Origin of the sequence: Streptomyces sp. NPDC056224, from assembly GCF_042267665.1 — a bacterium.
Taxonomy (GTDB): Bacteria; Actinomycetota; Actinomycetes; order Streptomycetales; family Streptomycetaceae; genus Streptomyces.
In genome coordinates this window covers 1-57,355 of the sequence record NZ_JBHJTK010000038.1, presented here as the reverse complement: position 1 = coordinate 57,355, position 57,355 = coordinate 1, and the positions used below count along the sequence as shown (strand labels likewise).

51 protein-coding genes and 1 pseudogene (1 of these 52 cut by a window edge) are annotated in these 57,355 nt (G+C 71.3%); 34 read left to right on the top strand and 18 right to left on the bottom strand.

The genetic code is table 11. From position 1 onward, the window contains the following. Both ACFCZ1_RS30595 and ACFCZ1_RS30590 read left to right on the top strand, forming a co-directional pair. Positions 1-188, top strand: partial view of a demethylmenaquinone methyltransferase gene (locus ACFCZ1_RS30595; protein ID WP_376681509.1) — the 3' end only. 505 nt of this gene lie to the left of the window's left edge; the window shows 188 of its 693 coding nt (coding positions 506-693); its start codon lies beyond the left edge, outside the window; the stop codon is at positions 186-188. Between the two features lie 3 nt (positions 189-191). Next, a complete protein-coding gene (locus ACFCZ1_RS30590) occupies positions 192-1,103 on the top strand; it encodes a glutaminase (protein ID WP_376681508.1) in 912 nt (303 codons plus the stop codon). A 502-nt stretch (positions 1,104-1,605) separates the two neighbouring features. On the opposite strand, the gene ACFCZ1_RS30585 is transcribed toward ACFCZ1_RS30590, so the two are convergent. Then, a complete protein-coding gene (locus tag ACFCZ1_RS30585; protein ID WP_376681507.1) occupies positions 1,606-2,136 on the bottom strand; it encodes a GNAT family N-acetyltransferase in 531 nt (176 codons plus the stop codon). Between the two features lie 105 nt (positions 2,137-2,241). Here ACFCZ1_RS30585 and ACFCZ1_RS30580 point away from each other — a divergent pair, with 105 nt between their 5' ends. Next, positions 2,242-3,525, top strand: coding sequence for a geranylgeranyl reductase family protein (locus ACFCZ1_RS30580; protein ID WP_376681506.1), 1,284 nt, complete (start codon positions 2,242-2,244; stop codon positions 3,523-3,525). Positions 3,526-3,531: 6 nt separating this feature from the next. On the opposite strand, the gene ACFCZ1_RS30575 is transcribed toward ACFCZ1_RS30580, so the two are convergent. Together ACFCZ1_RS30575 and ACFCZ1_RS30570 are read right to left on the bottom strand one after the other, a co-directional pair. After that, positions 3,532-3,822 (bottom strand): hypothetical protein, encoded by a 291-nt coding sequence (locus ACFCZ1_RS30575; RefSeq protein ID WP_376681505.1) that lies wholly within the window; start codon positions 3,820-3,822, stop codon positions 3,532-3,534. A 790-nt stretch (positions 3,823-4,612) separates the two neighbouring features. After that, positions 4,613-5,458, bottom strand: a complete 846-nt coding sequence (locus tag ACFCZ1_RS30570) for a C40 family peptidase (RefSeq protein WP_376681504.1) — start codon at positions 5,456-5,458, stop codon at positions 4,613-4,615. 779 nt (positions 5,459-6,237) lie between these two features. Here ACFCZ1_RS30570 and ACFCZ1_RS30565 point away from each other — a divergent pair. Genes ACFCZ1_RS30565 through nuoN form a run of 14 tightly spaced genes read left to right on the top strand, consistent with a single transcriptional unit; the run spans position 6,238 to position 22,150 of the window. Beyond that, positions 6,238-6,597, top strand: a complete 360-nt coding sequence (locus ACFCZ1_RS30565) for an NADH-quinone oxidoreductase subunit A (protein ID WP_008738438.1) — start codon at positions 6,238-6,240, stop codon at positions 6,595-6,597. Between the two features lie 15 nt (positions 6,598-6,612). Beyond that, complete coding sequence (locus ACFCZ1_RS30560) at positions 6,613-7,167, top strand: NADH-quinone oxidoreductase subunit B family protein (protein ID WP_030010012.1); 555 nt, start codon at positions 6,613-6,615, stop codon at positions 7,165-7,167. Continuing rightward, positions 7,164-7,901: an NADH-quinone oxidoreductase subunit C gene (locus tag ACFCZ1_RS30555; protein ID WP_376681503.1), complete on the top strand. Its 738-nt coding sequence runs from the start codon at positions 7,164-7,166 to the stop codon at positions 7,899-7,901. Before ACFCZ1_RS30560 ends, ACFCZ1_RS30555 begins: the two co-directional genes overlap by 4 nt. After that, complete coding sequence (locus tag ACFCZ1_RS30550; protein ID WP_376681502.1) at positions 7,901-9,241, top strand: NADH-quinone oxidoreductase subunit D; 1,341 nt, start codon at positions 7,901-7,903, stop codon at positions 9,239-9,241. The genes ACFCZ1_RS30555 and ACFCZ1_RS30550 overlap by 1 nt, the downstream gene beginning before the upstream one ends. Continuing rightward, complete coding sequence (gene nuoE / locus ACFCZ1_RS30545) at positions 9,238-9,987, top strand: NADH-quinone oxidoreductase subunit NuoE (protein WP_376681501.1); 750 nt, start codon at positions 9,238-9,240, stop codon at positions 9,985-9,987. Before ACFCZ1_RS30550 ends, nuoE begins: the two co-directional genes overlap by 4 nt. Continuing rightward, positions 9,987-11,363, top strand: coding sequence for an NADH-quinone oxidoreductase subunit NuoF (gene nuoF / locus ACFCZ1_RS30540; RefSeq protein WP_376681500.1), 1,377 nt, complete (start codon positions 9,987-9,989; stop codon positions 11,361-11,363). Before nuoE ends, nuoF begins: the two co-directional genes overlap by 1 nt. Next, positions 11,360-13,873, top strand: a complete 2,514-nt coding sequence (locus ACFCZ1_RS30535) for an NADH-quinone oxidoreductase subunit G (protein WP_376681499.1) — start codon at positions 11,360-11,362, stop codon at positions 13,871-13,873. The genes nuoF and ACFCZ1_RS30535 overlap by 4 nt, the downstream gene beginning before the upstream one ends. Next, entirely contained in the window at positions 13,870-15,243 is a 1,374-nt protein-coding gene (nuoH, locus tag ACFCZ1_RS30530) for an NADH-quinone oxidoreductase subunit NuoH (protein ID WP_376681498.1), read from the top strand. Before ACFCZ1_RS30535 ends, nuoH begins: the two co-directional genes overlap by 4 nt. A gap of 3 nt (positions 15,244-15,246) precedes the next feature. Beyond that, positions 15,247-15,849: an NADH-quinone oxidoreductase subunit NuoI gene (gene nuoI, locus ACFCZ1_RS30525; RefSeq protein WP_376681497.1), complete on the top strand. Its 603-nt coding sequence runs from the start codon at positions 15,247-15,249 to the stop codon at positions 15,847-15,849. Then, positions 15,846-16,655: an NADH-quinone oxidoreductase subunit J gene (locus ACFCZ1_RS30520; protein ID WP_376681496.1), complete on the top strand. Its 810-nt coding sequence runs from the start codon at positions 15,846-15,848 to the stop codon at positions 16,653-16,655. Before nuoI ends, ACFCZ1_RS30520 begins: the two co-directional genes overlap by 4 nt. Next, on the top strand, positions 16,652-16,951 hold the full coding sequence (gene nuoK, locus ACFCZ1_RS30515; protein ID WP_327415750.1) for an NADH-quinone oxidoreductase subunit NuoK: 300 nt from the start codon (positions 16,652-16,654) through the stop codon (positions 16,949-16,951). The genes ACFCZ1_RS30520 and nuoK (ACFCZ1_RS30515) overlap by 4 nt, the downstream gene beginning before the upstream one ends. A 12-nt stretch (positions 16,952-16,963) precedes the next feature. After that, positions 16,964-18,904 carry an NADH-quinone oxidoreductase subunit L gene (nuoL, locus tag ACFCZ1_RS30510; RefSeq protein WP_376681495.1) on the top strand — a complete coding sequence of 647 codons (1,941 nt, stop codon included), beginning with the start codon at positions 16,964-16,966 and terminating at the stop codon, positions 18,902-18,904. A gap of 1 nt (position 18,905) precedes the next feature. Continuing rightward, the gene (locus ACFCZ1_RS30505) at positions 18,906-20,498 is read left to right on the top strand and encodes an NADH-quinone oxidoreductase subunit M (RefSeq protein WP_376681494.1); all 1,593 of its coding nucleotides are present in this window, start codon (positions 18,906-18,908) and stop codon (positions 20,496-20,498) included. Continuing rightward, positions 20,495-22,150 (top strand): NADH-quinone oxidoreductase subunit NuoN, encoded by a 1,656-nt coding sequence (gene nuoN, locus ACFCZ1_RS30500; RefSeq protein WP_376681493.1) that lies wholly within the window; start codon positions 20,495-20,497, stop codon positions 22,148-22,150. The genes ACFCZ1_RS30505 and nuoN overlap by 4 nt, the downstream gene beginning before the upstream one ends. A 79-nt stretch (positions 22,151-22,229) precedes the next feature. Here the strand turns inward: nuoN and ACFCZ1_RS30495 are convergent, their stop codons facing one another. The 3 genes from ACFCZ1_RS30495 to fahA form a co-directional block, all read right to left on the bottom strand. Further along, positions 22,230-22,835 (bottom strand): hypothetical protein, encoded by a 606-nt coding sequence (locus ACFCZ1_RS30495; RefSeq protein ID WP_376681492.1) that lies wholly within the window; start codon positions 22,833-22,835, stop codon positions 22,230-22,232. Between the two features lie 84 nt (positions 22,836-22,919). Further along, positions 22,920-23,483 (bottom strand): hypothetical protein, encoded by a 564-nt coding sequence (locus tag ACFCZ1_RS30490; RefSeq protein WP_376681491.1) that lies wholly within the window; start codon positions 23,481-23,483, stop codon positions 22,920-22,922. A gap of 277 nt (positions 23,484-23,760) precedes the next feature. Beyond that, complete coding sequence (gene fahA / locus ACFCZ1_RS30485; protein ID WP_376681490.1) at positions 23,761-24,984, bottom strand: fumarylacetoacetase; 1,224 nt, start codon at positions 24,982-24,984, stop codon at positions 23,761-23,763. A gap of 364 nt (positions 24,985-25,348) precedes the next feature. Here fahA and ACFCZ1_RS30480 point away from each other — a divergent pair, with 364 nt between their 5' ends. Then, the gene (locus ACFCZ1_RS30480) at positions 25,349-26,155 is read left to right on the top strand and encodes a Cof-type HAD-IIB family hydrolase (protein ID WP_376681489.1); all 807 of its coding nucleotides are present in this window, start codon (positions 25,349-25,351) and stop codon (positions 26,153-26,155) included. A gap of 7 nt (positions 26,156-26,162) precedes the next feature. Here ACFCZ1_RS30480 and ACFCZ1_RS30475 read toward each other — a convergent pair whose 3' ends face one another. Together ACFCZ1_RS30475 and ACFCZ1_RS30470 are read right to left on the bottom strand one after the other, a co-directional pair. Next, positions 26,163-28,166, bottom strand: coding sequence for a CocE/NonD family hydrolase (locus tag ACFCZ1_RS30475; RefSeq protein WP_376681488.1), 2,004 nt, complete (start codon positions 28,164-28,166; stop codon positions 26,163-26,165). A 186-nt stretch (positions 28,167-28,352) separates the two neighbouring features. Further along, positions 28,353-28,695: pseudogene (locus ACFCZ1_RS30470) on the bottom strand (hypothetical protein); the annotation flags it as partial. 183 nt (positions 28,696-28,878) lie between these two features. On the opposite strand from ACFCZ1_RS30470, the gene ACFCZ1_RS30465 reads away from it, so the two are divergent. The 4 genes from ACFCZ1_RS30465 to ACFCZ1_RS30450 all read left to right on the top strand — a co-directional run bounded on the left by ACFCZ1_RS30465 (position 28,879) and on the right by ACFCZ1_RS30450 (position 32,170). After that, positions 28,879-29,889, top strand: a complete 1,011-nt coding sequence (locus ACFCZ1_RS30465; protein ID WP_376681487.1) for a polyprenyl synthetase family protein — start codon at positions 28,879-28,881, stop codon at positions 29,887-29,889. A gap of 305 nt (positions 29,890-30,194) precedes the next feature. Beyond that, positions 30,195-31,415, top strand: a complete 1,221-nt coding sequence (locus ACFCZ1_RS30460; RefSeq protein ID WP_376681486.1) for an outer membrane lipoprotein carrier protein LolA — start codon at positions 30,195-30,197, stop codon at positions 31,413-31,415. A 150-nt stretch (positions 31,416-31,565) separates the two neighbouring features. Then, a complete protein-coding gene (locus ACFCZ1_RS30455; protein ID WP_376681485.1) occupies positions 31,566-31,769 on the top strand; it encodes a plasmid partition protein ParG in 204 nt (67 codons plus the stop codon). After that, positions 31,766-32,170: a hypothetical protein gene (locus tag ACFCZ1_RS30450; RefSeq protein ID WP_376681484.1), complete on the top strand. Its 405-nt coding sequence runs from the start codon at positions 31,766-31,768 to the stop codon at positions 32,168-32,170. Before ACFCZ1_RS30455 ends, ACFCZ1_RS30450 begins: the two co-directional genes overlap by 4 nt. On the opposite strand, the gene ACFCZ1_RS30445 is transcribed toward ACFCZ1_RS30450, so the two are convergent. The 8 genes from ACFCZ1_RS30445 to ACFCZ1_RS30410 form a co-directional block, all read right to left on the bottom strand. Next, positions 32,160-33,479, bottom strand: coding sequence for a M28 family metallopeptidase (locus tag ACFCZ1_RS30445; protein ID WP_376681483.1), 1,320 nt, complete (start codon positions 33,477-33,479; stop codon positions 32,160-32,162). The genes ACFCZ1_RS30450 and ACFCZ1_RS30445 overlap by 11 nt on opposite strands. 213 nt (positions 33,480-33,692) lie before the next feature. After that, a complete protein-coding gene (gene rarD, locus ACFCZ1_RS30440) occupies positions 33,693-34,637 on the bottom strand; it encodes an EamA family transporter RarD (protein WP_376681482.1) in 945 nt (314 codons plus the stop codon). A gap of 113 nt (positions 34,638-34,750) precedes the next feature. Continuing rightward, positions 34,751-35,605: an SDR family oxidoreductase gene (locus tag ACFCZ1_RS30435; RefSeq protein ID WP_376681481.1), complete on the bottom strand. Its 855-nt coding sequence runs from the start codon at positions 35,603-35,605 to the stop codon at positions 34,751-34,753. A gap of 185 nt (positions 35,606-35,790) precedes the next feature. After that, the gene (locus tag ACFCZ1_RS30430; RefSeq protein ID WP_376681480.1) at positions 35,791-36,858 is read right to left on the bottom strand and encodes a 2-oxoacid:ferredoxin oxidoreductase subunit beta; all 1,068 of its coding nucleotides are present in this window, start codon (positions 36,856-36,858) and stop codon (positions 35,791-35,793) included. Continuing rightward, positions 36,851-38,794, bottom strand: coding sequence for a 2-oxoacid:acceptor oxidoreductase subunit alpha (locus tag ACFCZ1_RS30425; RefSeq protein ID WP_376681479.1), 1,944 nt, complete (start codon positions 38,792-38,794; stop codon positions 36,851-36,853). The genes ACFCZ1_RS30430 and ACFCZ1_RS30425 overlap by 8 nt, the downstream gene beginning before the upstream one ends. Before the next feature lie 144 nt (positions 38,795-38,938). After that, entirely contained in the window at positions 38,939-39,598 is a 660-nt protein-coding gene (locus ACFCZ1_RS30420; protein ID WP_356812075.1) for a response regulator transcription factor, read from the bottom strand. Positions 39,599-39,897: 299 nt separating this feature from the next. Further along, positions 39,898-41,226 (bottom strand): sensor histidine kinase, encoded by a 1,329-nt coding sequence (locus ACFCZ1_RS30415; RefSeq protein ID WP_376681478.1) that lies wholly within the window; start codon positions 41,224-41,226, stop codon positions 39,898-39,900. 216 nt (positions 41,227-41,442) lie between these two features. Continuing rightward, complete coding sequence (locus ACFCZ1_RS30410) at positions 41,443-42,612, bottom strand: sensor histidine kinase (protein ID WP_376681477.1); 1,170 nt, start codon at positions 42,610-42,612, stop codon at positions 41,443-41,445. A gap of 147 nt (positions 42,613-42,759) precedes the next feature. Between ACFCZ1_RS30410 and ACFCZ1_RS30405 the strand changes: the two genes are divergently transcribed. From ACFCZ1_RS30405 to ACFCZ1_RS30350, 12 genes are all read left to right on the top strand, one after another. Continuing rightward, positions 42,760-43,167 (top strand): NADH-quinone oxidoreductase subunit A, encoded by a 408-nt coding sequence (locus tag ACFCZ1_RS30405; protein WP_376681476.1) that lies wholly within the window; start codon positions 42,760-42,762, stop codon positions 43,165-43,167. Beyond that, a complete protein-coding gene (locus tag ACFCZ1_RS30400) occupies positions 43,158-43,736 on the top strand; it encodes an NADH-quinone oxidoreductase subunit B (RefSeq protein ID WP_376681475.1) in 579 nt (192 codons plus the stop codon). Before ACFCZ1_RS30405 ends, ACFCZ1_RS30400 begins: the two co-directional genes overlap by 10 nt. Beyond that, complete coding sequence (locus tag ACFCZ1_RS30395) at positions 43,733-44,950, top strand: NADH-quinone oxidoreductase subunit C (protein WP_376681474.1); 1,218 nt, start codon at positions 43,733-43,735, stop codon at positions 44,948-44,950. The genes ACFCZ1_RS30400 and ACFCZ1_RS30395 overlap by 4 nt, the downstream gene beginning before the upstream one ends. Then, positions 44,947-45,915, top strand: a complete 969-nt coding sequence (locus ACFCZ1_RS30390) for an NADH-quinone oxidoreductase subunit H (protein ID WP_376681473.1) — start codon at positions 44,947-44,949, stop codon at positions 45,913-45,915. Before ACFCZ1_RS30395 ends, ACFCZ1_RS30390 begins: the two co-directional genes overlap by 4 nt. Next, positions 45,912-46,547, top strand: a complete 636-nt coding sequence (locus tag ACFCZ1_RS30385) for a NuoI/complex I 23 kDa subunit family protein (RefSeq protein ID WP_376681519.1) — start codon at positions 45,912-45,914, stop codon at positions 46,545-46,547. The genes ACFCZ1_RS30390 and ACFCZ1_RS30385 overlap by 4 nt, the downstream gene beginning before the upstream one ends. Beyond that, a complete protein-coding gene (locus tag ACFCZ1_RS30380) occupies positions 46,544-47,149 on the top strand; it encodes an NADH-quinone oxidoreductase subunit J (protein WP_376681472.1) in 606 nt (201 codons plus the stop codon). The genes ACFCZ1_RS30385 and ACFCZ1_RS30380 overlap by 4 nt, the downstream gene beginning before the upstream one ends. Continuing rightward, entirely contained in the window at positions 47,149-47,496 is a 348-nt protein-coding gene (nuoK, locus tag ACFCZ1_RS30375) for an NADH-quinone oxidoreductase subunit NuoK (protein WP_030298116.1), read from the top strand. The genes ACFCZ1_RS30380 and nuoK (ACFCZ1_RS30375) overlap by 1 nt, the downstream gene beginning before the upstream one ends. Further along, positions 47,493-49,493, top strand: a complete 2,001-nt coding sequence (locus ACFCZ1_RS30370) for an NADH-quinone oxidoreductase subunit L (protein WP_376681471.1) — start codon at positions 47,493-47,495, stop codon at positions 49,491-49,493. The genes nuoK (ACFCZ1_RS30375) and ACFCZ1_RS30370 overlap by 4 nt, the downstream gene beginning before the upstream one ends. Before the next feature lie 38 nt (positions 49,494-49,531). Further along, entirely contained in the window at positions 49,532-51,085 is a 1,554-nt protein-coding gene (locus ACFCZ1_RS30365; RefSeq protein ID WP_376681518.1) for a NuoM family protein, read from the top strand. Then, a complete protein-coding gene (locus ACFCZ1_RS30360) occupies positions 51,082-52,608 on the top strand; it encodes an NADH-quinone oxidoreductase subunit N (protein WP_376681470.1) in 1,527 nt (508 codons plus the stop codon). Before ACFCZ1_RS30365 ends, ACFCZ1_RS30360 begins: the two co-directional genes overlap by 4 nt. A 171-nt stretch (positions 52,609-52,779) precedes the next feature. Then, positions 52,780-53,643, top strand: coding sequence for a zinc metalloprotease HtpX (htpX, locus tag ACFCZ1_RS30355; protein ID WP_376681469.1), 864 nt, complete (start codon positions 52,780-52,782; stop codon positions 53,641-53,643). After that, complete coding sequence (locus ACFCZ1_RS30350) at positions 53,640-54,032, top strand: YccF domain-containing protein (RefSeq protein ID WP_376681468.1); 393 nt, start codon at positions 53,640-53,642, stop codon at positions 54,030-54,032. The genes htpX and ACFCZ1_RS30350 overlap by 4 nt, the downstream gene beginning before the upstream one ends. Positions 54,033-54,406: 374 nt before the next feature. Here the strand turns inward: ACFCZ1_RS30350 and ACFCZ1_RS30345 are convergent, their stop codons facing one another. After that, positions 54,407-55,642, bottom strand: a complete 1,236-nt coding sequence (locus tag ACFCZ1_RS30345) for an APC family permease (RefSeq protein ID WP_376681467.1) — start codon at positions 55,640-55,642, stop codon at positions 54,407-54,409. A gap of 19 nt (positions 55,643-55,661) precedes the next feature. Continuing rightward, positions 55,662-57,089, bottom strand: a complete 1,428-nt coding sequence (locus ACFCZ1_RS30340) for a SulP family inorganic anion transporter (RefSeq protein WP_376681466.1) — start codon at positions 57,087-57,089, stop codon at positions 55,662-55,664. Between the last annotated feature and the right edge of the window lie 266 nt (positions 57,090-57,355).

The following is a 57,355-nucleotide window of genomic DNA, read 5'->3' as shown; positions in this document are numbered from 1 at the left end:
CCCTGCCGCCGGTCGCCCGCGCGGTCTCGTCCAACCCCGACGCGTACGTGTACCTCGCCGAGTCCATCCGCGAGTGGCCCGACCAGCCCGCGCTGGCGGGGCTGCTGCAGAAGGCCGGCTGGTCCAAGGTGGCCTGGCGCAACCTCAGCGGCGGCATCGTGGCGCTGCACCGGGGCACCAAGGCCTGACCGGTGGACTACCAGAGGCTGCTGGAGCAGATCGCGGCCGACGTCGCCCCGCTGGTGGGCGGCGGCACCCCCGCCGAGTACATCCCGGCGCTCGCGTCCGTGGACCCCGGGCAGTTCGGGATGGCTGTCGCCGACCTCGACGGCAAGGTCTTCGGTGTGGGGGACTGGCAGGTCCCCTTCTCCGTCCAGTCCATCACCAAGGTCTTCGCGCTCGCCCTGGCGCTGGCCGAGGGCGGCGACGCGCTGTGGGAGCGGGTCGGGCGGGAGCCCTCCGGGAACCCGTTCAACTCGCTCGTGCAGCTGGAGTACGAGAACGGCATCCCGCGCAATCCGTTCATCAACGCCGGGGCGCTGGTGGTCACGGACCGGCTCCAGACCCTGACGGGTGACGCGAGCAGTGAACTGCTCGGCTTCCTGCGGGCGGAGAGCGGAAATCCGGACATCGGCTTCGACGCGGAGGTCGCGGCCTCCGAGCAGGAGCACGGCGACCGCAACGCGGCCGTCGCCCACTTCATGGCCTCGTACGGGAACATCGACAACCCGGTGCCGGCGCTGCTGGACCACTACTTCTGGCAGTGTTCGATCGAGATGAGCTGCGCGGACCTCGCCCGTGCCGGGCGCTTCCTGGCGCGGCACGGGCTGCGTGCGGACGGGTCGCGGCTGCTGACGCGCAGTGAGGCGAAGCAGATCAACGCGGTGATGCTGACCTGCGGGACGTACGACGCGGCGGGTGAGTTCGCGTACCGGGTGGGCCTGCCGGGCAAGAGCGGCGTGGGCGGGGGCATCGTGGCGGTCGTGCCGGGCCAGTGCGTGCTGGCCGTCTGGAGCCCGGGCCTGGACCCCCACGGCAACTCGGTGGCGGGCGTGGCGGCCCTGGACCGCTTCACGACCCTGACGGGCCTGTCGGTGTTCTAGGCCCTGTCGGCCGCGCGCCCTGCCGGGGCCCGGCGGGGTCGGGGTCGGCTGCCGGTCCTTTGCGGGGCCCGGCTCCGCTGCCGGTCCTTGGAGGGGGCTTGGCGGGGCCTGGCTCCGCTGCCGGTCCTTTTGCGGCCCGGCCCGGCTGCCGGTCCTTTGCGCGGCCCGGCCCGGCTGCCGGTCCTTTGCGGGCCCGGCTCCGCTGCCGGTCCTTGGAGGGGGCTTGGCGGGGCCTGGCTCCGCTGCCGGTCCTTTTGCGGCCCGGCCCCGGCCGACCCCCGGCCCCGGCCGGGCCTCGGGCCCGTGTCCGGCAACAGGTCCGGACCGGCTTTCCCGGCCGGGCGGACTTTCCCGGCCGGGTCGGCTGCCGCGCGCCGTCCGCGCTCCGCCGCACGTTCGGGTCCTGCCCGGCCGCGCACGGCCCCGTCGGCGATCGAGGCGCGTTCCCGGGCGGAGCCGGTTCCGGGGCGGGGCGTGGGAGGGGCCCCGCGCGGCGGGAGGGTCAGCCGCCCTGGAGGGAGAGTTCGTAGCGGCGGCCGTAGCGGGTGCCGCTCGGGAGGAGGAAGCGTTCCGCCAGGGTCATGCCCAGCCGCTCGGCCACGGCTATCGAGCGGACGTTGTCGTCGTTGATCATGGCCACGACGTGCGGGAGACCGGCCTCCCGGACCCGTTCCAGCGTGGCGAGCGCGGCGGCGTACGCGTAGCCCCGCCCCCAGTACCGGCGGCCCAGCCGCCAGCCGATCTCGATCTCACCGACCGGCCCCCACGCCTTCTCCTCGGGCCACGGCTGCGCGCCGGTGAAACCGATCACCGCGCCCTCCTCGTCCAACAGGGTCCACAGGCAGTAGCCGAGGCGTGCGTCGTGCATGCGCTGGCGCGCGGTGAACTCCTCGTACAGCGACAGCTCGGCGGGCCCGCCGAGGAACTCCATGACCTCGGGGTCGTCGAAGACGCGGTGCCAGGCGCGCGCGTCCTCGTCGGTGGGCACGCGGAGCTGTACGGCGGGGAGCGGCCGGGTCGGCGAGGTGGTCATCGGAGGCAGCCCTTCGGTTCGCGATCTCTCTCGCTGCATAGACTGCACATGTCCGGTGCCGTTGGGCACCCTTTATCGAGTATCGAGCCTTCGGGAGACCCCGCAGTGACCGAGCCCCTCTCCGAACACTCCGCGGACGTGATCGTCGTCGGGGCCGGGCCCGCCGGCTCGACCACCGCCTACTACCTCGCCAAGGCCGGACTGGACGTCCTGCTGCTGGAGAAGACGGCTTTCCCGCGCGAGAAGGTGTGCGGCGACGGACTGACCCCGCGTGCCACCAAGCAGCTGGTGGCGATGGGCATCGACATCTCCGAAGAGGCCGGCTGGCTGCGCAACAAGGGCCTGCGCATCATCGGCGGCGGACAGCGGCTCCAGCTGGACTGGCCGGAACTCGCCTCCTTCCCGGACTACGGACTCGTCCGCAAGCGCGACGACTTCGACGAGACCCTGGCCCGCCAGGCGCAGAAGGCCGGTGCCCGGCTGTACGAGCGCTGCAACGTCGGCGAGCCGGTCCGCGACCCGCGCACCGGGCACATCACCGGCGTACAGGCGAAGCTGGGCGAGGAGAAGACGCCCGTCACCTTCCGCGCCCCGCTGGTCGTCGCCGCCGACGGCAACTCCTCCCGGCTGTCCCTCGCCATGGGCCTGCACCGGCGCGAGGACCGCCCGATGGGCGTCGCCGTCCGTACGTACTTCACCTCGCCCCGGCACGACGACGACTACCTGGAGTCCTGGCTGGAGCTGTGGGACCGGCGCGGTGCGCAGGACCGGCTGCTGCCCGGCTACGGCTGGATCTTCGGCATGGGCGACGGCACGTCCAACGTCGGCCTCGGCATCCTCAACTCCTCCTCCGCCTTCAAGGAGCTGGACTGGCGCGAGGTCCTCAAGGCCTGGTGCGCGTCCATGCCGGAGGACTGGGGCTACACCCCCGAGAACATGACGCAGCCGATCCGCGGCGCGGCCCTGCCGATGGCCTTCAACCGGCAGCCGCACTACACCAAGGGCCTGCTGCTGGTCGGTGACGCGGGCGGCCTCGTCAACCCGTTCAACGGCGAGGGCATCGCCTACGCCATGGAGTCCGGCAAGATCGCGGCCGACGTCATCGTGCAGGCCCACGCCCGGGCCACCCCGGCCCAGCGCGAACTGGCGCTGCACAACTACCCGAAGGTGCTCAAGGAGACCTACGGCGGTTACTACACGCTGGGCCGCGCCTTCGTGAAGCTGATCGGCAACCCGAAGGTCATGAAGGTCGCCGCGCAGCGCGGCCTGACCCACCCGGTGCTGATGAGGTTCACGCTGAAGATGCTGGCCAACCTGACCGACCCGACGGGCGGCGACGCGATGGACCGCATCATCAACGGCCTCTCGAAGGTCGCTCCGAAGGCCTGACCGGGGCTACTCGGCAGAACGGGCGGGCCGGGCGGGGGGTTCCCCGCTGCGGCCCGCTTCCGCGTCCGCGCCGCCGTGCACGGTACGCACGCACTTGGCCAGCAGTACCAGACCGCACAGCAGCAGCGCCCCCGAGGCGCTCCAGCCGAGCCCCAGGGTGAGGGCGCTGCCCGGCTTCTGCCAGGGGCGGGCGGTGGTCAGCAGCCAGCCGCCGACGCCGAGGAGGCCGAGCCCGAGCGCGGCCGGGCCGGCGGTCGGGTCACCGGCGCCGCGGTACTCGTACGGCTTCAGGTCCACAGGACCACCACCTCCAGGTCGAGCGGTCGGAACGCGCCACCGCCGGCTTCATCTTCGCAGGGCTTCGGCCGGTTCGGCACGGGCCGCCCGTCTGGCGGGACAGAGGCCGGCCGGCGGTCCCGCGAGCAGCCCGGCGAGCGGGGCCGCGGAGACCCCGGCGGGGTGGAGCACCGGGTTCCTCTCGCGGACGACGGAGGCGGCGACCACGGTGAGTTCGGCCGGTAGGCGCCGGCCGGGCCGCCGAGCATGCCCAAAGCAGCCGACTCCGTGGTGGATTGTGCCGATACGTACCGGTCCCGTGTGCCGCGTGCGCGGCGCGGCCCGGCTCGCCGGCGCGCTCCGGCACGGCGACGAGGGCGCGGTTCGCGCTCCCGGCCGCGCCGATCACCGGGCAGCTCCCGGCGAACGCGGGCAGGGCCCGCTCAGGACGCCCCACCGGCCGTGCTCCCGTTCGGCTGCTCCGGTGCCGGTGCCGGTGCCGGTGCCGACGAGCCGCAGCTGCGCGGCAGCGCGTCTGTCGGCGTGCACGGCGAACAGGGGTGCGCTCAGGGCGGGAAGGCGCCGACGGGCGCGGGCGGAAGCTCTGCGCCCCGCCCGGGGACGGCGTCGACCTGCCCTTCGCGTTCGGGCTGGACCCGGGGGAGCGGTGCGCCCCGCTGAGCGCTCGACGCACGCTCCGGACCGGCGGCGAGCCCCGCCCGGGGAACGCCGAAGGGCCGGTACTCCACCCCCGAGCGGGGGAGTACCGGCGCTTCGTACATTTTGGACGGTTCAGCCCGGAGAGCTCAACTCAGAGGACGCGGACGGCGCCCGTCGGCTTGTCGTAGCTCAGGGAGCGCTCGACGATGCCGGTGCTGGGGTTCTGCGCGCCGACGAACTTGCCGCCGCCGACGTAGATGGCGACGTGGTACGCGCTGCCCTTGGAGCCCCAGTACAGGATGTCGCCCGGCTGCAGGGCGCTCAGGGAGACCGAGGTGCCGGCGGAGGACTGCGCCTGGGACATGCGCGGCAGGGAGATGCCGGCCTGACGGTAGGCGGCCTGGACGAGGCCCGAGCAGTCGAACGAGGACGGACCGGTGCCGCCCATGACGTACGCCTTGCCGACCTGCGCGCGGGCGAAGTTCACGATGGCGGCGGCGGAGCCGGTCGCCGGGGCGGCCACGGAGGCGCCGGAGCCGTCGCTGGAGGTCGCGCCGGAGGAGGACTTGGTGGACAGCGTGGTCCGGGCGGCGGCGCGGGTCGCGCGCTCGGCCTCGGCCTTGCGGGCCGCCTCCTCCTGGGCCTTCTTCTCGTCGTCGGCCTTCTGCTGGGCGTCTTCCTTGGCCTTCTTCGCCTCGGCGGCGGCGCCGGTGCGGGCGCTCTCCTCCTGGGCGGTCAGTTCGCCCTCGACGGCGGCGGCGCGGGTGTTCTCGGCGGCCGTGGTGACGGCGGAGGAGACCTCGGCGGCAAGGTCCAGGTTGAGGACCGGCATTTCGAGCGTCGTCTCGGCCACGGGCTCGGCGGACGGGGACGCGCTCGCGGTGCCGGCCATGGCCAGGGTGCTGAGTACGCCACCGGCAACTCCGGCGCGGACCGCGAGCTTCGAGGCGCTGCGACGGGGCTTCCGGTGGCTGGGTATGTGAGCGGTGTGGGACATGAGAACAACCGCTATCAGGGCGCCCGGGTTCCCTTCAAGAAACGTGGGCTGCGCCACAGTTGCCCGCGAAAGGCGCTAACCGGGCGCGTCGCGCTCCTTATTGACGCCGTAACGGGCTAAACGGACATGCCTTCACAAGGCTGTGATCATGGGTTATCCGCAATAAGTCCGATTGATCCTCGGCCTACCATCTCGCCGTACAGATGGCCAAGCCCCGTTTCGGAAGCGTCAATTCAGAGTGGCGCAGGTCACAGGAGCGTCACGTTGTGCGGACGCTGTGGCCCGTCCGTGATCTCGCCGTGAACTCCCCGGCCGATTCGTGAACGGATGCACGCGGCCGACGGCGCCCCGGGACCCGCTTCTGCCCCGCGTCCACCTCCGTACACGCGGGCTCCCCCGACCGGGCGACACCGATCCCGATATCACTCCAGTGCCGTGGTTTCCAATTTGCCTGCAGTGACCACCATTTGATAATGCGCGACCCCTCCTACCTGCGGTGACGGGGTCGAATGTCACCTTTGGTAATCATGTGGATGCTTCGCGTATGAAGATCACGGCTCATCGGACTTCATGATCGTTCGCCTGGTGGTGGAGATCACAAACTCGTTGTTGTAACCCGTGTCGCAGATCACAGAGGAGCAGGCATAAGATGCGCACCAGTCCGGCTTGTGAACTGCCTCACATGCAAGCGCTCGATCAAAAGCGTGATCTTCGCGAGGCGGGGCGCGGCGCCGGTGCAGCGGTCCAACGGTCAAGGACGACTGGAAGGAGCGAGGAGCGTGAATGCGTACGCGCCCATCCTCGTGCTCGGCGCCCTCGGCGCAGGGTTTGCGATCTTCTCCGTGGTCATGGCCACGCTGATCGGCCCAAAACGGTACAACCGGGCAAAGCTTGAGGCATACGAGTGCGGCATCGAGCCGACTCCGGTGCCGGCCGGCGGCGGTCGCTTCCCCATCAAGTACTACCTGACGGCGATGCTCTTCATCGTCTTCGACATCGAGGTTGTCTTCCTCTACCCCTGGGCCGTCACCTTCGACTCCCTGGGGATCTTCGGGCTCGTCGAGATGCTGCTCTTCGTGCTCACCGTCTTCGTCGCCTACGCCTACGTGTGGCGCCGCGGCGGCCTGGAATGGGACTGAGGGGCTGAATTTTCCATGGGACTGGAAGAGAAGCTGCCGAGCGGCTTCCTGCTGACCACCGTCGAACAGGCCGCGGGCTGGGTGCGCAAGTCATCCGTCTTCCCCGCGACCTTCGGCCTGGCGTGCTGTGCCATCGAGATGATGACCACCGGAGCGGGCCGGTACGACCTGGCCCGCTTCGGCATGGAGGTCTTCCGCGGCTCGCCGCGCCAGGCCGATCTGATGATCGTGGCGGGCCGGGTCAGCCAGAAGATGGCGCCGGTGCTGCGGCAGGTGTACGACCAGATGCCCGCTCCCAAATGGGTCATCTCCATGGGGGTTTGTGCATCTTCAGGCGGAATGTTCAATAACTACGCGATCGTCCAGGGCGTCGACCACATCGTCCCCGTGGACATCTACCTGCCCGGCTGCCCGCCGCGCCCCGAGATGCTGATGGACGCGATCCTCAAGCTCCACCAGAAGATCCAGGGCTCCAAGCTCGGCGTGAACCGGGAAGAGGCGGCCCGCGAGGCGGAGGAGGCGGCCCTCAAGGCCCTCCCCATCATCGAGATGAAGGGGCTGCTCCGGTGAGCGAGACCCAAGAGCCGGCGAACGGCACCAACGGGGCCAACGGCAACGGCCTCCCCGCCCCGCGCGCGAGCGGCCCCGAGGTCATCGGCGTCCGCAAGGGCATGTTCGGGGCCGCGGAAGGCGGCGACACCAGCGGCTACGGCGGCCTGATCCGCACCGTGGCCCTGCCCGGCGCGACCAGCCGCCCGTACGGGTCCTACTTCGACGAGGTGGCCGACGAACTCGAAGGCGCCCTGGAGGAGCAGGACCTGGTCCCCGAGAACGCCATCGAGAAGACGGTGGTCGACCGGGGCGAGCTCACCTTCCACATCGCCCGCGAGCACCTCGTCCGGGTCGCGGGCATCCTGCGCGACGATCCCGCCCTGCGCTTCGAGCTCTGCACCGGCGTCTCGGGCGTGCACTTCCCGGGGGACAAGGGCCGCGAGCTGCACGCCGTCTACCACCTGCGCTCGCTCACCCACGGCCGCGTCCTGCGCCTGGAGGTGTCCGTACCGGACAGCGACCCGCACGTCCCCTCGCTCGTCCCGGTCTACCCGACCAACGACTGGCACGAGCGCGAGACGTACGACTTCTTCGGCCTGATCTTCGACGGGCACCCGGCCCTCACCCGGATCATGATGCCGGACGACTGGCAGGGCTTCCCGCAGCGCAAGGACTACCCGCTCGGCGGCATCGCCGTCGAGTACAAGGGCGCCCAGATCCCGGCTCCCGACCAGCGGAGGTCGTACAGCTGATGTCCCCCACCTCGAACCACGCAGAGAGCCACGCCTCCTCCCGCGAGACGACCGAGGGCACCGTCTACACCGTCACCGGCGGCGACTGGGACGAGGTCGTCCAGTCCGCGGCCCGCGCGGACGACGAACGCATCGTCGTCAACATGGGCCCCCAGCACCCGTCCACCCACGGAGTGCTCCGCCTGATCCTGGAGATCGACGGCGAGACGGTCACCGAGGCCCGCTGCGGCATCGGCTACCTGCACACCGGCATCGAGAAGAACCTCGAATACCGGAACTGGACGCAGGGCACCACCTTCGTCACGCGCATGGACTACCTGACGCCGTTCTTCAACGAGACGGCGTACTGCCTCGGCGTCGAGAAGCTGCTCGGCATCACCGAGCAGATCCCCGACCGCGCCACCGTCATCCGCGTCCTGCTGATGGAGCTCAACCGGCTCTCCTCCCACCTGGTGTGCATCGCCACCGGCGGCATGGAGCTGGGCGCGACCACGATCATGATCTACGGCTTCCGCGACCGCGAGCTGATCCTCGACGTCTTCGAGCTGATCACCGGCCTGCGCATGAACCACGCGTTCGTCCGCCCCGGCGGCCTCGCGCAGGACCTGCCCCCGGGCGCCGTCGACCAGCTGCGCGACGTCGTGAAGACCATGAAGAAGAACCTGCCGGAGTACGACAAGCTCGCCACCGGCAACCCCATCTTCAAGGCCCGCATGCAGGACGTCGGCTACCTCGACCTCACCGGCTGCATGGCGCTCGGCGCCACCGGCCCGATCCTGCGCTCCGCGGGCCTGCCCCACGACCTGCGCAAGTCGGACCCGTACTGCGGCTACGAGAACTACGAGTTCGACGTGCCGACCACCGACACCTGCGACTCCTACGGACGGTTCCTGATCCGCCTGGAGGAGATGCGCCAGTCACTGCGGATCGTCGAGCAGTGCCTGGACCGGCTGGCGCCGGGACCGGTCATGGTCGCCGACAAGAAGATCGCCTGGCCGGCGCAGCTGGCGATGGGCCCGGACGGCCTCGGCAACTCGCTCGACCACATCAAGAACATCATGGGCACCTCCATGGAGGCCCTCATCCACCACTTCAAGCTGGTGACCGAGGGCTTCCGGGTACCGGCCGGGCAGGCCTACAGCGCCGTCGAGTCGCCGAAGGGCGAGCTCGGCGTGCACGTGGTCTCCGACGGCGGCACCCGCCCGTACCGGGTCCACTTCCGCGACCCGTCCTTCACCAACCTGCAGGCCATGGCCGCGATGTGCGAGGGCGGCCAGGTCGCCGACGTCATCGTCGCCGTCGCCTCCATCGACCCCGTGATGGGAGGCGTCGACCGATGACCGACATCCAGTTGGGGATGCCCCAGCTTCCCGCCCCCGACTTCCCGGCCGAGGTGCGCGCCCGGCTCGAAGCGGACGCACGGGAAGTCATCGCCCGCTACCCCGACAGCCGCTCCGCCCTGCTGCCCCTGCTGCACCTGTGCCAGTCGCAGGAGGGCCACGTCTCGCGCACCGGCATCCGGTTCTGCGCCGACGTACTGGGCCTGACCACCGCCGAGGTCACGGCCGTGGCCACCTTCTACACGATGTACCGGCGCAAGCCCTCCGGGGACTACCAGGTCGGCGTCTGCACGAACACCCTGTGCGCGGTGATGGGCGGCGACGCCATCTTCGAGGAGCTCAAGGAGCACCTCGGGGTCGGCAACAACGAGACCACCCCCGACGGCAAGATCACCCTTGAGCACATCGAGTGCAACGCGGCCTGCGACTTCGCCCCCGTGGTGATGGTCAACTGGGAGTTCTTCGACAACCAGACGCCCGAGTCCGCCAAGGCCATGGTCGACGACCTGCTGGCGGGTCGCGAGGTCTCGCCGACCCGGGGCGCGCCGCTGTGCACCTACAAGGAGACGGCCAGGATCCTGGCCGGCTTCCCGGACGAGCGCGAGGGCGCGGTCGAGGCCACCGGCGGCGCCGGACCCGCCTCCCTGACCGGGCTGCGCATCGCCCGCGGCGAGTCCCCCCACACCCCGATCGTGCACCCGCGCGGCGAGGCTCGTGGCGAGACCACCACCGAGGGAGGGGAGTGATGACGGTGTCGTCTGAACTGAGCAACGGGGGCACCTCGCGGCCGCAGTCCGGCGGAGGGGCCAGCCCCGACAAGCTCCTCGCACCCGTCCTGTCGGCCTTCTGGGACGAGCCCCGGTCGTGGACGCTGGAGACCTACCGGCGCCACGAGGGCTACGAGGGCCTGCGCAAGGCCCTCGCGATGACCCCGGACGACCTCATCGCCTACGTGAAGGACTCGGGTCTGCGCGGCCGCGGCGGCGCGGGCTTCCCCACCGGCATGAAGTGGCAGTTCATCCCGCAGGGCGACGGAAAGCCGCACTACCTCGTCGTGAACGCGGACGAGTCGGAACCGGGAACCTGCAAGGACATCCCCCTTCTCTTCGCCAACCCGCACTCCCTCATCGAGGGAATGATCATCGCCTGCTACGCGATCCGGTCGCAGCACGCCTTCATCTACCTGCGCGGCGAGGTGGTGCCGGTCCTGCGGCGCCTGCACGAGGCGGTGCGCGAGGCGTACGAGGCCGGGTACCTCGGAAAGGACATTCTGGGGAGCGGGCTCGACCTCGACATCACGGTGCACGCGGGGGCGGGCGCGTACATCTGCGGCGAGGAGACGGCTCTGCTCGACTCCCTCGAAGGCCGGCGCGGTCAGCCCCGGCTGCGTCCTCCCTTCCCTGCCGTCGAGGGGCTCTACGCGTGCCCCACTGTCGTCAACAACGTCGAGTCCATCGCCTCGGTTCCCGCGATCCTGAACAAGGGCAAGGACTGGTTCAAGGCGATGGGGACGGAGAAGTCCCCCGGCTTCACGCTGTATTCGCTCTCCGGGCACGTGGCGGGGCCCGGCCAGTACGAGGCCCCGCTGGGGATCACCCTGCGCCAGCTGCTCGACATGAGCGGCGGGATGCGGCCCGGACACCGGCTGAAGTTCTGGACCCCGGGCGGTTCCTCCACCCCGATGTTCACGGACGAGCACCTCGACGTCCCGCTCGACTACGAGGGCGTGGGCGCGGCCGGCTCGATGCTCGGCACCAAGGCCCTCCAGTGCTTCGACGAGACGACCTGCGTGGTGCGGGCCGTCACCCGGTGGACCGAGTTCTACGCCCACGAGTCCTGCGGCAAGTGCACCCCGTGCCGCGAAGGAACGTACTGGCTGGTGCAGCTGCTCCGCGACATCGAGGCAGGCAAGGGCGTCATGTCCGACCTCGACAAGCTGAACGACATCGCCGACAACATCAACGGCAAGTCCTTCTGCGCGCTCGGCGACGGCGCGGCCAGCCCGATCTTCTCCTCGCTCAAGTACTTCCGCGAGGAGTACGAGCGGCACATCACGGGCAAGGGCTGCCCCTTCGACCCCAAGAAGTCGACCCTCTGGGCTGACACGGAGGTGAACGCATGACCGTCGCCAGTAACGCTCCCGCCGGTGGCGGAGGGGCCGCCGGGCCGCCGAAGGACGCCGACGCGGTGTCCCTCACCATCGACGGCATCGAGCTGTCGGTCCCCAAGGGAACCCTCGTCATCCGGGCCGCCGAGCAGCTCGGCATCGAGATCCCCCGGTTCTGCGACCACCCCCTCCTCTCCCCGGCCGGCGCCTGCCGCCAGTGCATCGTCGAGGTCGAGGGCCAGCGCAAGCCGATGGCCTCCTGCACGATCACCTGCACCGACGGCATGGTGGTCAAGACGCAGCTCACCTCCGAGGTCGCCGACAAGTCCCAGCGCGGCGTGATGGAGCTGCTGCTCATCAACCACCCGCTGGACTGCCCGGTCTGCGACAAGGGCGGCGAGTGCCCCCTGCAGAACCAGGCGATGTCCCACGGGAACGCCGAATCGCGTTTCGAGGGCAAGAAGCGCACCTACGAGAAGCCCGTCCCGATCTCCACCCAGGTGCTGCTGGACCGCGAGCGGTGCGTGCTCTGCGCGCGCTGCACCCGCTTCTCCAACGAGATCGCGGGCGACCCGATGATCGAGCTCCTGGAACGCGGCGCGCTCCAGCAGGTCGGCACCGGCGAGGGCGACCCGTTCGAGTCGTACTTCTCCGGCAACACCATCCAGATCTGCCCCGTCGGCGCCCTCACCTCCGCCGCGTACCGCTTCCGCTCCCGCCCCTTCGACCTCGTCTCCTCCCCGAGCGTGTGCGAGCACTGCGCGGGCGGCTGCGCGACCCGGACCGACCACCGCCGCGGCAAGGTGCTGCGCCGGCTCGCCGCGGAGGACCCCGAGGTCAACGAGGAATGGGTCTGCGACAAGGGCCGCTTCGCGTTCCGCTACGCGCAGCAGCGGGACCGGCTCACCACCCCGCTGGTGCGGGGCGCCGCCGGGGTCCTGGAGCCGGCGAGCTGGCCCGAGGCCCTGGAGGCCGCGGCGAACGGGCTGGCCGCCGCGCGCGGCCGGGCCGGAGTGCTGACCGGCGGCCGGCTCACGGTCGAGGACGCCTACGCGTACGCCAAGTTCGCCCGGGTGGTCCTCGACACCAACGACATCGACTTCCGGGCCCGCGTGCACAGCGCGGAGGAGGCCGACTTCCTGGCCGCCACCGTGGCCGGCACCGGCAGGGACCTCGACGGGCGGGGTGTCACGTACACCTCGCTGGAGGCGGCACCCGTGGTGCTGCTCGCCGGCATCGAGGCCGAGGAGGAGGCTCCGGGGGTCTTCCTGCGGCTGCGCAAGGCCCACCGCAAGCGCAAGCAGCGGACCTTCGCCCTCGCGCCGTTCGCCACCCGCGGCCTGGAGAAGGCGGGCGGCACCCTGCTGGCCGCCGCTCCCGGCACCGAGCCCGAGTGGCTCGACGCGCTCGCCTCCCGCACCGGCCTGGAGGCCGGCGGCGCGGAAGCCGCCGACGCGCTGCGGACGCAGGGCGCCGTCATCGTCGTCGGAGAGCGCCTCGCCGGGGTGCCCGGCGCGCTGACCGCCGCCGTACGGGCCGCCACCGCGACCGGGGCCACCCTGGTGTGGATCCCGCGACGGGCCGGTGAGCGCGCCGCCGTCGAGGCCGGTGCGCTGCCGTCGCTGCTGCCCGGCGCCCGTCCGGCCACCGACCCGCGGGCGCGCGACGAGGTCGCCACCGCCTGGGGCCTGGACGATCTCCCGCACCGCTACGGCCGCGACACCGGCCAGATCGTCGAGGCCGCCGCCGGGCGCGAACTGTCCGCCCTGCTCGTGGCGGGCGTCGAGGTCGCGGACCTGCCCGACCCGGCCCGTGCCCGGCTCGCCCTCCAGGAGGCCTTCGTGGTCTCCCTGGAACTGCGGCCCGGCGAGGTCACCGACCACGCCGACGTGGTCCTCCCGGTCGCCGCGGTGGCCGAGAAGGCGGGCACGTTCATCAACTGGGAGGGGAGGGTCCGGCCGTTCGAGGCCGCGCTCAAGCCCGACCAGATGACCCGCCGGCTCGCCCCCGCCGACGCCCGCGTGCTGCACATGCTGGCCGACGCGGCGGACCGGCCGATCGCGCTGCCCGACGTACACGCCGTACGCCGCGAGCTCGACGCGCTCGGCCCGTGGACCGGGGAGCGCGCCGCCGAGCAGTCCGCGGACACCGCGGCGCTGCCCCGTCCGGGAGCGGGCGAGGCGGTACTCGCGGGCCACCGGCTCCTCCTCGACCAGGGCAGGCTCCAGGAGGGCGACGACGCCCTGGCCGGCACCCGGCACGAGGCGAACGCCCGGCTGTCGGCGGCCACGGCCGCCGAGACGGGCGTCAAGAACGGGGACGTCCTCGCGGTCACCGGCCCGGCCGGCTCCGTGGAACTCCCGCTCCGGATCACCGAGATGCCCGACCGGGTGGTCTGGCTCCCGCTGAACTCCACCGGCTCGGGCGTCCTCGCCGACACCGGTGCCCGCCCGGGCACCCTCGTACGCATCGGCCCGGCGACCCCGGCCGGAGCGGGCGACACCACTGCGGAGGTGGGCGCGTGAACGCGGTACACGGTGATCTCGTACAGCTCGCGGCCGAGGACCTGTCCCTGTTCGGCAAGGACGTCTGGTGGCTGGTCGTCGTCAAGGCGGTGTTCTGCTTCGCCTTCCTGATGGTGACCGTCCTCTTCTCCATCGTGTGGGAGCGCAAGGTCGTCGCCTGGATGCAGCTGCGCATCGGCCCCAACCGGCACGGCCCCTGGGGCCTGCTCCAGTCGCTCGCCGACGGCGTCAAGCTGATGCTCAAGGAAGACGTCATCGTCAAGCGGGCCGACAAGGTCGTCTACGTCCTGGCCCCGATCATCGCGGCGATCCCGGCCTTCATGGCGATCGCGGTGATCCCCTTCGGCCCGCCCGGCGACGAGGTCTCCATCTTCGGCCAGCGCACCACGATGCAGCTGACCGACCTGCCCATCGCGATGCTCTACATCCTCGCGGTGGCCTCGGTCGGCATCTACGGCATCGTGCTGGCCGGCTGGTCCTCCGGCTCGACGTACCCGCTCCTCGGCGGCCTGCGCTCCTGCGCGCAGATGATCTCCTACGAGATCGCGATGGGTGCGGCCTTCGCCTCGGTCTTCCTCTACTCCGGGTCGATGTCGACCTCGGCGATCGTCGAAGCCCAGGCGGACCGCTGGTTCATCGTGCTGCTGCCGGTGTCCTTCATCATCTACGTCATCACGATGGTCGGCGAGACGAACCGCGCCCCCTTCGACATGCCGGAGTCCGAGGGCGACCTGGTCGGCGGCTTCAACACCGAGTACTCGTCGATCAAGTTCGCGCTGTTCATGCTCGCCGAGTACGTCAACATGGTCACCGTCTCGGCGGTCTCGGTCACCCTCTTCCTGGGCGGCTGGCGGGCCCCGTACCCGATCAGCACCTTCTGGGAGGGCGCGAACCACGGCTGGTGGCCCATGCTCTGGTTCGTCATCAAGGTCCAGCTGCTGCTGTTCTTCTTCATCTGGCTGCGCGGCACGCTGCCCCGCGTGCGCTACGACCAGCTGATGAAGCTCGGCTGGAAGGTCCTGATCCCCGTCTCCGTGGTCTGGCTGATGATGGTCGCCACCGTCCGGGCGCTGCGCAACGAGGCGTACGACTTCAGCGAGATCGTCCTGTACGTCGGCGGCGCCGTCGTGGCGGTGCTGCTCCTCTCCTTCGTCGCGGACCTCTTCCGCGACAAGCGCGAGAAGGCTTCCGCCGCGGAGGCCGGCGAGGCCGCCGCGGCCGAGCCCTTCGACCCGCTGGCGGGCGGATTCCCCGTACCGCCCAAGCCGGGCCAGCACCTGGCACCCGTACCGCGCCGACGGCCTCGCGGAGAGCGAGAGCTGATTGTCAGTGGCGGAGTGAATACTGACAGTGACCGAGAGGAGGGTTGAGACATGTCTGACGAAAAGTGGCAGAACCCGGTGGCCGGCTTCGGCGTGACCTTCAAGGCCATGTTCAAGAAGCGCCTCACCGAGCAGTACCCGGAGGAGCACAAGACCACCGCCCCGCGCTTCCACGGACGGCACCAGCTCAACCGGCACCCGGACGGTCTGGAGAAGTGCATCGGGTGCGAACTGTGCGCCTGGGCCTGCCCCGCCGACGCCATCTACGTGGAGGGCGCGGACAACACCGAGGAGGAGCGCTACTCCCCGGGCGAGCGGTACGGCGCGGTCTACCAGATCAACTACGCCCGCTGCATCCTGTGCGGGCTGTGCGTCGAGGCGTGCCCGACCAGGGCGCTGACCATGACGAACGAGTTCGAACTGGCCGACTCCAGCCGCGAATCGCTCATCTACACCAAGGAGCAGCTGCTCGCAGGCCTGACCGAGGGCATGGTCGAGGCGCCGCACCCGATGTTTCCCGGCACGGAGGACACGGACTACTACCGCGGACTGGTGACCGGGGCCGCCCCCGGCACGGTCCGGCAAGTGGCCGTCTCCAAGGGCGAGGTGGCCGAGGGCGAGCCCGCGGAAGCCGCCGAGGAGGTGCAGGCATGAGCGCCATCGCCGCAGCCACCCTGACCTCGACGGGCGAGGCGGTCCAGTTCTGGATCCTCGGCGCGGTCGCCGTCATCGGCGCACTCGCGACGATCCTGATGAAGAAGGCCGTGCACAGCGCCCTCAGCCTGGCCGGGACGATGATCGTCCTGGCGGTCTTCTACCTCGCCAACGGGGCGTACTTCCTCGGCGTCGTCCAGGTCATCGTCTACACCGGCGCCATCATGATGCTCTTCCTCTTCGTGGTCATGCTCGTCGGCGTCACCGCCGCCGACTCCCTGAAGGAGACCATCAAGGGGCAGCGCTGGCTGGCGGTCCTGTGCGGGCTCGGCTTCGGCGTCCTGCTGATCGTCGGCATCGGCCACGCCCACCTCACCCAGTTCAACGGGCTCGGCCGGATCAACTCGGCCGGACACGTCGAGGGCCTGGCCGAACTGATCTTCACCAAGTACGTCTTCGCCTTCGAGATCACCGGCGCGCTGCTGATCACCGCGGCCGTCGGCGCGATGGTGCTCACCCACCGCGAGCGCACCGAGCGGGCCGCCACCCAGCGCGAGCTGTCCGAGCGCCGCGTCCGCGAGGGCGTCCAGCTCCCGCCGCTGCCCGCGCCCGGCGTCTACGCCCGGCACAACGCGGTGGACGTGCCCGGCCTGCTGCCGGACGGCACCCCATCCGAGCTGACGGTCAGCAAGACACTGCGCGCCCGCGGCCAGATCCGGGACGTCTCCGGCGAGGCGCTGGACGACCTCAAGGCGCTGGAGCAGCGGTCGGCGGAGCGCCTCGGCCGAGAGGAGGCCTCGAAGTGAATCCGGTCAACTACCTGTACCTGGCGGCCCTGCTGTTCACCATCGGCGCGACCGGTGTGCTGATCCGCAAGAACGCGATCGTGCTGTTCATGTGCATCGAGCTGATGCTCAACGCCTGCAACCTCGCCTTCGTCGCCTTCTCGCGGATGCACGGCAACCTCGACGGCCAGATCATCGCGTTCTTCACGATGGTCGTCGCCGCCGCGGAGGTCGTGGTGGGCCTCGCGATCATCGTGTCGCTGTTCCGTACCCGCCACTCGGCCTCGGTCGACGACGCCAGCCTGATGAAGCTGTAAGGGGCGTTCACAGTGGAGAATCTGATTGCGCTGCTGGTGGCAGCGCCCCTGCTCGGAGCGGCGGTGCTGCTGTGCGGCGGCCGGCGCCTCGACAAGTCCGGCCACTGGATCGGCACCCTGTTCGCGGCCGTCTCCTTCGGGATCGGGGCCGTGCTGTTCGCCGACATGCTCGGGCGCAGCCCCGACGACCGGACCCTGCACCAGCAGCTGTGGAGCTGGATCCCGGTGGAGGGCTTCCAGGCGGACATCGCCTTCCAGCTGGACCAGCTGTCGATGACCTTCGTCCTGCTGATCTCCGGGGTGGGCACGCTCATCCACGTGTACTCGATCGGGTACATGGAGCACGACGAGCGCCGCCGCCGCTTCTTCGGCTACCTCAACCTGTTCGTCGCGGCCATGCTGCTGCTGGTCCTCGCCGACAACTACCTGCTGCTGTACTTCGGCTGGGAGGGCGTGGGCCTCGCCTCGTACCTCCTGATCGGCTTCTGGCAGCACAAGCCCAGCGCGGCCACGGCCGCGAAGAAGGCCTTCCTGGTCAACCGCGTCGGCGACATGGGCCTGTCGATCGCGATCATGCTGATGTTCGCGACCTTCGGGACCTTCGCCTTCGGGCCGGTGTTCGGCGCGGTCGGCGAGACCTCGGAAGGCAAGCTGACGGCGATCGGCCTGATGCTGCTGCTGGCCGCCTGCGGCAAGTCGGCCCAGGTGCCGCTGCAGTCCTGGCTCGGTGACGCGATGGAGGGCCCGACCCCGGTCTCGGCCCTGATCCACGCGGCGACGATGGTGACGGCGGGTGTGTACCTGATCGTCCGCTCGGGCGCCGTCTTCAACGGGGCGCCGGACGCGCAGCTGGTGGTCACCGTCGTGGGCGCGGTCACGCTGCTCTTCGGTGCGATCGTCGGTTGCGCGAAGGACGACATCAAGAAGGCCCTCGCCGGGTCGACGATGTCGCAGATCGGCTACATGATCCTCGCCGCGGGCCTCGGCCCGATCGGCTACGTCTTCGCGATCATGCACCTGGTGACGCACGGCTTCTTCAAGGCGGGCCTCTTCCTCGGCGCCGGTTCCGTCATGCACGGGATGAACGACGAGGTCGACATGCGCAAGTACGGCGGGCTGCGGACGTACATGCCCGTCACGTTCGTCACCTTCGGCCTCGGCTACCTCGCGATCATCGGATTCCCGGGCCTGTCCGGCTTCTTCTCCAAGGACATGATCATCGAGGCGGCCTTCGCGAAGGGCGGCACCGAGGGCTGGATCCTCGGCGGGGTCGCCCTGCTGGGCGCCGGCATCACCGCCTTCTACATGACCCGCGTCATGCTCCTCACCTTCTTCGGCGAGAAGCGCTGGCAGCCCGCCCCGGACCCTGCCACGACTCCCGGCGTCGAGCCCGGCGTCGAGGCGCAGCCCGGCGAGCTGCCGCACCCGCACGAGTCCCCGAAGTCCATGACCATCCCGATGGTCGTCCTGGCGTTCGGTTCGGTCTTCGCCGGAGCCTTCTTCGAGATCGGCGACCGCTTCCTGAACTGGCTGGAGCCCGTCACCGGGTACGAGCACGGCCACTCGCCCGTCAGCGCCATGACGGTGACGCTGGCCACCATGGCGATGCTGGTCGTCGGCGTCGCCATCGCCTGGTCGATGTACGGGCGCAGGCCCGTCCCGGTCGTCGCCCCGCGCGGCTCGCTCCTCACCCGGGCGGCCCGGCGGGACCTCTACCAGGACGACTTCAACCACGTCGTGCTGGTGCGCGGCGGGGAGCACCTGACCCGCTCGCTCGTGTACGTCGACCACAGCCTGGTCGACGGGGTGGTCAACGGGACGGCCGCCTCGGTCGGCGGGCTCTCGGGCCGGCTGCGCAAGCTGCAGAACGGCTACGCCCGCAGCTACGCGGTCTCGATGTTCGGGGGCACGGCGATCCTGATCGCCGCGACCCTGCTGATGAGGGCGGTGTGAGATGAATTTCCCGCTTCTGACGGTGACGGCCGCGGTCCCCGCGGCCGGTGCGGTCCTGACGGCGGCCGTCCCGGCCGCCCGCAGGACCGCCGCCAAGTGGCTCGCCCTGCTCTTCTCGCTGGCGACCCTGGCCCTGGCCGTGCTCGTCGCGATCCGCTTCGAGCCCGGCGGCGACCGCTACCAGCTCACCGAATCCCGCCCCTGGATCGCCGACTTCGGCGTCCGCTACGAGCTGGGGGTGGACGGGATCGGGGTGGTGCTCATCGGCCTCACCGCGCTCCTGATCCCCTTCGTGATCGCGGCCGGCTGGCACGACGCCGACCCCCTCGAAACCCAGTCCTCCCGATGGCGGCCGACGCAGGGCTTCTTCGCCCTGATCCTGCTGGTCGAGGCGATGGTGATCATCTCCTTCGAGGCCACCGACGTCTTCCTCTTCTACATCTTCTTCGAAGCCATGCTCATCCCGATGTACTTCCTCATCGGCGGCTTCGGGGACCGGGCGCACGCGGGCTCGGACGAGAACGCGGCCGCGCAGCGCTCGTACGCGGCCGTCAAGTTCCTCCTCTACAACCTGGTCGGCGGCCTGATCATGCTGGCCGCCGTCATCGGTCTGTACGTGGTCGCCGGGAACTTCTCGCTCCAGGAGATCACCGCCGCCCGCGCCGCGGGCACGCTCGACATGGCGACCAACACCGAGCGGCTGCTGTTCCTCGGCTTCTTCTTCGCCTTCGCGGTGAAGGCCCCGCTGTGGCCGCTGCACACCTGGCTGCCGAACGCGATGGGCGAGGCCACCGCCCCGGTCGCCGTACTGATCACCGCGGTCGTCGACAAGGTCGGCACCTTCGCGATGCTCCGCTTCTGCCTCGGACTCTTCCCCGACGCCAGCAAGTGGGCCACCCCGGTGGTCCTGGTCCTGGCCCTGATCAGCATCGTCTACGGCGCGCTGGTCGCGGTCGGGCAGCGCGACATCAAGCGGCTGGTCGCCTACGCCTCCATCTCGCACTTCGGCTTCATCATCCTGGGCATCTTCGCGATGACCTCCCAGGGGCAGTCCGGTGCGACGCTCTACATGGTCAACCACGGGATCTCGACGGCGGCGCTGATGCTGGTGGCCGGCTTCCTGATCTCGCGGCGCGGCTCGCGGCTCATCGCCGACTACGGCGGCGTCCAGAAGGTGGCCCCGGTCCTCGCCGGCACCTTCCTGATCGGCGGCCTCGCCACCCTCTCGCTGCCGGGTCTCGCACCCTTCGTCAGCGAATTCCTGGTCCTGGTCGGCACGTTCACCCGGTACCCGGTCGTCGGCATCATCGCCACCATCGGCATCGTGCTGGCCGCGCTCTACACGCTGGTGCTCTACCAACGCACGATGACCGGCCCCGTGAAGGAGCAGGTCCGCACGATGCCGGACCTGCACCTGCGGGAGGTGCTGGTGGTCGCCCCGCTGATCGCGCTGCTGATCGGGCTGGGCGTCTACCCGAAGGTGCTCACCGACATCGTCAACCCGGCGGTGGAGCACACCATGTCGGACGTGAAGCAGACGGACCCGAAGCCCGAGGTCGCCGTCGAAGCCAAGAACGGGGAGGAGGCGAAGTGAGCACACTGACTTCCGCCCACAGCCTGTGGACGCTGGCGGCCGACGGACCGGTCGACCGGATCCCGGCGCCGGTCATCGAGTACGCGCAGCTCGCGCCCACCCTGATCGTGGTGGGCGCGGCGGTCCTCGGCGTCCTCGTCGAGGCCTTCGTGCCGCGCAAGTCCCGTTACTACGTCCAGGTGTTCCTCGCCGTCGCCGCGCTGGCCGCGGCCTTCGCGGCGGTCGTCGGCCTCGCGGCCGGCGGGTACGGGAGCACCAAGGCGCGCATCGCGGCGATGGGCGCCATCGCGGTGGACGGCCCGGCGCTGTTCCTGCAGGGCACCATCCTGCTGGCCTCGGTCGTCGCGATCTTCACCTTCGCCGAGCGGAGGCTCGACCCGGCCGCGCACGGCAACCGGGTGGACTCCTTCGCCGCGCAGGCGGCGTCCGTACCGGGCAGCGAGAGCGAGAAGGCGGCGGTCAAGGCGGGCTTCACCACCACCGAGGTCTTCCCGCTGGCCCTGTTCGCGATCTCCGGCATGCTGATCTTCCCGTCGGCCAACGACCTGCTGACGCTGTTCATCGCGCTGGAGGTCTTCTCCCTCCCGCTGTACCTGCTCTGCGCCGTCGCCCGCCGCCAGCGGCTGATGTCGCAGGAGGCCGCGGTGAAGTACTTCCTGCTGGGAGCCTTCGCCTCCGCCTTCTTCCTCTTCGGCATCGCGCTGCTCTACGGGTACGCGGGCTCGGTCTCGTACGCGGCGATCGCCGACGTGGTCGACGGCACGGTCTCGAAGATCGACCCGGCGCTGGCCTCCACCATGGGCAATGACGCGCTGCTGCTGATCGGCGGGGCGCTGATCCTGATGGGCCTGCTCTTCAAGGTCGGCGCGGTCCCCTTCCACATGTGGACCCCGGACGTCTACCAGGGTGCCCCGACGCCGGTCACCGGCTTCATGGCGGCGGCGACGAAGGTGGCCGCGTTCGGTGCCCTCCTGCGTCTCCTCTACGTGGTCCTGCCGGGCCTGCGGTGGGACTGGCGGCCGGTGATGTGGGGCATCGCGATCGTCACGATGCTCGCGGGCGCGGTGATCGCCGTGACCCAGACGGACGTCAAGCGGCTGCTGGCGTACTCCTCGATCGCGCACGCGGGCTTCATCCTGGCCGGTGTGATCGCGACCTCGGCGGAGGGCGTCCAGTCGGTCCTCTTCTATCTGGCCGCCTACTCCTTCGTGACGATCGGCGCCTTCGCGGTGGTCACCCTGGTGCGCGACGCGGGCGGGGAGGCGACGCACCTGTCCAAGTGGGCCGGGCTGGGACGGCGTTCGCCGCTGACCGCGGCCGTCTTCGCGGTGTTCTTGCTGGCCTTCGCCGGCATTCCGCTGACCTCGGGCTTCTCGGGCAAGTTCGCCGTGTTCACGGCGGCGGCGGAGGGCGGCGCGGGAGCGCTGGTCGTGGTCGGTGTCATCTCGTCCGCGATCGCCGCGTTCTTCTACATCCGGGTGATCGTCCTGATGTTCTTCAGCGAGCCGAAGGCCGACGGCCCGACGGTGGCCGTCCCCTCGCCGCTGACGATGACGACCATCGCGGTGGGCGTCGCGGTGACCGTGGTCCTGGGTGTGGCTCCGCAGTACTTCCTGGACCTGGCGGGTCAGGCGAGCACCTTCGTCCGCTGACCCGGTCCGCGCGGCACGCGGAAGGGCCCGGCTCCCCCCTCACGAAGGGAGCCGGGCCCTTCGGCATGAACGGACGGCGCTAGTGGCCGTGCGCGTGCCCTGGCTTCGCCGGGGCAGCGGCCTTGCCCGGGCAGGTCAGCGCGGGGTTCCAGTTGTGGAAACGGCCGGCCGGGTTCTCCTTGTAGGCCCACATGTGCAGGTCGTAGTGCTTGGGCATGCCCGCCCAGTGGCCCGGCATGGGGCCGTCGAAGGGCAGCCCGAACATGCTCGGCCTGTCGTCGGTGGTCTTCAGGTCCTGGTCCCGGTCGGTGGACATCCACTCCACCGTCTGGAGCATGCGACGGCCGTTGCGGTCCTTCGCCGTGCTGTAGAGGAGCGCCGTCGGCCTGCTGGGGTCCTTCGAACCCCAGTTGGCCTGCTTGACGTAGTGGTAGCCCATGGCGCCCACCCCGAACGGGTTGGTCATGCATTCATGGCCGTGGGGGACGTACCCGTCCTTGAGGGCCTCCCGCTCGTCCGCGTACCTGGCCGTCACCGCGATCGCCGTCGCCATGTCCCTCATGGCCTTGTGGTCGTGCGGGTCGGGCGCGGGCCCCTCGACCCCGTGGGCCGGGGCCACGGCGGCCAGGCCGAGCGACGCGGCGGCAGCGCAGGTCAGGACAGCCTTGCGAGTACGGGCGGACATCGGGGGCTCCTGCCGTTCGGGGGCTTTCGTCCACCATCCCGGGGCCGCCGGGCCCCTGCACGCGGCACGCCCCCAAACGGGGGTTCAGGGCCTGGTGGTGCCGGGGCGGCAGCGCACCTCGGGGTTGAACGTCGCGAACATCCCGGCGGGATTGGGCTTCCACAGCCACACGTGGAAGGCGTAGTGGACCTTCTGCCCCTTGAAGCGGCCCGGGATCGGCCCCTTGAAGGGCTGCCCGAACAGGCTCGGGCGGTCGTCGTCCGTCTGGAGGTTCCCGTCCCGGTCCATGACGACCCATTCGAGGGCGACCAGCCTGCGGCGGCCCGACGCGTCGTCCTCGTACAGCAGGGCGGTGGGCTTTTCCGGGTCCAGCGAATCGTCGTAGGCGTGGTTGAAGTGCGGGTAGCCCAGGGCCCCGGCGCCTGCCGGGTCGGTCACGCAGTACGTGTCGGGCACGTACCCGGCCTCCACCGCGGTCCGTTCCCGGACGTACCGGGAGCTCGCCAGGGCGGCCCGGGCGAGGCCGGTCCACGCGGCCGGGTCCGGCTCCGGGCCCGGACGGGCCGCGGCGGGTCCCGCCGGGAGGGCCAGGGCCGCCGCGGCGGTCAGGGCCGGGGCCAGGGCGAGCATGCCGGTACGAGGGGCCATACGGGGCTCCTGGATCGTGGGGCCGAGGTCCAAGGAGCATCGCCCGCGGGCCGCCGTCCGGCCGGGCGGCAGGCCGGACGGCCGGGGCCGGACCGCCCGGGCGGCGTAGGCGTGGACGCCCGCGCCGGGGCGCCGACGGCCGCGGCTTCGGCGGGGCGGGGAGGAGATCCGCCGCCGCGCCCGAAGCCGCTCGTCCCGAAGCCGCTCGTCCCGAAGCCCTCGTCCCGAAGCCCTCGTCCCGAAGCCCTCGTCCCGAAGCCCTCGTCCCGGATCCTGGCTAGCGGGATCCCACGATGCGGCCGGTGACCTCGCCGAGGCCCACGCGCGTGCCGTCCGTGCCCGGGGCCCAGGCGGTGAGGGTGACGGTGTCCCCGTCCTCCAGGAAGGTGCGCTTGCCGTCGGCGAGCTCGATCGCGTCGCGGCCGTTCCAGGTCAGCTCCAGCAGCGAGCCGCGCTGGCCGGTCTCGGGGCCGCTGACGGTCCCGGAGCCGTACACGTCGCCGGTGCGCAGGGAGGCGCCGTTGACGGTCATGTGCGCGAGCTGCTGGGCGGCGGTCCAGTACATCGACGCGAACGGCGGCTGCGCCACCTCCTGCCCGTTGATGGACACGGTGATGCGCAGGTCGAAGCCGCCGGGGCGGTCGACGGCGGAGTCGTCGAGGTAGGGCAGCAGCGGGAAGTCCCGGGCGGGCGGGGCGACGCGGGCCGCGTCCAGGGCCTCCAGCGGGGTCACCCAGGCGGAGACGGAGGTGGCGAAGGACTTGCCGAGGAAGGGGCCCAGCGGCACGTACTCCCAGGCCTGGATGTCGCGCGCCGACCAGTCGTTGAGGAGGAAGAGCCCGAAGACGTGGTCCTCGAACTCGCCCAGCGCCACCGGGCGGCCCATCTCGGACGGGGCGCCGACGACGAAGCCGACCTCGGCCTCGATGTCGAGCTTGACGGACGGCCCGAAGACGGGCGCCGGGTCGGTGGGGGCCTTGCGCTGCCCGCTGGGCCGTACGACGTCGGTCCCGGAGACCACGATCGTGCCGGAGCGGCCGTGGTAACCGATGGGCAGGTGCTTCCAGTTGGGGGTCAGCGCGTCCCCGTCCGGGCGGAAGATCCGACCGACGTTGGTGGCGTGGTGCTCGCTCGCGTAGAAGTCGACGTAGTCGGCGACCTCGTACGGCAGGTGCAGCTCGACCTCGTCCAGCGGCAGCAGGTGCGGCTCCACCGTGGGCCGGTGGCCGGGGTCGGTGACCCAGGCGGTCAGCGCGCGGCGCACGTCGCGCCAGGCGGTGCGACCTGCGGCGAGCAGCGGGTTGAGGGAGGACTGTCCGAGCAGCCCGGCGTACGGGGAACCGAGCGAGGCCGCGGCCGCCCCCGCGTCGAGCACGTGTCCGCCGATCCGCACACCGATCCGGCGCCGGCTCTCTGCGGCGGTCGAGAAGACGCCGTACGGGAGGTTGTGCGGCCCGAACGGGTCGCCCTCGGGTACATCGAGGGGGCTCTGCTGGGGCATGGGGTGCTGCCTCGCTTTCGACGCGGTCCGGGGGTGTCCCGGCAAACACAGTGCGGGACACGCTACCCAGGATCGTGCGGGAAGGCCCCGGCCCCCGAACGGAGATGGAACACACCTGGCAGGACGATCACTGTCAGATATCGACAGTTCCGCTCATATCTCATCTTTTCGCATGTGCTGCCGAGTTCAAGCCGTATGGTCGGCTCCGTGTAGCTGGGCAGGGTCCACGGCTACCCGCCAAGCGGTGTGCGGATGCCGGGCTGTTGGGTCCGCGAGCGCCCCAAGAGGCTGGTGGGAGCTGCGGGAGGACGGATTCGGGCAGTATTTGTAGGACTTGTCCAACGGGGTCCGTATCCTTGGCGCCGTGACTTCCGCCCTCCCCTATACCTTGATCGCCACCGACCTGGACGGGACTCTGCTGCGTGCCGGGGACGCCGTTTCCTCCCGCTCGTGCGCGGCGCTCGCGAAGGCCCGCGCGGCCGGCGCCCAGCACATCATCGTCACCGGCCGCCCGGTCCCGCAGGTACGGCACGTCCTGGACGGCCTCGGATACACGGGGCTCGCGGTGTGCGGGCAGGGCGCGCAGGTGTACGACGCGGCGCGCGGGCGCCTGCTGCACTCCGTTTGCATGGACCGGGGGCTGGCCGAGGTGGCCCTCGGCAAGATCGAGGCGGAGATCGGCGAGGTCTACGCGGCGGTCAACCAGGAGGGGGTGGACGCGGAGATGCTGATAGGGCCGGGCTACCGGATGTGGCATCCGCACCTGCCGACCGTGCGGGTGCCGAGGCGGTCCGACCTGTGGCCGGCCCCGATCACCAAGGTGCTGCTCCAGCACCCCCGGCTGGACGACGACGAGCTGACGCGGGTGGCGCGGTCGGTGGTCGGCGACCTGGTGAACGTGACCATGGCGGGGGAGCACACGGTGGAACTCCAGCCGCCCGGCATCGACAAGGCCAGCGGACTCGCGCGGGCGGCGGACGTCCTGGGGCTGCCCGCCTCGGCGACGATCGCGTTCGGCGACATGCCGAACGACGTCCCGATGTTCGCGTGGTCCGCCCACGGGGTGGCCATGGCCAACGCCCACCGCGAGCTGGTGGCCGTCGCCGACGAGATCACCCTGTCCAACGAGGACGACGGCATCGCGGTGGTGCTCGAACGGCTCTTCGGCTGACGGCCGGTCACCCGGCGGCGCGCGGAAGGCGGCGCTCCCACGTCCGGTGGAAGACCACCTCGTCGCCCTCCCGGCACACCACCTCGTTCGACGTCAGGAAGCCGCCCTCGTCGCAGCGGATCTCCGACCGGGTCTCGACCCGCGCGTCCCAGCCCAGCTCCGGCCGGTGGAGCCGGATCCGCCAGTCCGACCGCGTCCGGGCGGACAGCGGGTCGGCGTCCTGGATCTCGTACACCTCCAGCGCGTCCTCGCCGTACTCCAGGCCGTCCGGGTACACCCGGGTGCCCCCGTACCGCGGGTCCACCTCCAGCCGCCAGGTCCCGCGCGCGACGTCCCGGACGACCAGCCGCTCCGGCCGCGGCTCGTCCAGCGTGGCCGGGTACACCACCCCCAGCGGTTCCGCCTGCTCCGGCGCCTCGAAGACGATCCCCTCCCCGCCCGGCGACGCGGCCCGCACCGGGAGGGTCAGCGCGCTGCCCGCCGGGTCCAGGGTCCAGCCCGCCTCGGAGCCGGCCCGCGGCCAGATCCACGGCCAGTACGCCGAGGACACCGCGAGGCGGATGCGGTGTCCCGGCGGGAAGGCGTGGCCGATGCCGTTCAGCTCGAAGGTGACGTCCTCGTACGAGCCCACCGGCCACGGCACGGCCTGCTCCCGGCCCCGGCGCGCGGAGAGGTTCAGCACGCCCCGCGTGATCAGCGTCGAGGAGCCGTCCGGGGCCACGTCGCACAGCCGGGCCACGACCTGCCCGTACGGCACGTCCAGGCGCAGCCGCAGGGTCACCGAGGGCCGGCCCAGGATCTCCACCGGCTCCCCGGCCGCCACCGGGAACTCGAAGCAGGCCGACTTCGCGTCCTCCTCCCGCTGGTCCGGCGGCAGGTCGGCGTCGTTGCCGAAGGGGAAGAAACGGCCCGCGTCCATCCCGGTGTGCTGCGGGGAGGCGACGGCCACCGGCGCGCCCTGGAACCCGTACGCGACCGGGATGACCGAGGCCGAGGGCCAGGACCCCTCCCCGACCCAGCGGCCCGGGAGTTCGTCGTACACCGTCGCGGGCGGGTGGGAGTCGCTGATCCAGGCGCGGAGCAGCGGCTCGTCCATCACGTCGTTGTCCTCGCCCTTCAGCCAGTGGTCCCACCAGCGCAGCGTCTCCTGGAGGAAGCCGATGGCCGGGCCCGGCGGCAGCGCGCGGTCCGGGTACTGGTGGGACCACGGGCCGATCAGGCCCCGGACCCGGGCCGCGGGGAGGGCGGAGACCAGGCGCAGGACGGTGTCCCGGTAGGGGTCGTGCCAGCCGCCCACCGCGAGGACCGCCGCGCGGATCGCCGGGTAGTCCTCGCAGACGCTGCCGTGGCGCCAGTAGCCGTCGCGGGTCTGGTGCGAGAGCCAGGTGTGGATGAGCGGTTCGACGCCCTCCAGGCGGTCCAGCCACTGCTCCCGCCAGCCGTCGCCGACGAACTTCGGGTCCGGCGGGCGGGAGGCGAAGGCCAGCATGGTGGCCGCCCACGCGTGCATGTCCACGGCCAGGACCGAGCCGCCCGCGTAGTGCACGTCGTTGTCGTACCGGTCGTCGGTGGAGCAGACGGTGACGACCGCCTTGAGGGCCTCGGGCGCGAGCGCCGCGATCTGCAGGCCGTTGAAGCCGCCCCAGGAGATGCCGAACATCCCCACCGCCCCCGTGCACCACGGCTGCGCCGCCAGCCACTCGACGACCGCGACCCCGTCGGCCAGCTCACGGGCGTCGTACTCGTCGCCGGGGCGGCCTCCGCTGCACCCGTGGCCGCGCACGTCCACGCGCACCGAGGCGTAGCCGTGCCCCGCGTACCAGGGGTGGCGCTGCCAGTCGCGCGGCGCGGTCCAGTCGGTGAGCCGGTACGGGAGGTACTCCAGCAGTGCCGGGACGGGCCCGTCGGTGACCGGGCGCCAGACGCGGGCGTAGAGCTCGACGCCGTCGGGCATCGGGATCCGGACATCCTCGCGGGTGGTCCCGTACGGGAATTCGGTACGGATGATCATGCGCGAACCGCCTTGGTGAACCGGGTGCGTGGTGCGCCGCAGCCAGGGCGCCGGAAGGGTGGCGAGGGCGGCGAAGACGAGACAGCCGCCCGATGATCTTCGTCACCGGAGGTTCCCCCGGACGGAGCCCGGGGGAGGAGTGCATCGCGGCGGGCGGCGCGGCCGTGACCCGGGGGTCGCAGGGGGTCAGGGCGCCGCCCCGCAGCGCGGCCCGGTACGAACCGAGGACGCGGTCGGCGAGCCATCCGCCGGCGACGGAGACGAGGTAGACCATGGTCCCGTACGCCGCCGAGACGGACGCCGCGGTGCCCGGTTTCATTCCCGGGCCGCCGTTCGCCACCGTGTCCGCGAAGCAGAGGACGAGGATGGCCTGCATGCCCAGGAACGAGAAGCGCTCCCGGACCTCCGGCCGCGAGAGCGTGGCCCGGCCCCGCGGGTGGCCGGGGAAGCGCCGCCGCGGGGCGGCGGCCGGCCGGCCGCCGGATCCGCTGGTTCCTCTATACCGGTGACAGTTCTGGACAAAACGCATTCTCCGGTTGATTCGGCTCCTCCAGAACATACCGGTGCGCTTCGGACGGTGCGTGGGTGGCGCCCGGACAGGCCCTCTCGGTGATCGAAAACAGACCCGATACGCTGGCTTGAGTGATGGCAGCGACACATCGACAATCCAGGTGATCGTCAACGTGATCGTCAGCAGACAGGAGTACCCCTCGTGACCGTCGTCGGGCCGTTCGGACTGAGCGTGCGGGACCAGGCTCTTGAGACCGATGTCCAGGCCGGACTGGCCGCCGTCGAGGCGGGTCTGCTGGAGGCCACCAAGAGCGAAGTCCCCTTCATCACCGAGGCCGCACAGCATCTGGTGCGGGCCGGAGGCAAGCGCTTCCGGCCGCTGCTGGTGATGCTCGCCGCCCGTTTCGGCGATCCCTACGCGCCCGGAATCGTGCCCTCCGCCGTCGTCGTGGAGCTCACGCACCTGGCGACCCTCTACCACGACGACGTCATGGACGAGGCGGACGTACGCCGCGGCGTGGAGAGCGCGAACACCCGCTGGGGCAACTCGGTGGCCGTCCTGACGGGTGACTTCCTGTTCGCCCGCGCCTCGCACATCCTGGCCGACCTCGGGCCGGAGGCCGTCCGCATCCAGGCCGAGGCCTTCGAGCGGCTGGTGACGGGTCAGATCCTTGAGACGGCCGGCCCGCGTGACGGCCGCGACCCGGTCGCCCACTACCTCGACGTCATGGCCGGGAAGACCAGCTCGCTGGTCGCCGTCTCCTGCCGCTTCGGCGCGATGATGTCCGGCGCCGACGAGATGGCCGTCGACATCCTCACGCAGTACGGCGAGCGGCTGGGTCTGGCCTTCCAGCTGGCCGACGACGTCCTCGACATCGCCTCCGACGCGCACGAGTCCGGCAAGACCCCGGGCACCGACCTGCGCGAGGGCATCCCGACCCTGCCCGTGCTGCGGCTGCGCGAGATGGCGGCCCGCGACGGCAACCCGGACGACCTGGAACTCGTGAGCCTCCTGGACGGCGACCTCACGGACGACGCCCGCCACGCCGAAGTGCTGACCCGGCTCCGCGCGCACCCCGCGCTGGAGCAGGCGCGCCGCGACACCGTCCGCTACGCCGAGGAGGCGCGGGCCATGCTGGCGCCGCTGCCGGCGTGCTCCGCGAAGTCGGCGCTGGAGGAACTGTGCGACGCGGTGGTGCACCGGGCGGGTTAGCACCCGGACTGCCGCCCGGGCCGGCACCGGGCCGGCACTCCTGGCGCTCCTGGCATCCCTGGCATCCCTGGCATCCCTGGCGCACGCGAACAACAGCGGAACGGGCCCTTCCGTCCTGCCGACCCCTACGGGTCGCAGGAGGAGGGGCCTTCGCGTGTCATCCCACGGGTGTACGCGCATTTGCGTCCGGGGGCTGACGCCCGCGCGTCCCCCATTTGGTCAGATGGAGTCATCAACCCCACCAGATCGGGTGAGCGCGGCGACACGGGCGTCGCCGCCGTCGACACAGAGGGCAGGGCACTGACATGGCAGCGAACACGAAGACTTCTCGCAAGGTCGCCCGGTACGCCGTACCGGTCGCGGTGGCGGGTGTGGCCGCGGCGACCGTAGCGATGGTCCCGGCCTTCGCCACCGCCGGCGGACCCGACCTGCCGAAGGTGACGGCGCAGCAGCTCATCGAGAAGATCGCCGCTTCGGACGTACAGGAGTTGTCCGGCACCGCCCGGATCACCACCGACCTGGGCCTGCCGAAGATCGCGAGCGGTCTGCTCGGCGGCGGCGGCGTCACGGGAGGCTCCGCCGCTCCGGAGGACAAGGTCGCGCAGCTGGCGAACGGGACGCACACCTTCCGCGTCGCGGCCGACGGCCCGGACCGCCAGAAGCTGACCTTCCTGGACGGCAAGGACGAGTACAGCCTCGTCCACAACGGCAACGACGTGTGGGGCTACGACTCCAAGTCGAACGAGGTCTTCCACGAGAAGGCCCCCGAGGCGGGCAAGGACGGGGCCGCCGACCACAAGAAGGCCGCCGACCGGCTGGCCGCCTCCCCCCAGCAGCTGGCCGAGGAGGTCCTGAAGGCCGCGGGCCCGACCACGGACATCGGCGTCGGCGACACGGCGCAGGTGGCCGGGCGTGACGCCTACCAGCTGGTGCTCAAGCCCAAGCAGGCCGGGTCCACGGTCGGCGCGATCCAGATCGCGGTCGACGCCAAGAACGGCGTGCCGCTGCGCGTGCAGCTGCTCTCCTCCCAGGGCGGCAAGCCGATCGTCGACGCCGGCTTCACCAAGGTGGACTTCGCCAAGCCGTCCGCCGACACCTTCGCCTTCACCGCGCCCAAGGGCGCCAAGGTGACCGAGGGTTCGGACGGGCACGGCCGTGGTGAGAAGGGGAAGGCCCTGGAAGACAAGCACTGGAAGGCTCTGGAGTCCTTCCCGGGCCTGGGCGCCGTGACCGGAGGCGCGAACGGCAAGGGCGAGACGAAGGTCCTCGGCGAGGGCTGGGCCACCGTCGCGCAGATCGACACCGGGGCCGGCCGGAGCCTGAAGGACCTGGAGAACGACAAGAACGCGCCCAAGGAGGCCAAGCAGTTCATGAGCTCCCTCGGGGACAAGGTCACCGGGAAGTTCGGAGAGGGCCGGATCTTCTCCACCCGCGTGGTCAACGCCCTGATCACGGACGACGGCAAGGTGTACGTCGGCGCGGTCACCAAGGACCAGCTGGTGAAGACGGCGAACGCCGCCAAGTAGCCGTGAGGCAGCGTGAGGCGGCCGTGAGGCAGCCGTGAAGTAGCGGGACGTAACGGCCGACGGCGGAAGGGTGGTCCGGGACCTGTGTCCCGGGCCACCCTTCCGCCGTTCCCCTCCTGCGTACAGCGGCCCCGCTGTACGGTGGTGTGCATGTCGAAACACGTCACCATCCGCCTGAACGAAGAGTTCCATGAGCGTCTGAAGGCGCGCGCGGCGGCGCTGGGGACGACGGTCACCGCGTTGATCACCGAGGTCACGGAGCGCGAACTCGACGACGACCGGAAGAAGTTCCTGTCCGGCATAGAGGAGTTCGCGGACCACTGGGGCTACTTCCAGGAGCGGTTCGGCAATTGAAGATCACCATGGAGTGGGCCTGGACCGCTCTGGCCCACCATCTCCCGTCCGATCCCGCCGTGTGGGACCCCTCCGGGGTGGCCGCCGCGGTGGCCCGGCACCAGAACGACCTCGTCCTGGTGCCCGAGCAGCCCGCCCCGGACACCGCGTGGCGGGCCGCCGCCTTCCTGCACACCCTCGCCGTGTGCCCGGCGCTGGAATCTCCGATGAACGAGTTCTACGCCGCCGCCGCGACCCGCTCGTACCTGCGCGTGGCCGGGGCCAAGCAGCTGCCCTCGCCGGAGGAGCTCGGCGACCTGGTCGAGGCGGCGAAGCTGGGCCGCGTGGACATCGGGGCGGTCGCCGAGGAGCTGCGGGCCCGTATCCAGGACCCGCAGCCCGACGCGACGGTCAGAAAGTGATCTTCCAGCTGTTGATGTAGCCGACGTCCTGCCCGGCCACGTCCTTGACCTGGAGCTTCCAGATCCCGTTGGCGACCTCGCCCGACGCGTTGACCGTGTACGAGGCGATGACGTTGTCGGCCGAGTCCGAACTGGAGGAGTTCTTCAGCCGGTAGGCCGTGCCGTCGGGCGCGAGCAGGTCGATCACCAGGTCACCGCGGTAGGTGTGGACGATGTTCACGTCGACCTTGGTGGTGGCGGGCGCGTTGCCGGTGACCCCGGACACCGTGATCGGCGAGGTCACCGCGGCAGCGGGGGAGTCCGGGATGGACACGTCCGCCGTGTTCTCGAAGGAGGGGCCCGGCGGGACCGGCGTGGCCGCCCCGAGGGTCCAGACCGCGTAGGCGACCGCGTCGGCGTTGCGGTCCAGGGCGGTGTCGTTGATGTTCGCCAGGGAGTCGCAGGAGGAGTGGTAGCAGCGGTCGAAGGCCTGACCGGAGGTGCCGCCCCACTTCTGCGCCTGGGCCGCCGTCTTGGTGTAGTCGGCGCCGGAGAACAGACCGCCGACGGGGATGCCCGCGCTCTTGAAGGGCGCGTGGTCGGAGCGGCCGTCGCCCTCGGTCTCGATCTCGGTCGGGATGCCGAGGCCGGCGTAGTAGTTCTTGAAGGTCTGCTCGATGGTCGGGTCGTCGTCGTAGACGAAGTAGCCCGGGTTCGGCGAGCCGATCATGTCGAAGTTCAGGTAGCCGGAGATCTTCGCCTTCTCGGTCGCCGGCAGGTTGTTGACGTAGTACTTCGAGCCGATCAGGCCGAGTTCCTCCGCGCCCCACCAGCCGAAGCGCAGGTGCTTCGTCGGCTGCAGGCCCGCCCGGGAGACGGCGAGCGCGGTCTCCAGGACGGCCGCGGAACCGGAGCCGTTGTCGTTGATGCCGGCGCCGGCGGTGACCGAGTCCAGGTGCGAACCGGACATCAGGACCGAGTTCGGGTCGCCGCCCGGCCAGTCGGCGATCAGGTTGTAGCCCGTGGCGCCGCTGGAGGTGAAGGTCTGCAGGGTCGTGGTGAAGCCCGCCGCGTCGAGCTTGGCCTTCACGTAGTCGATCGAGGCCTTGTAGCCGGTCCGGCCGTGGGCGCGGTTGCCGCCGTTGTTGGCGGCGATCGTGGAGAGCTGCGTGAGGTGGGCCTTGACGTTGGCCAGCGGGATGTCGGGCGGTGTCGGTGCCGCGGCGGCCGCCGTGGGGGCGGCGAGCGCGGCGGGAGTGGTGGCGGCGAACAGGCCGGCGACCGCGAAGGCGGTCACGGCAGCAAGGCGCCGGGAGACGGACAGGCTCATGTGGGGGCTCCGGGGATTCCGCGGGGATTAGACGGAACGGGCGGTATAGAGCAGGTGAGCGATGGTGCGTCTGTGCGAGCCTGATGTTCAGCGAGAGTATGACTGTCCGTCAAGACCACAATTCGGTCAGGGGAGTTCGGAAAACGGACGATCCCCGGTACGGGGTTTCCGTACCGGGGATCGGGGGAGCCGGGTGAGCGCTGCCCGGGAGTCCTACGCGGGCTCGTGCGCCGGTGTCGCGGCAGGGGCCGGCGTCATCGCGAGCGCCGCCCGGGAGCGCCGGGACGTACGCAGCGCGTCCCAGGTCAGGACGGCGAGGGCGGCCCACACCAGGGAGAATCCGGCCCAGCGCTCGGGCGGCATCGCCTCGTGGAAGTAGAGGACGCCGAGCCCGAACTGGAAGACCGGGGCCAGATACTGGAGGAGCCCGAGGGTGGACAGCGGGACCCGGATCGCCGCGGCGCCGAAGAACACCAGCGGGATCGCGGTGACCAGCCCGGTCGCGGCCAGCAGGAGCGAGTGGCCGACCCCGTGCGAGGCGAAGGTGGACTGGCCCTGCGCGCCCAGCCACAGCAGGTAGCCGAGGGCGGGCAGGAACAGCACGGCCGTCTCGGCGGTCAGCGACTCCAGCCCGCCCATGTTGAGCTTCTTCTTGATCAGCCCGTACGTCGCGAAGGAGAAGGCCAGGATCAGCGAGATCCACGGCGGCCGCCCGTAGCCGATGGCCAGCACCAGCACGGCGATGAAGCTGACGGCGACCGCCGCCCACTGTGCGCGGCGCAGCCGCTCACCCAGGACCAGGACGCCGATCGCGATGCTGACCAGCGGATTGATGAAGTAGCCGAGGCTGGCCTCGACGACCTGACCGTTGTTGACGGCCCAGATGTACAGGCCCCAGTTCACGCTGATCACCGAGGCGGCCAGCGTGGTCAGGCCGAGCTTGCGGGGCTGGCGGAGCAGCTCCCGTACCCAGCCCCAGCGGCGCAGCGCGAGCAGCGCCACCCCGACCACGGCCAGGGACCACACCATGCGGTGGGCGAGGATCTCGACCGCACCGGAGGGCCTGAGCAGCGGCCAGAAGAGGGGGACCAGCCCCCACATCCCGTAAGCGCCGAATCCGTAGAGCAAACCCGTGCGCTGTTCGTTCTCCGCCTTCACGTGGCCTCCTGTGCGACTTCAAGCCAACCTGACGACGGTATCGCCGCAGGGGCCGGATGTCATGCCCGTTCCGGGGAGATACTCATGACACCCGCAGGGGCTTGCGTGGGACCTCAGGCCAGTGCGGCGGCGATCGCCTCGGCCACAGGGGTCGTCGGCCGTCCGATCAGGCGGGCCAGATCTCCGCTGGTCCCCGCCAGCCGGCCGCGCGCGATCGCGGCGTCCACGTCGACGATGATCGCCGCGAAGCCCTCGGGGACCCCGGCGCCGGTCAGGACCGACAGGTGCTCCGCCGCCGGCACCTCCGCGTACGCGATCTCCTTGCCGGTCTGCGCCGACAGCTCGGCCGCGTACTCCGCCAGGCTCCACGCGGTGTCGCCGGAGAGCTCGTAGACCCGGTTCAGGTGGCCCCCGCCGGTGAGCACCACGGCCGCGGCGGCCGCGTAGTCGGCGCGCGCCGCGGAGGCGATCCGGCCCGCGCCCGCACTGCCGACGACCGCGCCGTGCTCCAGGGCGGTGGCCAGGTTCCCGGTGTAGTTCTCGTGGTACCAGCCGTTGCGCAGGAAGGTGTAGGGGATCCCGGAGTCGAGGATGGCCTGCTCGGTCGCCCGGTGCTCGGCGGCCAGGTCGAAATCGGCCTCGGGGCCGCCGAGGACGCCGGTGTAGGCGAGCTGCGCCACACCCGCCGCCTGCGCGGCCTCCAGTACGGCGGTGTGCTGCGCGACGCGGCGGCCGATCTCGTTGCCGGAGATCAGCAGGACCCGGTCGCCGGCCCGGAAGGCGGCGGACAGCGCCGCCGGGTCGTCGTAGTCGGCCACGCGCACCTCGACCCCGCGGGCGGCCAGGCCGGCGGCCTTCTCCTCGTCACGGACGACGACGGCGACACGGTCTGCGTCGACGCGGGTCAGCAGTTCCTCGACGACGAGACGTCCGAGGGCTCCGGTGGCTCCGGTGATGACGATGCTCATGAGTGTTCTCCTCGCTGGAACGGCGCCTAGTAGTGCCACCCTACGGTAAGCGCTAACTTTTTGAAAGCGCTAGCTTTCGGTGGGTATGCCGAAGCCCGGACCTCCTGGGAGATCCGGGCTTCGCTCCGTGCGCGAGGGCGCGTGGTGTCGCGCCGCGGTGCGTGGCGGCGTGGCGGGGGCGTGGGTCAGCCGACGACCGTCCAGGTGTCGCTGCCGGTCAGCAGGGTCGCGAGATCACCCTTGCCGTTGCGGTCGATGGCCATGTCGAGCTGCTCGGACATGAGCGTGTCGTAGACGGGCCGTTCGACGTCGCGGAAGACACCGATGGGCGTGTGGTGCAGGGTGTCGGGATCGGCGAGGCGGGAGAGCGCGAAAGCGGTCGTCGGGCTGGTGCCGCGCGCGTCGTGGACCAGGATCCGCGACTCGTTCTCGGGGGTGACCGCGACGACCTCGAGGTCACCGGTCGCGGGATCCCGGACGACGCCCTTGTTCGCGTCGGTCCCGAAGCGGATCGGCTGCCCGTGCCTCAGCGGGATCACGGCCTCCTGCGCCTGGCCCTTGTCCTTCAGGACCTCGAAGGCCCCGTCGTTGAAGATGTTGCAGTTCTGGTAGATCTCCACCAGCGCCGTGCCCTGGTGGTCGGCGGCCGCGCGCAGCACCTCGGTGAGGTGCTTGCGGTCGCTGTCCACCGTCCGCGCCACGAAGGAGGCCTCCGCGCCGATGGCCAGGGACACCGGGTTGAAGGGCGCGTCCAGGGAGCCCATCGGAGTCGACTTGGTGATCTTGCCGATCTCCGAGGTGGGGGAGTACTGCCCCTTGGTCAGACCGTAGATCCGGTTGTTGAAGAGCAGGATCTTGAGGTTGACGTTCCGCCGCAGGGCGTGGATGAGGTGGTTGCCGCCGATGGACAGGGCGTCGCCGTCACCCGTGACGACCCAGACGGAGAGGTCGCGGCGCGAGGTGGCCAGGCCGGTGGCGATGGCCGGCGCGCGGCCGTGGATGGAGTGCATCCCGTAGGTGTTCATGTAGTACGGGAAGCGGGAGGAGCAGCCGATGCCCGAGACGAAGACGATGTTCTCCTTCGCGAGGCCGAGCTCGGGCATGAAGCCCTGGACGGCCGCGAGAACGGCGTAATCGCCGCAGCCGGGGCACCACCGGACCTCCTGGTCCGACTTGAAGTCCTTCGCGGACTGCACGGCCTCGGCCTTCGGCACCAGCGACAGCAGGGTGGGGGCGTCGGTCACCTCAGTCATTGATGGCCTCCTCGAGAACCTTCGCGAGCTGCTCCGCCTTGAACGGCATTCCGTTGACCTGGTGGTACGACTGGGCGTCGACCAGGTATTTCGCCCGGATCAGGGTGGCGAGCTGCCCGAGGTTCATCTCCGGCACCACTACCTTCCCGTAACGCTTCAGAACCTCGCCGAGATTCCCCGGGAAGGGGTTGAGGTGGCGCAGGTGCGCCTGTGCGATGGGGTGTCCGGCCGCGCGCAGCCGGCGCACCGCGGCGGTGACGGGGCCGTACGTGGAGCCCCAGCCGATGACGAGGGTGCGCGCGCCGTCCGGGTCGTCGACGTCGAGGTCGGGGACCTCGATGCCGTCGATCTTGGCCTGCCGGGTGCGGACCATCAGGTCGTGGTTGGCGGGGTCGTACGAGATGTTGCCGGTGCCGTCCTGCTTCTCGATGCCGCCGATGCGGTGTTCGAGGCCCGGTGTGCCGGGGACCGCCCACGGGCGGGCCAGGGTCTCCGGGTCGCGCTTGTAGGGCCAGAACACCTCGGTCCCGTCGGCGAGGGCGTGGTTGGGCCCGGTCGCGAACTTGACCTTGAGGTCGGGCAGGTCGGCGATGTCGGGGATCTTCCAGGGCTCGGATCCGTTGGCGAGGTAGCCGTCGGAGAGCAGGAAGACCGGGGTCCGGTAGGTGAGCGCGATCCGGGCCGCGTCCAGCGCCGCGTCGAAGCAGTCCGCGGGGGTGCGCGGCGCGACGATGGGGACGGGGGCCTCGCCGTTGCGTCCGTACATCGCCTGGAGCAGGTCGGCCTGCTCGGTCTTGGTGGGCAGCCCGGTGGAGGGCCCGCCGCGCTGGATGTCCACGATCAGCAGCGGCAGCTCCAGGGAGACGGCCAGGCCGATCGTCTCGGACTTCAGCGCCACACCGGGACCGGAAGTGGTGGTCACGCCCAGGGCCCCGCCGAAGGCGGCTCCGAGGGCGGCGCCGATGCCGGCGATCTCGTCCTCGGCCTGGAAGGTCCGCACGCCGAAGTTCTTGTGCCTCGACAGCTCGTGCAGGATGTCCGAGGCCGGGGTGATCGGGTACGAGCCCAGGTAGAGCGGCAGATCGGCCTGCTGGGCGGCGGCGATCAGCCCGTAGGACAGCGCCAGGTTCCCCGAGATGTTGCGGTAGGTGCCGGTCGGGAACGCCTGGCTGGCGGGGGCGACCTCGTAGGAGACCGCGAAGTCCTCCGTCGTCTCCCCGAAGTTCCAGCCCGCCCGGAACGCGGCCACGTTCGCCTCGGCGATGTGCGGCTTCTTGGCGAACTTCTGCCGCAGGAACTTCTCCGTACCCTCCGTCGGCCGGTGGTACATCCAGCTCAGCAGGCCCAGCGCGAACATGTTCTTGCTGCGCTCGGCCTCCTTGCGGGAGAGGCCGAAATCCTTCAGCGCCTCGACGGTGAGGGTGGTCAGCGGGACCGGGTGGAGGTTGTAGGCGGCGAGGGAGCCGTCCTCCAGCGGAGAGGTCTGGTAGCCGACCTTGGCCATGGGGCGCTTGGTGAACTCGTCGGTGTTGATGATGATCTCCGCGCCGCGCGGCACGTCGCCGATGTTCGCCTTCAGAGCGGCCGGGTTCATCGCGACCAGCACGTTCGGGGCGTCACCGGGCGTGAGGATGTCGTGGTCCGCGAAATGCAGCTGGAAGGACGACACCCCGGGCAGGGTTCCGGCAGGGGCGCGGATCTCGGCGGGGAAGTTCGGGAGCGTGGACAGATCGTTGCCGAACGACGCCGTCTCCGAGGTGAACCGGTCACCGGTGAGCTGCATGCCGTCACCGGAGTCACCCGCGAATCTGATGATCACACGATCGAGACGGCGGACTTCCTTGCTGCCCGGACTCGCCGGGATGCGCTGTCCACCGACAACCGCACCCCCTGCCCCGTCGGCCTGCTCGGCCGGGCTACTGACCTGGCTGGTCACTGAACTGGACCTCCTTCGAGGCGTGGGCACCCCCAGAACCAACCCTACGACGGTCGGCGCTCCGGCGGCGGCCACATTCTGGACCGTTGGACCGCCCATTGAGACGGCCGACCGGTATGCCATATCTGACAGAGTGTCAGTCGATCAAGACTTCAGGTAGGTGAGAACGGCCAGTACGCGCCGGTGATCCCCGTCACTCGGCGACAGGCCCAGCTTCATGAAGATGTTGCTGACGTGCTTCTCCACCGCTCCGTCGCTCACGACCAACTGCTTCGCGACGGCGGAATTGGTGCGGCCTTCGGCCATCAGGCCGAGCACCTCGCGCTCGCGCGGGGTCAGCCCCGCCAGCACGTCCTGCTTGCGGCTGCGGCCGAGCAGCTGGGCGACGACCTCGGGGTCCAGGGCGGTACCGCCCCGGGCCACCCGTACCACCGCGTCCAGGAACTCCCGGACCTCGGCCACCCGGTCCTTGAGCAGATACCCCACCCCCGTGCTGGAACCGGCCAGCAGCTCGGTGGCGTACTGCTCCTCCACGTACTGGGACAGCACGAGCACGCCTATCCCGGGGTGCTCGCGCCGCAGCCGTACGGCGGCGCGCACTCCTTCGTCGGTGTGCGTCGGCGGCATCCGTACGTCGGCCACCACCACATCCGGCAGCGCGTCCTCTGCCGCCAGCTCCGCCACCGTCTTGATCAGGGCTTCCGCGTCCCCGACGCCGGCCACGACGTCATGCCCCCGGTCGGTCAGCAGCCGGGTCAGGCCCTCCCGCAGCAGCACCGAGTCCTCGGCGATGACCACCCGCACCCTGTCGTTCACGATTCAGCAGCTCCCGCGTCCATTCGTTCCCGCACTCCCTGGCACAGCCAAGCATCCCAGTCCCAAGGCCGGATCAAGGCAGGGCCGGACCAACGAGTGGGCCTACGGGGGGAGTTTTCGCACGGGGGAAGAAGACCGGGAGGCGCCGAGCGCCCGCCGGGACGTTCCCGGACGCCTGCCGGAGGTGCCCGGGCGCCTGCCGGGAGGTTCCCGGACGCCCGCCGGGAACATGCCGGGGGGCCTGCCGCGGGCGCCGGGGCGCCCGCCGACAGGCCCCCCGGGACTCGCTAAGGCCGCCAGGGGAGCTCGGCGGTGACCGTGGTCCCCACACCGACGGGGGAGTCGACGACCAGCACCCCGTCCACGGCGTCCAGTCGCTCGGCCAGCCCCGCCAGCCCCGTTCCGGCCCCCGCTGCAGCGGCGCTCGCCCCGCCCCGGCCGTCGTCGGCGACCTGGACCAGCAGCCGCTCCCCGGACTTCCACACGTCCACGCTCGCGACCCGCGCCCGCGCGTGCCTGCTGATGTTCTGCAGCAGCTCGGAGACCGTGAAGTACGCGATCCCCTCGATCGACGCCGCGGGCCGGGCCGGGAGGTCCACGGTCACCCGTACCGGAACGGCGCACCGCGCGGCCACCGAGGACAGCGCCGCGTCCAGGCCCCGGTCGGTCAGCACCGCCGGGTGGATCCCCCGGGCCAGGTCGCGCAGCTCCTGGAGGGCGATCTTCACCTCTCCGTGGGCCTCGTCCACCATGCGGGCGGCGGCCCGCGGATCCTCCGTGGCCTTCTCCTTGGCCAGCCCCAGATCCATCGCGAGGGCCGCCAGCCGGGCCTGCGCCCCGTCGTGCAGATCGCGCTCGATGCGCCGCAGGTCGGCGGCGGCGGTGTCCACGACCACCCCCCGGCCGGACTCCAGCTCGCTGACGCGGCTGTCCAGCCGGGACGGCCCGAGCAGCCCGCCCACCACGACCCGGTCGACGGTGGCCAGCGCCCGGATCACCCAGGGCGTGGCGAGCGTGAGCGCCAGCCCCACGAGGGAAGTGAGGGCGATCTCCGCGGGCGAGTCCAGGAAGAAGGAGTAACCGTCGTTCTGGAAGAGCTGGAGGCCGGGCTGGTCGGTGAAGGCGGGGAAGACCCAGAACCAGACCGGGTACAGGAGGTAGGCCCACCCCGACGCCCACAACGTCAGTGCCACACAGAAGCCGAACACCGCCCACGGGAAGTGGATCACCGAGTACAGCGCGTGCCGCCAGGCGCTCCCGCTCTTGAGCAGGGCGCCCATCGCGGAGAGCGGGCCCTTCTTCTCGGCCCGGATCCGCGCCGGCTCGCCGATGTCGGTCCCGAGCAGGCCGCGCACCCGGGCCCGCTCCAGGTGGCCGAACCCGCGGCACAGGGCGAGCACGCCGGCGAGGACGGGGACCCCGAGGAAGGTGACGAGCAGTCCGGCGCCGAGGCTCAGGCCCGTGACGGCCAGCGAGAAGTAGAGGATGCTCAGCGGCAGCCCGATCAGCAGGTACCCGAACTCGCGCCAGGTCCGCCGCTCGACAGGAGCCCGCAGCACCGCGCCGATCCCCCCGCCCGCGCCGGTTCCCCTGCCCGTACCGATGCCGTTGCCCATGGTCCCGACCCGCCCTTCCCGTCTCCTCGTTACCCCTCCACCCTGTCGGCCGCGCCCCACGGGAACCATGCGGCGGGTCGGTCTCCCGGACGGGGGGTTAACCCCACCCCGGGGAGGGCGCCGCACCCGGACGCCGGACGCCGGACGCCGGACGCGGAACGGGACCCCCGCCATCCCGGACGGGAGTCCCGATCAACGCCGAGGGCGGGGGCCCAGCTACGCGCGGTCGCGCCACGGCAGCTCCGCCGTGACCACGGTCCCCTCACCCTCGGGAGAGTGCACGACGAAGACCCCGTCCACGGCGCCCAGCCGCTCGGCCAGCCCCGCCAGCCCGCTCCCGCCGGAGGTACCGGCCCCGCCCCGCCCGTCGTCCGACACCCGGATCAGCAGCCGCGGCCCCGTCCGCCACACCTCCACGCTCGCGCCCTGCGCCCGCGCGTGCTTGCTCACGTTCTGCAGCAGCTCCGACACCACGAAGTACGCGATGCCCTCGATCGCCTCCGCCGGCCGCGCCGGCAGGTCCACCGCCACCTTCACCGGCACCACGCACCGCGCCGCCACCGACGACAGCGCCGCGTCCAGCCCCCGGTCGGTCAGCACCGCCGGATGGATCCCGCGCGCGAGGTCCCGTAGCTCCTGGAGCGCCAGCTTCACCTCCCCGTGGGCCTCGTCGACCATCGCCGCCGCGCCCTCCGGGTCTTCCAGCAGCTTCTCCTTCGCCAGGCCGAGCCCCATCGCGAGGGCCACCAGCCGGGCCTGCGCCCCGTCGTGCAGATCGCGCTCGATGCGCCGCAGGTCGGCCGCCGCGGTGTCGACGACCACGCCCCGGTCGGACTCCAGCTCCGCGATCCGCCGCTCCAGCTCGTCGGACGGCGACAGCAGCCCCCGCACCATCGCGCGGTCCGCGTTCGCCAGCATCCGCACCACGTACGGAAGCACCGGCCACAGCACGAACAGCCCGCTCAGCGCTACCGTGAAGGTGAGCAGCCCCCACGGGAGCCGGACGAGCTGGTACAGCACCGTTCGCCAGCCGACCGGGTCCTTGATGCTCGTCCACAGCCAGGGGAAGAACCCGCCGGCCCGCCGCGGGCCGGGAATCGGCGTCGGCTCGTCCACCCGCACGCCCAACAGCGCCCGGGCCCGCGCCCGGTCCAGGCGTCCCAACTGCCGAGACAGATAGAGACCACATGCGAGCAGCGGAAGTCCGACCGCGGTCACGGACAGCACGCCCGTGCCCGTCACCATGACGACCGCGTAAACAAAACCGATGATCGCCAGCGGCAGGTTGCTGACCAGATGGGCGATCTCCTTCCACGTCACGGCGCTGAAGACGGCGCGGACGGGCGGAGGCCGGTCGTTGTCGGGGATGCCCTGGCTCGTGGTCATGCGGGACAGCCTGCCAAGCGCCGTCCGCTCGTGCCATGGGGTGGCCGGGGTGCTGTGAACGGGGGATAACCCCACCCCGTGTGAGGCAGGCCCTAGACTCCCGCGTGTAACAGATCGTCGACAGTGACCGAGGAGCGAGGAACGGACGTGCCCGAACCAACGGTATCGACCGTAACCGTGCTCGCGGCGGACTACTTCCGGAGTTATTCGGTCGTCGGCCTGCTGGCGCTCATCGGCGTGCTCTTCGTGGCCGTGGCCTTCGGCGCCGGCCGCCTGCTGCGGCCCGTGGTCCCGACCCCCGAGAAGCTGCTGACGTACGAGTGCGGCGTGGACCCGGTCGGCGAGGGCTGGGCGCACACCCAGGTCCGCTATTACGTCTACGCCTTCCTCTACGTCATCTTCGCCGTCGACTCGATCTTCCTGTTCCCGTGGGCGACGGTGTTCGCCGCCGCCGGTTACGGCGCCACGACGCTGGTGGAGATGTTCATCTTCCTGGGCTTCCTGGCCGTCGGCCTGCTCTATGCGTACAAGAAGGGCGTCCTCGAATGGACGTGACACCGCAGCCCGTGATGCTCCCGGAGCCCAAGCGCCTGGGAGTGCTCTCCCGCCTCGCCCCGGAACCGATGAAGGTGGTCCTGAACTGGGGCCGCCGCTACAGCCTGTGGGTCTTCAACTTCGGCCTCGCCTGCTGCGCCATCGAGTTCATCGCCGCGTCGATGGCCCGCCACGACTTCATCCGCCTCGGCGTCATCCCCTTCGCGCCCGGGCCCCGGCAGGCCGACCTGATGATCGTCTCGGGCACGGTCACGGACAAGATGGCTCCGGCCGTGAAGCGCCTCTACGAGCAGATGCCGGAGCCGAAGTACGTCATCTCCTTCGGCGCCTGTTCCAACTGCGGCGGCCCGTACTGGGACTCGTACTCCGTGACGAAGGGCGTCGACCAGATCATCCCCGTCGACGTGTACGTACCCGGCTGCCCGCCGCGTCCGGAGGCCCTCCTCCAGGGCATCCTCAAGCTCCAGGAGAAGATCGCCCGCGAGTCGCTGGCGGACCGCTACGCGTCGGGTCCGTCCGTGGCCCAGCTGACGAGCGGCCTGGTCACACCCCCCGGGGCCGACGCGTGAACCTCTACGACTCCCTTCCCGACGCGGCGCCGACGGTCTTCGGCGAAGAGGCCGTGGGCTCGTCCTCGTACGACGTCCTGACGGTGGACGTTCCGGTCGGCTCCTGGATCTCCTCCCTGGAGATCGCCCGGGACAAGCTGGGCTGCACGTACTTCGACTGGCTGAGCGCGGTGGACGAGCCGGGCACCGGCTTCCGGATCTGCGCGCACGTCGTCTCGCTGGAGAACCACCGCGTACGCCGCCTCCTGCTGCGCACGACCGTCCCGCACGCCGCGCCCTCCCTCCCCTCGGCGGTCGCCGTGTACGCGGGCGCGGAATGGCACGAGCGCGAGACCTTCGAGATGTTCGGGGTCGTCTTCACCGACCACCCGCACCTGGTCCACCTCCTCCTCCCGGAGAACTTCGAGGGCCACCCGCTGCGCAAGGACTTCGTCCTCGCCGCGCGCGTCGCCAAGGCCTGGCCCGGCGCCAAGGAGCCGGGCGAGGCCCACGATCCGGATGCGCCCAAGCGCCGCCAGATGCTCCCGCCGGGCGTCCCGGACCCCAACGACTGGGGTCCGATGAAGGGCCAGCTCCCGCCGGCCCCCGCCCGGCCGGCCCGCACCCCGCGTGCCGCCGGCGCGGCCGCCCGTGCCCCGCGCGAGGGCGCCCCGGCCCGCCGCACCCGCTCGGTCGCGGACGGCTCGGCCACCCAGCCGACGGACACCGGGGCAGTCGCCGCCCCGCCGACCGGGGCAACCGCAGCCCCGCCGACGGAGGCCCAGCCCCGCCCGCCCCGCCGCACCCGCTCGGTCGCGGACGGTTCGGCGAGCCAGGCCGTGCCGGCTGCCCCGGAGGCTTCGGGGGAGGCCCCGGCTGCTGTTCCGGCCGTGCCGGAGGGCGAGGCCGTCCGCCCGGTGCGCCGCACCCGCTCCGCGGCCGACGGTTCGGCGAGCCAGGCCGCGTCGGACACCGAGGGCGGAGCCGAGGCAGCGGCACCCGCGCCGGAGGCGGCCAGGCGGCCGGCCCCGCGCAGCGCCGACGCGCCCTGGCACCATCCGAAGCCCGCGTTCGAGGAGCCCCCGGCGAAGCCGGACACGGCCGGACCGCAGCCCGAGGCCGAGTCCGAGGCCCCGGTACCTCCTCCGGAGACGGGTCGGCCCGATCCCACGCCTGAGACCCCCGACCCCACCCCCGACCCCGACCCCACCCCTGACAACGGAGGCGACGCGTGAACGACGTCCTCGACGTCGCCCTGCGGCTGATCGTCGTCTTCGCCGTCTTCCTCGTGCTCCCGCTCGTCGTCGGGCAGACCGAGCACAAGGTGATGGCCCACATGCAGGGCCGCCTCGGCCCCATGTACGCGGGCGGCTTCCACGGCTGGGCCCAGCTCGTCGCCGACGGCGTGAAGTTCGCGCAGAAGGAAGACATCGTCCCGGCCAACGCCGACCGGCGGATCTTCCAGCTCGCTCCCGCCGTCGCCCTGCTCCCGTACCTCCTCGTCCTCCTCGCCATCCCGATCGGTCCGGGCGAAGGCGCGGTCGGCCAGGCCATCGACGCGGGCCTGTTCTTCGTGCTCGCCGTCATGGGCGTCGGAGTCCTCGGCTCCCTCATGGCCGGCTGGGCCTCGGCGAACAAGTTCTCCCTGCTCGGCGGCCTGCGCACCGCCGCCCAGCTGCTCGCCTACGAGCTCCCCATGCTGCTCGCCGCCGCTTCGGTGGCCATGGCGGCCGGGACGGTCTCCCTCCCCGGCATCGTCGAGGGCTTCCAGTGGTGGTGGCTGCCCTGGCAGATCACCGGCGCGCTCGTCTTCTTCACCGCCGGCCTCGCCGAACTGCAGCGGCCCCCCTTCGACATGCCCGTCGCCGACTCCGAGATCATCTTCGGCGCGTACACCGAGTACACCGGCCTGCGCTTCGCGCTGTTCCTGCTCGCCGAGTACGCCGGCATCGTCGTCCTCTGCGCCCTCACCACGGTCCTCTTCCTCGGCGGCTGGCACGGACCCTTCGGCGCCGACGGTCTCGGCTGGGTCTGGACCCTGCTCAAGACCGCGATCCTCGCCTTCGTCGTGATCTGGCTGCGCGTGAGCTACCCGCGCCTGCGCGAGGACCAGCTCCAGAAGCTCGCCTGGACCGCACTCATCCCGCTCGCGCTCGCCCAGATCGCGCTCACCGGCATCGTGAAGGTGGCGATGAACTGATGCCCATCCCCGGATCCGGCCTCGCCAAGGGCCTTGCGGTGACGCTGCGCACGATGACGAAGCGCTCGCACACCGCCCAGTACCCCGAGGTCCAGCCCCAGCTCCCGCCCCGCAGCCGCGGCGTCATCGGCCTGTTCGAGGAGAACTGCACGGTCTGCATGCTGTGCGCCCGCGAGTGCCCCGACTGGTGCATCTACATCGACTCCCACAAGGAGACGGTCCCGGCCCCCACCCCCGGTGGCCGTGAGCGCAGCCGCAACGTCCTCGACCGCTTCGCCATCGACTTCTCCCTCTGCATGTACTGCGGCATCTGCATCGAGGTGTGCCCCTTCGACGCCCTCTTCTGGTCGCCGGAGTTCGAGTACGCGGAGACCGACATCCACGACCTGACCCACGAGCGCGACAAGCTCCGCGAGTGGATGTGGACCGTCCCGGCCCCGCCCGCACTGGACCCGGCCGCCGAGGAGCCCAAGGAGATCGCCGCCGCGCGCAAGGCCGTGGAGAAGGCCGAAGCAGCCGCAGCCGCAGCGGCGGCCGCCGCTGCCGAAGCCGCCGCTGCCGAAGCGGCCGAGGCGACGGCCGCCGAGCCGACCAGACCCGATCCGCAGACCAGCCCGGAGACAGACGCGTGACCCCCGCAGCCACCCTGGCAGCAGCCGCCACCGCCACCGGGCCCGGGTTCCTCTCCCCGGCCGGCGTCGAGATCGCCTTCCTCCTCGTCGGCCTCGCCACCCTCGGCGCGGCCCTCGTCACGGTCACCACCAAGCAACTGGTGCACGCCGCCCTGTGGCTGGTCGTCGCGCTCGGCGGCATCGCCGTCGAGTACCTGCTGCTGACCGCCGAATTCATCGCCTGGGTCCAGGTCCTGATCTACCTCGGCTCCGTGGTCGTCCTCCTCCTCTTCGGGCTGATGCTCACCAAGGCGCCCATCGGCCGCTCCCCGGACGCCGACTCCGGCAACCGCTGGGTCGCGTCCGGCGTCGCCGGCGTCGCGGCCGTCGCACTCGTCTGGGTCGTCGTCGACGCCTTCCGCACCACCTGGATCGACCTCGACGGCCCCGTCCAGGGCTCCACGAAGGTCTCCGGCGAGATCCTGTTCCAGCACTGGGTGCTGCCCTTCGAAGCGCTCTCCGTCCTCCTCCTCGCGGCCCTGATCGGCGCCATCGTGCTGTCCCGCAGGAACGAACCCGCCGTCGCCGGTGTCGGCACCGGCGACAAGAAGGGGCAGCGCTGATGCACCTCGCCTACCCCGCCGTGCTCGCGGCGCTCCTCTTCTGCACGGGCCTGTACGGAGTACTCGCCCGCCGCAACGCCATCCTGGTCCTGATGTCCGTCGAGCTGATGCTCAACGCCGTCAACCTCAACCTGGTGGCCTTCGACGTCTGGCTGCGCGACACCCTGCACGCGGGCCAGGCCCTCACCCTCTTCACCATCGCCATCGCCGCCGCCGAGATCGGCATCGGCCTCGCGATCGTGCTGATGGTGTACCGCAACCGCGGCACCTCGGACGTCGACCGGCTCCGTGACACCGCCGAGGGCCACGAGCCCGCCCCGAACAACCAGAGCGAGGTCACCGCGTGAGCACCACGACCCTCGCCGTCCTGGTCCCCCTCCTCCCCTTCCTGGGCGCGGTCGCGGGACTGTTCTTCGGCCGCACCGCCCCCGGGTTCGTCCGGCCCCTCGCGATCCTGCCGACGCTCGGCGCCGCCGTACTGGCCGTACTCGTCGCCGTCCGCCAGGGCGGCGGCCGGCCGATCGAGACCGTGACCGAGCTGACTCCGACCGGCTCGGTACCGATCGACCTCTCGCTCTACATCGACGGCTTCGCCGCGCTGGTCGCCGTCCTGGTCGGGGTCGTCGCCACCTGCGTACAGATCTATTCGACGGCGTACCTCCGCGAGGACCCGCGCTACCCGTCGTACGCCGCTCTGGTCTCACTGTTCACCTCCGCCATGCTGCTCGTCGTCTACTCCGGCGACCTGATGGTGCTGCTGGTCGGCTGGGAAGTCATGGGCATCTGCTCGTACTTCCTGGTCGGCCACTACTGGGAGACCGAGGCGGCCCGCTCCGCCTCCCTGAAGGCGTTCCTCGTCACCAAGCTCGGTGACGTCCCCTTCCTCATCGGCCTGTTCGCGCTCGCCACGGACGCCGGCTCCTTCCAGATCACGAAGATCCTGGGCACCGTCGCCGCAGGCGGGCTCGACCACCCGACGCTGATCGCGCTGCTCCTGCTCGCCGGAGTCGCGGGCAAGTCCGCGCAGTTCCCGCTGCACACCTGGCTCCCGGACGCCATGGCGGGCCCCACCCCGGTCTCCGCGCTGATCCACGCCGCGACGATGGTCGCCGCCGGTGTCTACTTCGTCGCCCGCCTCCTCCCGGTCTTCGCGGCCTCTCACGCCGCGCTGGTGGTCATGGCCGTCATGGCGGCCGTCACGATGGTCGGCTCCGGCCTCGCCGCTCTCGCTCAGGACGACATCAAGCGGGTGCTCGCCTACTCCACGATCGGCCAGCTCGGCTACATGACCGGCGCCCTGGCCGTCGGCGACCGCGGCGCCGCCGTCTTCCACCTCCTGTCCCACGGCGCCTTCAAGGCGCTCCTGTTCCTCGGCGCAGGCGTGATCATCCACGCCGCCGGTACGAACTCTCTGGCCGCCATGTCCCGAATGGACGGCCTGGCCAAGCGCATCCCGGACGCGTTCTGGACGATGACGATCGCGCTGCTCGCACTCGCCGCCATCCCGCCGTTCGCCGGCTTCTTCTCCAAGGAAGCCGTCCTCGTCGCCGCCGAGCAGACCGTGACCGGCCACTCGGACTTCGCCCCCGAAAGCGCCGGCTGGGTGGTGCTCGTCGCCGGTGTGCTGACCGCCCTGCTCACCGCCGCCTACGCCACCCGGCTGTGGCTGATGGCCTTCCGCGGCCGGGGCGCGGCCGCCCCGGACCACGGCAGGGAGCCCGTCGCCATGACCGGCGTGCTGTGGCTGCTCGCGATCCCGTCGATCGGCCTCGGCCTCGCGGCGGACTCCCTCGCCGACTGGTTCGACGGCAGGGAGCTCACCCCCACCCTGGTCACCTCGATCCTCGGTACGGGCGCAGCGGTCGTCGGTGTGATGCTCACCTACGCCCTCTGGCAGCGCGCCACGGTCAAGGCCGTCGCGGGCGGGTACGGAACGGGCCTGTCCGCGTCCGCCGCCGCCGCGGAGTCCGCCGCCGAGACCCCCGAGGTCGCCGAGGTCACCCACGACCACCCCGCCGTCCCGGCCGGCGCCGCCCCCGACCCCGGCAAGGCGCTGCTCGGCCCGCTGCACCGCCACGCGGCCGACGGCTTCCACCTCGACGCCGTCTACGACCGGCTGTTCGTCCGCCCCGTCCGCGCGGCGGCCGGCCTCGTCCGCTTCCTCGACCGCGAGGTCGTGGAGACGTACGTCCGCGCCGCGGGCGCCGGTCCCCGGCTGCTCGGCGGCCTCGTACGCCGTGCCCAGACCGGCAACGTGCAGAGCTACCTGAGCGCCCTGCTCGCCGGTGCCGTGGTCCTGGCGATCGCCACCGCCGTCCTCGCCAACGTCAACGCCGGATCGTGAGCCGTGAGTCAGCCGTGATTGATATCAGCCCGTCCGTGATGCAGTTCCTTCTGGCGTTCATCGTGGCCGCACCGCTCCTCGGCGCCGCCGCGGCCCTCCTGCCGGCGCCGCCCGGCCTGGGGGGCCGCGGCCCCGGACAGGCCGTGCTCCGCCACGGCGTGACCGTGACCGGTGTCATCCTCGCCGCGACGATCGCCCTCGCGCTGGGCTTCGACCACGACGCCCCGTCCCGCTTCCAGGCGACGACGGACATCAGCTGGATCCAGGCGCTGAACGTCCGGATCCACCTCGGCATCGACGGCATCTCGCTCCCCCTCCTCCTGATGACCGCGCTGCTGTTCTTCCTCTGCGCGCTCTACAGCTACTTCAAGTTCCCCGACGGCCCCTCCCCGAAGGCCTTCGTCGCGCTGCTCCTCGTCCTCGAATCCGGCACCCTCGCGACCTTCGCCGTCCTCGACCTGCTGCTCTTCTTCCTGGCCTTCGAGATGGTCCTCATCCCGATGTACTTCCTGATCGCCCGCTGGGGCGGTGCTCAGCGGCAGGCCTCCGCCTGGAAGTTCATCCTCTACACCCTCCTCGGCTCCGTCGTCATGCTGCTCGGTCTGCTGCTGATCGGACTGAAGAGCGGCACCTTCGACATGGTGGCACTCGCCTCTGACAACGGCCGCGAACTGTCCCACACCACCCAGCTCCTGGCCGTCCTGGCCATCGGCCTCGGCCTCGCCGTGAAGACCCCGATGTGGCCGCTGCACAGCTGGCTGCCGGACGCGCACACCGCCGCGCCCACCGTCGGCTCCGTCCTGCTGGCAGGCGTCCTGCTCAAGATGGGCACGTACGGGTTCGTCCGCATCCTGCTCCCCATCACCCCCGACGGCATGGCCACCTTCGCCCCCTACCTGGGCGCCTTCGCCGCCGTCGGCATCGTCTACGGATCCCTCGCCTGCCTCGCCCTGGCCCGCAAGGGGAACAAGGGCGACCTCAAGCGCCTCATCGCGTACTCCTCCGTCGGCCACATGGGCTTCGTGCTCCTCGGCATCGCGTCCATGACCCCCACCGGCGTCAACGGCGCGCTCTTCGCCAACATCGCCCACGGCCTGATCACCGGCCTCCTCTTCTTCCTGGTCGGCGCCCTCAAGGACCGCTACGGCACCGCCGACCTCGACACCCTCGCCGGAGCCACCGGCGCCGCCCTCTACGGCCGCGCCCCCCGCCTCGGCGCCCTCCTCGCCTTCGCCGCCGTCGCCTCCCTCGGCCTGCCCGGCCTGGCCGGCTTCTGGGGCGAGATGCTGGCCCTCTTCGGCGCCTTCGACCCCGCCGAGGGCCTGTCCCGCCCGGCCTTCCTCACCTACATGGCCGTCGGAGCGTTCGGCACCCTGCTCACCGCCGCCTACCTCCTGATCGTCGTACGACGCGTCTGCATGGGCGACCCGCAGACCGGCCCCGAGCTCGCCGTCGCGGACATCCAGCGCTACGAGTTCGCCGCCTGGACCCCGCTCGCCGCCCTCACCGTCCTCGCCGGCCTGTGGCCCGCGGTCCTCCTCGGCCTCACCGACCCGGCCGTCCAGAAGCTCCTCGCAGGAGGCAACGCATGACGGCCCTCACGGTCCTCTCCGCCGAGACCCCCAGCCTGGTCCAGTCCGTCGACTGGCTCGCCCTCGCGCCCGTGGTGATCACCGTGGCCGTCGGCCTGGCCGTCCTGATCGCCGACCTCTTCCTGCCCGAGCGCGCCAAGCCCGCCCTCGGCTGGGTCTCCGTCGCCGGCCTCGCGGCCGCGACCGCCACTCTGCTGCCGCTGCGCGCCGGCGACCGCAGCACCTTCTGCCTCACCGCCGACCCGGCCGCCTGCAGTTACACCGCCGACCACTTCGCGCTCGTCATCCAGTTCCTGGTGCTGGCCGGAGCCCTGCTCACCGCCCTGCTGTCGGTCACCGCCGTCCGCGACGCGCGCATGCCCGCCGGCGAGTACTGGTTCCTGCTGCTCTCCTCCGCCGCCGGCGCCGCCCTGCTGCCCGCCTCCCGCGACCTCGCCACCCTGATCGTCGCCCTCGAAGTCGCCTCGCTGCCCGCCTTCGCCCTGGTCGGCATGCGCCGCGGCGACCGGCTCTCCTCCGAGGCCGCCCTCAAGTTCTTCCTCTCCTCCGTCACGGCCACCGCCGTGTCGCTGATGGGCGTCAGCTTCGTCTACGCCGCCACCGGCTCCCTGCACCTCACCCAGGTCGCCGACCGCCTCGAAGACGTCCCCGGGCAGCTCGACACCCTCGCCATGGCCGGCGTCGCGCTCACCCTCGTCGGCTTCGCCTTCAAGACCGCGGCCGTCCCCTTCCACTTCTGGGTCCCCGACACCTATGTCGGAGCCCCCCTGCCCATCGCCGGGTACCTTTCGGTGATCGGCAAGGCGGTCGGCTTCACCGGCCTCATCCTCGTCACGGTGATCGCCTTCCCGGCGTACTCCGAGATCTGGGGCCCGGCCCTGGCCGTCTTCGCCGCACTCACCATGACCGTGGGCAACGCCGCCGCGCTGCGACAGTCCGCCGACCGCCCGCACAGCGCCGTACGGCTGCTCGCCTGGTCCTCGGTCGGCCAGGCAGGCTACCTGCTGGTCCCGATCGCCGCGGCCGCGTATTCCGGCCGCGACCAGATCGGCGCCACGGTCGCCTACGCGCTGATGTACGCCGTCGTGAACCTGGGCGCCTTCGCCGTGGCCGCGCTGGTCGCCCGTACGAAACCGCTCAACCGGATCAGCGACTACCGCGGCCTGTACGCCGAGCGCCCACTGGCCGCCCTCTCGCTGGCCTTCTTCCTGCTCTGCCTGGCCGGCCTGCCGCCGGGCATCATCGGCCTCTTCGCCAAGGTCACCGTCTTCCAGTCCGCGGTCGACGCGGGCCTGGGCTGGCTGGCCGTGGTCATGGCGGTCAACGTCGTCATCGCCCTGTACTACTACCTGCGGTGGACCGCGCTGCTGTTCCGCGCCCCCGAGGGCGCGGTCGAAGCCCGCACCAAGGCTCCCTGGCCGGTCACTGCGGCCATCGTGCTCACCGGCGTGACCGCCGTGGTCCTCTCGGGCGCCCCGCAGCTGGTCCTGCGCGTCGCGTCGGGCAGCCTCTTCCCGCAGTAGCCCGTTCGGAGCAACGTCCCCGTCCGCCCCGCCGCCCCCGCCTCGGGGGCGGCGGGGCGGACGTGCGCCGGGAACCAGACGCCTCCACCTCGCGTTGACGGGGAAGGGAGGGTCCACTGGACCGTAGGCCCTCGCTCCGGGTCCCCCGCCGCACCACTTGGAGGGCGTACCGTGCACCGCCGGCACAACGGGCTCAAGACCGCCGTACTCCTCGGCGGGCTGTCCGCACTCATCATCGTCATCGGAAGCTTCTTCGGACGGACCGGCCTGATCGTCGCCGTCCTCATCGCCCTCGGGACCAATGCGTACGCGTACTGGAACAGCGACAAGCTGGCTCTACGCGCGATGCGCGCGCGCCCCGTCAGCGAGTTCGAGGCCCCCGAGCTCTACCGCATGGTGCGCGAGCTCTCCACCTCCGCGCGCCAGCCCATGCCCCGCCTCTACATCTCGCCCACCGAGGCGCCCAACGCCTTCGCCACGGGCCGCAACCCGCGCAACGCCGCGGTCTGCTGCACCGAGGGCATCCTGCGGATACTCGACGAGCGTGAACTGCGCGGAGTCATCGGCCACGAGCTCAGCCACGTCTACAACCGCGACATCCTGATCTCGTCGGTCGCCGGAGCCCTCGCCTCAGTGATCATGTTCCTGGTGAACTTCGCCTGGCTGGTACCGGTCGGCCGCTCGAACGACGACGAGGGTCCGGGACTCTTCGGCATGCTGATGATCATGATTCTGGGCCCGCTGGCCGCCTCCGTGATCCAGCTGGCCATCAGCCGCTCCCGTGAGTACGAGGCCGACGCGTCCGGCGCGCAGCTCACCGGGGACCCGCTCGCCCTCGCGAGCGCCCTGCGCAAGCTCGACGCGGGCACCAAGCAGCTCCCGCTGCCCCCGGAACCCCGCCTGGAGGCGGCGAGCCACATGATGATCGCCAACCCGTTCCGCCCCGGCGAAGGTCTTTCTAAGATGTTCTCCACACACCCTCCGATGGCCGAGCGCATCGCCCGGCTCGAACAGATGGCAGGACGCCGACAGTGAAGACCATTCTGAACGTCATCTGGCTCATCCTCAGCGGCATCTGGCTGTTCCTGGGCTATGTCCTCGCGGGTGTGCTGCTCTGCATCACCATCATCGGCATCCCCTTCGGCGTCGCCGCCTTCCGCATCGCCGTCTACGCCCTGTGGCCCTTCGGGTACACGACGGTCGAGCGCCGCGATGCCGGAGCCGCTTCCTGCATCGGCAACGTCCTGTGGCTCGTCCTGGCGGGCTGGTGGCTGGCCATCGGCCACATCGTCACCGGACTCGCGCTGTGCGTCACGATCATCGGCATCCCGTTCGGCATCGCCAACTTCAAGATGGTTCCGCTCTCCCTGCTCCCGCTGGGCCGCGAAATCGTCCCGACGGACGCCCCGTTCGCCTCTCGCTGACCCCGTCCCCGGCCGGGTTATCCACAGGCCGGGCGGACTGTCGGTGGAGTGGGTCACCATGAACGCATGAACGAGACCGAGCAGTTGCTGGAGCAAGTCGCAGACCGCGTGCGCAACTGCGCGCACCCGCAGGCAAAGCCCTCAGCGCGAAATCGAGTATGCCTTCGGCGTGGGCGATCTCACCGCTGGACAGCGGTGCTGCCCACCGCGCCCTCCACCCGCGTCGGCGACGGTGGATTCGGCCCGGAGCCCGGAGTGCTGTCCCCGGGTCAGGCTGTCCGTACGCATGAGGCGCAGCGCGCGTCAGGGTGGCGCCGGCCGGAGGCCGTTGTGGCGATAGCCGACTCCGGCTGCCTGGCCCCCCTTGGGCGAGTTCAGGCCCCGTCGCTGAACCGTCGGCGCATTCCGTAGGCCAGTGCGCCGACCGCCAGCACCGCCGCCCCCGCGACCGCCGAGGCGAGGGGCAGCGCGCAGGCCAGCACCACACAGCCGGACAGCCCGACCGCTGCCACGGCCCGGCCCTTGACACCTGAATCGAGTGTCCACGCGGAGGCGTTCGCGATCGCGTAGTAGGCCAGCACTCCGAAGGAGGAGAAACCGATCGCGCCCCGCAGGTCGGCGGTGGCCGCGAGCACCGCCACGACCGCGCCCACTGCCAGCTCGGCATGGTGCGGCACCTGGTGCCGGGGATGTACGGCGGCCAGGGTGCGGGGCAGATGGCCGTCCCGGGCCATGGCCAAGGCCGTGCGCGAGACCCCGAGGACAAGGGCCAGCAGCGAGCCCAGCGCGGCCAGGGCCGCACCCACCCGGACGACCGGGGCCAGCTCCGGCCGGCCGGCCGCCCGGACCGCGTCGGCCAGCGGCGCTGCCGACCCCGCCAGCCCGTCGGCGCCGAGCACCGACAGAGCCGCCACCGTCACGGCGGCGTACACCAGCAGCGCGATCCCCAGTGCGAGTGGCACCGCCCGGGGGATCGTCCGCTCCGGGTCACGCACCTCCTCGCCCAGGGTGGTGATCCGGGCATAGCCCGCGAAGGCGAAGAACAGCAGCCCGGCCCCCTGCAACAGTCCGACCGCACCCGAGTCCGCGCCGCCGAGCCGCCCGGCGTCGGCGGCGCCGGAGGACAGGCACACCACGACCACGCCGGCCAGCACCGCCAGTACCGCCGCCACGATCAGCCGGGCCAGCCTGGCCGACTTCTGCACGCCGCCGTAGCTCGCGGCCGTCAGCGCCACCACCGCGGCGACGGCCACGGCCTGCTGCTGCCCGGGCCAGAGGTACGCGCCGACGGTCAGGGCCATCGCCGCGCAGGAGGCCGTCTTGCCGACCACGAACCCCCAGCCCGCCAGATATCCCCAGAAGGGCCCGAGCCGCTCGCGCCCGTAGACGTACGTGCCGCCGGAGGACGGGTACCGGGCGGCCAGCCGCGCCGAGGAGTGCGCGTTGCAGTAGGCCACCAGGGCCGCCAGCGCGAGGGCTCCGAGGAGCGCTCCGCCCGCCGCGCGTGCCGCCGGGGCGAGCGCGGCGAAGATCCCGGCGCCGACCATCGCGCCGAGCCCGACCACGACCGCGTCAAAGACTCCCAGGCTGCGTTTCAACTCGTTGGTCACGGGGCGGAGGGTAACCGCCCTAGATGACGCCTTCCCGGCCGGGGAGCGGCATCCGCGTGCGCTCCCACCCCTCCAGGGCGGTCAGGCAGGCGTGGTCGAGATGGCGCAGCCCACTCAGGTCGAGCCGCACCGGCTTCCCGTGAGGAAGCGCGTCCAGGGCGTCGAGCAGCTTGGGCAGCCTCAGGAAGCTGGCGTTCCCCACGACCCGCACGCACAGCTCGCCGTCCTCCCACACCTCCTCGATGTGCACGTGGGAGGTTTCCCAGGCCGCCTTGGCGACGGCGAGCCCCAGGCCGACCAGCACTCCCTCGAAGAGATTGGTGACCACGATCGCGCAGGCCGTGGCCACCAGCACCACCGCCTCACCCCGGTGCGTCCGCCACAGCGAGGCCACCGCCCGGGCCGGCAGCAGCTTCCAGCCCGCATGCAGCAACACCCCGGCCAGCGCGGCGAGCGGTACGGCTTCCAGCACCTGGGGGAAGGCCACGGCGAAGACCAGCAGCCAAACGCCGTGCAGTACCCGGGCCGCCCGGGTACGGGCCCCGGCCTCCACATTGGCGGCGCTGCGCACGATGACGGCGGTCATCGGCAGTGCCCCGAGCAGCCCGCACACGCTGTTGCCCACGCCCTGGGCGACGAGTTCGCGGTCGTACTGCGTCCTCGGCCCGTCGTGCATGCGGTCCACGGCGGCGGCACTGAACAGCGTCTCGGCGGAGGCGATCAGCGCCAGCGCGATCACGGTCCCGACCGCCCCGACGGAGGCCAGCACGCCGAAGTCGCCCCAGGCGGGCGGGGAGACCGCTTCCAGTACCCCGGTCACCCGCACCTTCTCCACGGGCAGCCGCAGCAGGGCGGCCACGGCGGTGGCGGCCGCCACCGCCACCAGGGCGCCGGGTACGAGTCGCAGCCGCGCCGGCATCCGGCGCCACAGCGACAGGACGGCGATGGTCCCGGCCCCGAGTGCCACGGCGGCCCAGTCGGCCTGCGCCCCGAGCTCGTGCACCCCGCCCAGCTTGGCCAGGGTGTGCCCCGGAGCCTCCACACCGCCCAGCGCGTAGAGCTGCCCGGAGATCAGCACCAGCCCGATCCCGGCCAGCATTCCGTGCACGACGGCGACGGAGATCGCCCGGAACCACCGTCCGAGCCGCAGCACCCCCATGCCCAGCTGCACCACCCCGGCGGCGAGCACCAGCACGCCGAGCGCGGGCAGGCTGTGCGCCTGCACCGCCTCGTAGACCAGCACCGTCAGTCCGGCCGCGGGCCCGCTCACCTGAAGCGAGCTCCCTCGGAACCACCCGGTGACCAGTCCTCCGACCACGCCGGTGACGATCCCCAGCTCCGCCGGTACCCCGGAGGCGATGGCCACCCCCACGCAGAGAGGTATCGCCACCAGCGCGACGACGACGGACGCCCCGAAGTCTTCGCGAAACGTGCCGGCCCCAGGCATGTGAGAACCCCCTGTCACGCGGTGGATGGATGCACCACCCACCTTGCCGGGGCGCACCCGGGCCGCCCAAGTGACCACAGGGGCCCGCGATGGCGCACGCGCTGCTCACGCCCCGCACACACCTCCGCAACCCCGCAACCGCCGCGGGCCCGGGGGGCGGGGGGGCCCCCCGGGCCGGGGGGGGGGCGGGGGGGGGGCGGGGTGAGCCGGTGGTGAAGCACAGGGTGGCCCGGGGGGGGTATAAAAAAAAACCGCCCCCCCGAGAA

Coding starts and splice junctions, on each gene's coding strand:
- ACFCZ1_RS30560 (WP_030010012.1), top strand. CDS start 6,613: ATGGGACTGGAAGAGAAGCTGCCGAGCGGCTTCCTGCTGACCACCGTC.
- ACFCZ1_RS30505 (WP_376681494.1), top strand. CDS start 18,906: ATGAATTTCCCGCTTCTGACGGTGACGGCCGCGGTCCCCGCGGCCGGT.
- ACFCZ1_RS30445 (WP_376681483.1), bottom strand. CDS start 33,479: ATGAGCCTGTCCGTCTCCCGGCGCCTTGCTGCCGTGACCGCCTTCGCG.
- ACFCZ1_RS30570 (WP_376681504.1), bottom strand. CDS start 5,458: ATGTCCCACACCGCTCACATACCCAGCCACCGGAAGCCCCGTCGCAGC.
- ACFCZ1_RS30535 (WP_376681499.1), top strand. CDS start 11,360: ATGACCGTCGCCAGTAACGCTCCCGCCGGTGGCGGAGGGGCCGCCGGG.
- ACFCZ1_RS30365 (WP_376681518.1), top strand. CDS start 49,532: ATGCAGTTCCTTCTGGCGTTCATCGTGGCCGCACCGCTCCTCGGCGCC.
- ACFCZ1_RS30585 (WP_376681507.1), bottom strand. CDS start 2,136: ATGACCACCTCGCCGACCCGGCCGCTCCCCGCCGTACAGCTCCGCGTG.
- ACFCZ1_RS30415 (WP_376681478.1), bottom strand. CDS start 41,226: ATGGGCAACGGCATCGGTACGGGCAGGGGAACCGGCGCGGGCGGGGGG.
- fahA (WP_376681490.1), bottom strand. CDS start 24,984: ATGCCCCAGCAGAGCCCCCTCGATGTACCCGAGGGCGACCCGTTCGGG.
- ACFCZ1_RS30430 (WP_376681480.1), bottom strand. CDS start 36,858: ATGACTGAGGTGACCGACGCCCCCACCCTGCTGTCGCTGGTGCCGAAG.
- ACFCZ1_RS30435 (WP_376681481.1), bottom strand. CDS start 35,605: ATGAGCATCGTCATCACCGGAGCCACCGGAGCCCTCGGACGTCTCGTC.
- ACFCZ1_RS30520 (WP_376681496.1), top strand. CDS start 15,846: ATGAGCGCCATCGCCGCAGCCACCCTGACCTCGACGGGCGAGGCGGTC.
- ACFCZ1_RS30410 (WP_376681477.1), bottom strand. CDS start 42,612: ATGACCACGAGCCAGGGCATCCCCGACAACGACCGGCCTCCGCCCGTC.
- ACFCZ1_RS30550 (WP_376681502.1), top strand. CDS start 7,901: ATGTCCCCCACCTCGAACCACGCAGAGAGCCACGCCTCCTCCCGCGAG.
- ACFCZ1_RS30490 (WP_376681491.1), bottom strand. CDS start 23,483: ATGGCCCCTCGTACCGGCATGCTCGCCCTGGCCCCGGCCCTGACCGCC.
- ACFCZ1_RS30340 (WP_376681466.1), bottom strand. CDS start 57,089: ATGCCTGGGGCCGGCACGTTTCGCGAAGACTTCGGGGCGTCCGTCGTC.
- ACFCZ1_RS30360 (WP_376681470.1), top strand. CDS start 51,082: ATGACGGCCCTCACGGTCCTCTCCGCCGAGACCCCCAGCCTGGTCCAG.
- ACFCZ1_RS30495 (WP_376681492.1), bottom strand. CDS start 22,835: ATGTCCGCCCGTACTCGCAAGGCTGTCCTGACCTGCGCTGCCGCCGCG.
- ACFCZ1_RS30400 (WP_376681475.1), top strand. CDS start 43,158: ATGGACGTGACACCGCAGCCCGTGATGCTCCCGGAGCCCAAGCGCCTG.
- nuoF (WP_376681500.1), top strand. CDS start 9,987: ATGACGGTGTCGTCTGAACTGAGCAACGGGGGCACCTCGCGGCCGCAG.
- ACFCZ1_RS30460 (WP_376681486.1), top strand. CDS start 30,195: ATGGCAGCGAACACGAAGACTTCTCGCAAGGTCGCCCGGTACGCCGTA.
- ACFCZ1_RS30455 (WP_376681485.1), top strand. CDS start 31,566: ATGTCGAAACACGTCACCATCCGCCTGAACGAAGAGTTCCATGAGCGT.
- ACFCZ1_RS30475 (WP_376681488.1), bottom strand. CDS start 28,166: ATGATCATCCGTACCGAATTCCCGTACGGGACCACCCGCGAGGATGTC.
- nuoK (WP_030298116.1), top strand. CDS start 47,149: ATGCACCTCGCCTACCCCGCCGTGCTCGCGGCGCTCCTCTTCTGCACG.
- nuoE (WP_376681501.1), top strand. CDS start 9,238: ATGACCGACATCCAGTTGGGGATGCCCCAGCTTCCCGCCCCCGACTTC.
- nuoI (WP_376681497.1), top strand. CDS start 15,247: ATGTCTGACGAAAAGTGGCAGAACCCGGTGGCCGGCTTCGGCGTGACC.